At 74.3% G+C, this 56,997-nt stretch carries 50 protein-coding genes; 24 read left to right on the top strand and 26 right to left on the bottom strand.

Going from position 1 to position 56,997, the window contains the following annotated elements:
* Positions 1-131 precede the first annotated feature (131 nt).
* The gene (locus tag EDF20_RS12945) at positions 132-344 is read left to right on the top strand and encodes a hypothetical protein (RefSeq protein ID WP_123547114.1); all 213 of its coding nucleotides are present in this window, start codon (positions 132-134) and stop codon (positions 342-344) included.
* 86 nt (positions 345-430) lie between these two features.
* Positions 431-1,195: an aminoglycoside 3'-phosphotransferase gene (locus EDF20_RS12940; protein WP_133738952.1), complete on the top strand. Its 765-nt coding sequence runs from the start codon at positions 431-433 to the stop codon at positions 1,193-1,195.
* A 134-nt stretch (positions 1,196-1,329) separates the two neighbouring features.
* On the opposite strand, the gene EDF20_RS12935 is transcribed toward EDF20_RS12940, so the two are convergent.
* The 6 genes from EDF20_RS12935 to EDF20_RS12910 form a co-directional block, all read right to left on the bottom strand.
* Positions 1,330-1,908 (bottom strand): hypothetical protein, encoded by a 579-nt coding sequence (locus tag EDF20_RS12935; RefSeq protein WP_243833488.1) that lies wholly within the window; start codon positions 1,906-1,908, stop codon positions 1,330-1,332.
* A 49-nt stretch (positions 1,909-1,957) separates the two neighbouring features.
* Positions 1,958-2,584 (bottom strand): CDP-alcohol phosphatidyltransferase family protein, encoded by a 627-nt coding sequence (locus EDF20_RS12930; RefSeq protein WP_166644828.1) that lies wholly within the window; start codon positions 2,582-2,584, stop codon positions 1,958-1,960.
* Between the two features lie 108 nt (positions 2,585-2,692).
* Positions 2,693-3,829 carry a septum formation family protein gene (locus EDF20_RS12925; protein WP_133738950.1) on the bottom strand — a complete coding sequence of 379 codons (1,137 nt, stop codon included), beginning with the start codon at positions 3,827-3,829 and terminating at the stop codon, positions 2,693-2,695.
* A gap of 241 nt (positions 3,830-4,070) precedes the next feature.
* Positions 4,071-5,156 carry an alkene reductase gene (locus EDF20_RS12920; RefSeq protein WP_133738949.1) on the bottom strand — a complete coding sequence of 362 codons (1,086 nt, stop codon included), beginning with the start codon at positions 5,154-5,156 and terminating at the stop codon, positions 4,071-4,073.
* Between the two features lie 169 nt (positions 5,157-5,325).
* A complete protein-coding gene (locus EDF20_RS12915; protein WP_208292649.1) occupies positions 5,326-6,231 on the bottom strand; it encodes an NAD(P)-dependent oxidoreductase in 906 nt (301 codons plus the stop codon).
* Positions 6,232-6,493: 262 nt separating this feature from the next.
* Positions 6,494-7,258: a lysophospholipid acyltransferase family protein gene (locus EDF20_RS12910; RefSeq protein WP_133738948.1), complete on the bottom strand. Its 765-nt coding sequence runs from the start codon at positions 7,256-7,258 to the stop codon at positions 6,494-6,496.
* A 246-nt stretch (positions 7,259-7,504) separates the two neighbouring features.
* Between EDF20_RS12910 and EDF20_RS12905 the strand changes: the two genes are divergently transcribed.
* Complete coding sequence (locus EDF20_RS12905; RefSeq protein ID WP_133738947.1) at positions 7,505-8,122, top strand: hypothetical protein; 618 nt, start codon at positions 7,505-7,507, stop codon at positions 8,120-8,122.
* 149 nt (positions 8,123-8,271) lie between these two features.
* Here EDF20_RS12905 and recQ read toward each other — a convergent pair whose 3' ends face one another.
* The 3 genes from recQ to EDF20_RS12890 all read right to left on the bottom strand — a co-directional run bounded on the left by recQ (position 8,272) and on the right by EDF20_RS12890 (position 13,844).
* On the bottom strand, positions 8,272-10,395 hold the full coding sequence (gene recQ, locus EDF20_RS12900; protein ID WP_243833498.1) for a DNA helicase RecQ: 2,124 nt from the start codon (positions 10,393-10,395) through the stop codon (positions 8,272-8,274).
* Between the two features lie 103 nt (positions 10,396-10,498).
* Positions 10,499-11,452 (bottom strand): CPBP family intramembrane glutamic endopeptidase, encoded by a 954-nt coding sequence (locus tag EDF20_RS12895; protein ID WP_133738945.1) that lies wholly within the window; start codon positions 11,450-11,452, stop codon positions 10,499-10,501.
* Between the two features lie 94 nt (positions 11,453-11,546).
* Positions 11,547-13,844, bottom strand: coding sequence for a bifunctional UDP-sugar hydrolase/5'-nucleotidase (locus EDF20_RS12890; RefSeq protein WP_133738944.1), 2,298 nt, complete (start codon positions 13,842-13,844; stop codon positions 11,547-11,549).
* Between the two features lie 209 nt (positions 13,845-14,053).
* Here EDF20_RS12890 and EDF20_RS12885 point away from each other — a divergent pair, with 209 nt between their 5' ends.
* Positions 14,054-14,992 carry an EamA family transporter gene (locus EDF20_RS12885; protein ID WP_133738943.1) on the top strand — a complete coding sequence of 313 codons (939 nt, stop codon included), beginning with the start codon at positions 14,054-14,056 and terminating at the stop codon, positions 14,990-14,992.
* A 59-nt stretch (positions 14,993-15,051) separates the two neighbouring features.
* Here EDF20_RS12885 and EDF20_RS12880 read toward each other — a convergent pair whose 3' ends face one another.
* Positions 15,052-15,501, bottom strand: a complete 450-nt coding sequence (locus tag EDF20_RS12880) for a GNAT family acetyltransferase (RefSeq protein WP_123547373.1) — start codon at positions 15,499-15,501, stop codon at positions 15,052-15,054.
* 82 nt (positions 15,502-15,583) lie between these two features.
* Here EDF20_RS12880 and EDF20_RS12875 point away from each other — a divergent pair, with 82 nt between their 5' ends.
* The 3 genes from EDF20_RS12875 to EDF20_RS12865 all read left to right on the top strand — a co-directional run bounded on the left by EDF20_RS12875 (position 15,584) and on the right by EDF20_RS12865 (position 17,960).
* Positions 15,584-16,561 (top strand): shikimate dehydrogenase, encoded by a 978-nt coding sequence (locus tag EDF20_RS12875; RefSeq protein ID WP_243833487.1) that lies wholly within the window; start codon positions 15,584-15,586, stop codon positions 16,559-16,561.
* A gap of 1 nt (position 16,562) precedes the next feature.
* Entirely contained in the window at positions 16,563-17,357 is a 795-nt protein-coding gene (aroD, locus tag EDF20_RS12870) for a type I 3-dehydroquinate dehydratase (protein ID WP_123547127.1), read from the top strand.
* Between the two features lie 342 nt (positions 17,358-17,699).
* Positions 17,700-17,960 (top strand): DUF6458 family protein, encoded by a 261-nt coding sequence (locus tag EDF20_RS12865; protein ID WP_123547128.1) that lies wholly within the window; start codon positions 17,700-17,702, stop codon positions 17,958-17,960.
* A 101-nt stretch (positions 17,961-18,061) separates the two neighbouring features.
* Here the strand turns inward: EDF20_RS12865 and EDF20_RS12860 are convergent, their stop codons facing one another.
* The gene (locus EDF20_RS12860) at positions 18,062-21,328 is read right to left on the bottom strand and encodes an SMC family ATPase (protein WP_133738941.1); all 3,267 of its coding nucleotides are present in this window, start codon (positions 21,326-21,328) and stop codon (positions 18,062-18,064) included.
* Positions 21,325-22,536, bottom strand: a complete 1,212-nt coding sequence (locus EDF20_RS12855) for an exonuclease SbcCD subunit D (protein WP_133738940.1) — start codon at positions 22,534-22,536, stop codon at positions 21,325-21,327. Before EDF20_RS12855 ends, EDF20_RS12860 begins: the two co-directional genes overlap by 4 nt.
* A 160-nt stretch (positions 22,537-22,696) precedes the next feature.
* Here EDF20_RS12855 and EDF20_RS12850 point away from each other — a divergent pair, with 160 nt between their 5' ends.
* The 4 genes from EDF20_RS12850 (at position 22,697) to EDF20_RS12835 (ending at position 26,250) form a co-directional block, all read left to right on the top strand.
* Positions 22,697-23,305, top strand: a complete 609-nt coding sequence (locus EDF20_RS12850) for a hypothetical protein (RefSeq protein ID WP_133738939.1) — start codon at positions 22,697-22,699, stop codon at positions 23,303-23,305.
* 208 nt (positions 23,306-23,513) lie between these two features.
* Positions 23,514-24,671, top strand: coding sequence for a M20/M25/M40 family metallo-hydrolase (locus EDF20_RS12845; protein WP_208292648.1), 1,158 nt, complete (start codon positions 23,514-23,516; stop codon positions 24,669-24,671).
* 118 nt (positions 24,672-24,789) lie between these two features.
* On the top strand, positions 24,790-25,383 hold the full coding sequence (locus EDF20_RS12840; RefSeq protein WP_133738938.1) for a hypothetical protein: 594 nt from the start codon (positions 24,790-24,792) through the stop codon (positions 25,381-25,383).
* A gap of 168 nt (positions 25,384-25,551) precedes the next feature.
* Complete coding sequence (locus EDF20_RS12835; RefSeq protein ID WP_133738937.1) at positions 25,552-26,250, top strand: hypothetical protein; 699 nt, start codon at positions 25,552-25,554, stop codon at positions 26,248-26,250.
* A gap of 148 nt (positions 26,251-26,398) precedes the next feature.
* Here the strand turns inward: EDF20_RS12835 and EDF20_RS12830 are convergent, their stop codons facing one another.
* The 3 genes from EDF20_RS12830 to EDF20_RS12820 all read right to left on the bottom strand — a co-directional run bounded on the left by EDF20_RS12830 (position 26,399) and on the right by EDF20_RS12820 (position 29,826).
* A complete protein-coding gene (locus EDF20_RS12830) occupies positions 26,399-27,337 on the bottom strand; it encodes an acetamidase/formamidase family protein (RefSeq protein ID WP_243833486.1) in 939 nt (312 codons plus the stop codon).
* The gene (locus tag EDF20_RS12825) at positions 27,334-28,779 is read right to left on the bottom strand and encodes an APC family permease (protein ID WP_123547134.1); all 1,446 of its coding nucleotides are present in this window, start codon (positions 28,777-28,779) and stop codon (positions 27,334-27,336) included. Before EDF20_RS12825 ends, EDF20_RS12830 begins: the two co-directional genes overlap by 4 nt.
* Positions 28,780-28,908: 129 nt before the next feature.
* Positions 28,909-29,826: a proline iminopeptidase-family hydrolase gene (locus EDF20_RS12820; RefSeq protein WP_243833485.1), complete on the bottom strand. Its 918-nt coding sequence runs from the start codon at positions 29,824-29,826 to the stop codon at positions 28,909-28,911.
* Between the two features lie 110 nt (positions 29,827-29,936).
* On the opposite strand from EDF20_RS12820, the gene EDF20_RS12815 reads away from it, so the two are divergent.
* Positions 29,937-30,719, top strand: coding sequence for a GntR family transcriptional regulator (locus tag EDF20_RS12815; protein WP_123547136.1), 783 nt, complete (start codon positions 29,937-29,939; stop codon positions 30,717-30,719).
* Positions 30,720-30,827: 108 nt separating this feature from the next.
* On the opposite strand, the gene EDF20_RS12810 is transcribed toward EDF20_RS12815, so the two are convergent.
* The 8 genes from EDF20_RS12810 to EDF20_RS12775 form a co-directional block, all read right to left on the bottom strand.
* Positions 30,828-31,868: an LLM class flavin-dependent oxidoreductase gene (locus EDF20_RS12810; RefSeq protein WP_133738935.1), complete on the bottom strand. Its 1,041-nt coding sequence runs from the start codon at positions 31,866-31,868 to the stop codon at positions 30,828-30,830.
* Between the two features lie 39 nt (positions 31,869-31,907).
* Complete coding sequence (locus EDF20_RS12805) at positions 31,908-32,138, bottom strand: hypothetical protein (RefSeq protein WP_133738934.1); 231 nt, start codon at positions 32,136-32,138, stop codon at positions 31,908-31,910.
* A 147-nt stretch (positions 32,139-32,285) separates the two neighbouring features.
* A complete protein-coding gene (locus tag EDF20_RS12800) occupies positions 32,286-32,822 on the bottom strand; it encodes a hypothetical protein (RefSeq protein ID WP_133738933.1) in 537 nt (178 codons plus the stop codon).
* A gap of 221 nt (positions 32,823-33,043) precedes the next feature.
* The gene (locus EDF20_RS12795; RefSeq protein WP_133738932.1) at positions 33,044-35,065 is read right to left on the bottom strand and encodes an amidase family protein; all 2,022 of its coding nucleotides are present in this window, start codon (positions 35,063-35,065) and stop codon (positions 33,044-33,046) included.
* On the bottom strand, positions 35,062-35,829 hold the full coding sequence (locus EDF20_RS12790; protein ID WP_133738931.1) for a cohesin domain-containing protein: 768 nt from the start codon (positions 35,827-35,829) through the stop codon (positions 35,062-35,064). The genes EDF20_RS12795 and EDF20_RS12790 overlap by 4 nt, the downstream gene beginning before the upstream one ends.
* Positions 35,830-36,108: 279 nt before the next feature.
* Complete coding sequence (locus tag EDF20_RS12785; RefSeq protein WP_208292647.1) at positions 36,109-37,536, bottom strand: MSMEG_0567/sll0787 family protein; 1,428 nt, start codon at positions 37,534-37,536, stop codon at positions 36,109-36,111.
* Between the two features lies 1 nt (position 37,537).
* Entirely contained in the window at positions 37,538-38,653 is a 1,116-nt protein-coding gene (locus EDF20_RS12780) for an MSMEG_0568 family radical SAM protein (protein ID WP_243833484.1), read from the bottom strand.
* A 12-nt stretch (positions 38,654-38,665) separates the two neighbouring features.
* Positions 38,666-39,202: an MSMEG_0572/Sll0783 family nitrogen starvation response protein gene (locus tag EDF20_RS12775; RefSeq protein WP_123547142.1), complete on the bottom strand. Its 537-nt coding sequence runs from the start codon at positions 39,200-39,202 to the stop codon at positions 38,666-38,668.
* A 270-nt stretch (positions 39,203-39,472) separates the two neighbouring features.
* On the opposite strand from EDF20_RS12775, the gene EDF20_RS12770 reads away from it, so the two are divergent.
* Genes EDF20_RS12770 through EDF20_RS12745 form a run of 6 tightly spaced genes read left to right on the top strand, consistent with a single transcriptional unit; the run spans position 39,473 to position 45,541 of the window.
* Complete coding sequence (locus tag EDF20_RS12770) at positions 39,473-40,369, top strand: carbon-nitrogen hydrolase family protein (RefSeq protein WP_133738930.1); 897 nt, start codon at positions 39,473-39,475, stop codon at positions 40,367-40,369.
* A gap of 1 nt (position 40,370) precedes the next feature.
* Positions 40,371-40,691 carry an MSMEG_0570 family nitrogen starvation response protein gene (locus EDF20_RS12765; protein WP_233569068.1) on the top strand — a complete coding sequence of 107 codons (321 nt, stop codon included), beginning with the start codon at positions 40,371-40,373 and terminating at the stop codon, positions 40,689-40,691.
* A complete protein-coding gene (locus tag EDF20_RS12760; RefSeq protein WP_243833483.1) occupies positions 40,688-42,016 on the top strand; it encodes an MSMEG_0569 family flavin-dependent oxidoreductase in 1,329 nt (442 codons plus the stop codon). Before EDF20_RS12765 ends, EDF20_RS12760 begins: the two co-directional genes overlap by 4 nt.
* Before the next feature lie 9 nt (positions 42,017-42,025).
* Positions 42,026-42,901: a carbon-nitrogen hydrolase family protein gene (locus EDF20_RS12755; protein ID WP_133738929.1), complete on the top strand. Its 876-nt coding sequence runs from the start codon at positions 42,026-42,028 to the stop codon at positions 42,899-42,901.
* Positions 42,901-44,049, top strand: a complete 1,149-nt coding sequence (locus EDF20_RS12750) for an MSMEG_0565 family glycosyltransferase (RefSeq protein WP_133738928.1) — start codon at positions 42,901-42,903, stop codon at positions 44,047-44,049. The genes EDF20_RS12755 and EDF20_RS12750 overlap by 1 nt, the downstream gene beginning before the upstream one ends.
* Positions 44,006-45,541: an AMP-binding protein gene (locus EDF20_RS12745; RefSeq protein ID WP_133738927.1), complete on the top strand. Its 1,536-nt coding sequence runs from the start codon at positions 44,006-44,008 to the stop codon at positions 45,539-45,541. Before EDF20_RS12750 ends, EDF20_RS12745 begins: the two co-directional genes overlap by 44 nt.
* A gap of 139 nt (positions 45,542-45,680) precedes the next feature.
* On the opposite strand, the gene EDF20_RS12740 is transcribed toward EDF20_RS12745, so the two are convergent.
* Positions 45,681-46,445, bottom strand: a complete 765-nt coding sequence (locus EDF20_RS12740; RefSeq protein WP_166644826.1) for a hypothetical protein — start codon at positions 46,443-46,445, stop codon at positions 45,681-45,683.
* Entirely contained in the window at positions 46,442-46,753 is a 312-nt protein-coding gene (locus tag EDF20_RS15755) for a hypothetical protein (RefSeq protein ID WP_123547149.1), read from the bottom strand. The genes EDF20_RS12740 and EDF20_RS15755 overlap by 4 nt, the downstream gene beginning before the upstream one ends.
* Positions 46,754-47,088: 335 nt before the next feature.
* On the opposite strand from EDF20_RS15755, the gene EDF20_RS12730 reads away from it, so the two are divergent.
* The 3 genes from EDF20_RS12730 (at position 47,089) to EDF20_RS12720 (ending at position 51,715) form a co-directional block, all read left to right on the top strand.
* Positions 47,089-49,323, top strand: coding sequence for a serine hydrolase domain-containing protein (locus EDF20_RS12730; RefSeq protein WP_133738924.1), 2,235 nt, complete (start codon positions 47,089-47,091; stop codon positions 49,321-49,323).
* Between the two features lie 65 nt (positions 49,324-49,388).
* The gene (locus tag EDF20_RS12725; RefSeq protein WP_243833482.1) at positions 49,389-50,981 is read left to right on the top strand and encodes a histidine kinase; all 1,593 of its coding nucleotides are present in this window, start codon (positions 49,389-49,391) and stop codon (positions 50,979-50,981) included.
* Positions 50,978-51,715: a response regulator transcription factor gene (locus EDF20_RS12720; RefSeq protein WP_133738922.1), complete on the top strand. Its 738-nt coding sequence runs from the start codon at positions 50,978-50,980 to the stop codon at positions 51,713-51,715. The genes EDF20_RS12725 and EDF20_RS12720 overlap by 4 nt, the downstream gene beginning before the upstream one ends.
* Positions 51,716-51,918: 203 nt before the next feature.
* Here EDF20_RS12720 and EDF20_RS12715 read toward each other — a convergent pair whose 3' ends face one another.
* Positions 51,919-52,122 (bottom strand): hypothetical protein, encoded by a 204-nt coding sequence (locus EDF20_RS12715; RefSeq protein ID WP_133738921.1) that lies wholly within the window; start codon positions 52,120-52,122, stop codon positions 51,919-51,921.
* A 48-nt stretch (positions 52,123-52,170) separates the two neighbouring features.
* On the opposite strand from EDF20_RS12715, the gene EDF20_RS12710 reads away from it, so the two are divergent.
* The 3 genes from EDF20_RS12710 (at position 52,171) to EDF20_RS12700 (ending at position 56,826) form a co-directional block, all read left to right on the top strand.
* Complete coding sequence (locus EDF20_RS12710) at positions 52,171-53,355, top strand: glycosyl hydrolase family 18 protein (RefSeq protein WP_133738920.1); 1,185 nt, start codon at positions 52,171-52,173, stop codon at positions 53,353-53,355.
* Positions 53,356-53,452: 97 nt separating this feature from the next.
* Positions 53,453-54,892 (top strand): alpha-amylase family glycosyl hydrolase, encoded by a 1,440-nt coding sequence (locus EDF20_RS12705; protein ID WP_133738919.1) that lies wholly within the window; start codon positions 53,453-53,455, stop codon positions 54,890-54,892.
* Between the two features lie 146 nt (positions 54,893-55,038).
* Complete coding sequence (locus tag EDF20_RS12700) at positions 55,039-56,826, top strand: cation:proton antiporter (protein WP_133738918.1); 1,788 nt, start codon at positions 55,039-55,041, stop codon at positions 56,824-56,826.
* Positions 56,827-56,997: the final 171 nt, after the last annotated feature.

The raw sequence follows: 56,997 nt of genomic DNA, 5'->3' as shown, positions 1-56,997 counted from the left end.
CGGCGGGGCCCGGGCGGGGCCCGGGCGAGCCGCCGAGCGAGTCCTCGGCGGTCTCATCCGCACGGGCGAGACGCCGCACAGGCGCGGGGACTACCGTCGAGGCAACACGTCAACGTTCCCTGGGAGGACCCATGAGTTTCCGATTCTTGCTCATCGCCATCATCGCGTTCATCGCCTACACCTTCGGCGCGAAGGCGGGGCACGGTCGCTACAAGCAGATCTCGGGCTACGTCGGCTCGTTCTGGAACGACCCCCAGGTGAAGAAGGCGCGCAAGAGCGCCAAGAAGAACGTCGCCGTCGCCCGCAAGGCCGCGATCAAGAAGGCCAAGAAGGCCTCGCGCTGATCTGAGCGCACGTACGTCGACGAGGCCCGTCCCGCTGAGCGGGGCGGGCCTCGTCGTGTGCGCGGGCGCTGCCGTAGCGTGGGCGGATGATCCCCGACGCGTCCTCGGCCGGTGACGACCGCCTCCTCGTGGTGCCGGATCCCGTGCTCGCCGCGGCCGACGGCGACACCGTCACGCCGGTGTGGCTGAACGAGGCAGGAGGCGTGACGTACCGCCTCGGGGACGGTCCCGGCCGGCGGTTCGCCAAGTGGGCGCCGCACGGCAGCGGGCTCGACCTGCACGCCGAGGAGATGCGCCTGCGCTGGGCCGTCGAGCACGCCGTCGTGCCGCGGGTGCTCGAGATCGGCAGCGACGACGAGGGCGACCACCTCGTGACCGCGGGCTTGCCGGGCCGCAGCGCCGTGGACCTGCGGTGGGTGCGCGACCCGGAGCGGGCGGTGCGGGCGGCGGGGCACGGGCTCCGCGTGCTGCACGACGCCCTGCCGGTGGACGACTGCCCGTTCAGCTGGTCGGTGGAGGACCGGATCGCGACGAGTGCGCGAGCGCGCACCGCGCCTCCTTCGTCGCACCCCGACTCGCTGGGGCCGGCCCCCGAGGTCGACCGGCTCGTGGTCTGCCACGGCGACGCGTGCGTGCCGAACACGCTGCTGCTCGACGACGGGACGTGGTCGGGCCACGTCGACCTCGACGCGCTCGGGGTCGCCGACCGCTGGGCCGACATCGCCGTCGCGACGATGAGCCTCGAGTGGAACTACGGCCCCGGCTGGGACGCCGTCTGGCTCGACGCCTACGGGATCGACCCCGACCCGGTGCGGACCGCCTTCTACCGGGGGCTCTGGAACGCGACCTGAGGCGCTGCCCGCAGGAGGCCCTGCGGAGCCGGCGGGTCGTCGTCGCCCGCGGCGGGTCCGGGTCGTGTGCGGCGGGTTCCCGTCGCCCGTGGCGGGTCAGCGCTGACCCGCCGTCGACGACGGGAACCCGCCGACTACGCGTCGGACTGCGCAGCCCAGGCGTCGAGCCGCTCGAAGACGGCGGACTGGGCCGCGAGCGACGCACGCCAGTCGTCGCCGAGCGTGAGCCCGTGATCGGCCCCCGGGACGGTGACGACGTCTGCTCGGGTCACCAGCTCGGCGGGCCGCCAGAACGGGTCGGCGTCGCCGGCCACGACGAGGTGCTCCGGGCCGGCGTCGGCGAGCGCCGTCCGGACGGCGCCGTCGGTGCTGAGCGGCGTGAGCCACGCGCCGGCGAGGCCCTCGCGGAGCGCCCACGGCAAGGCGAGCGTGCCGAGCGACTTGGCCACGACGACGCACGGGCCGTGCGCCCCGGCGGCGCGGGCCGACTCGCGAGCCGCGACCGCCTCCTCCTCGATCAGCGGGACGGGGTCGCCCTCGCCGGAGCGGGCGTCGAACGACCAGGTGACCGCCTCGACGTGCCAGCCGCGGGCGGCGAGGACGGCCCCCGACCAGGCGAGCAGCGGCGCCGTGACCGCGTAGCCGGCCCCGGGCAGCAGCAGGGCGACGGGCGACCGTGGCTCACGGGCGGCGGCGAGGGTGCGCGACGACATGCCCCGAGCCTAGGAGGCGCGGTGTCCGCCGGCGAGGACCGGACGCCGGTCAGGAGGCGGTGCGGCCGCGAGCCCGCCAGCGGCGGGCGAGGTCGCGGCCGTAGAGCACGGCGGCGACGTAGTGCCCGACGAGCCCGAGCAGCAGCACGAAGCTGCTCACGACGACGAGCAGCTGGCCCAGCACCTCAGGGCCGTCGCCGCTCTCGGAGCCGCGCCACTCGGCCACCACGGCGACGCCGACGAGCAGCATCAGCAGGCCCACGAAGATGAGGGCGGTGCGGACCTTGCCCACCCACGTCACGGGGAAGGAGGCGCCCCCGAACGCGATCAGCGCCACGAGGCTCAGCACCACGTCGGGCAGCAGGATCAGCACGAACACCGGCCAGCTGAGGAGCCCGCCCAGCCAGAAGGCCAGCACCACGACGATGACCGTGAGCCGGTCGGCCACCGGGTCGAGCCAGGCGCCCAGCTCAGAGGTGGTGTGGGTGCGGCGCGCGACGAAGCCGTCGACGAAGTCGGTGAGGAACACGACCGCGATGACGACCATCGACGACCAGTAGTGCTCGCCGACGATCAGCACGACGAAGACCGGCAGCAGCAGGAGGCGGAGGGCCGTGATCGCGTTCGGCACGGTCCGCCACTCGTCGGTGCGGAAGAGGCGGTCGACGAGCTGCACGGGGGCTCCTGGGGTCACGGGGCGGGGCGGCGACGAACCGGGTGAGGCGTCGTGACGATCCTAGGCGGCGGCTCGCGGCGCCACGGCGGACACCGGGGACCGCGCCCGTCAGTAGCCGTAGTCCTCGAGGGTGCCGGGAGACGTGTCGCCGTCGATGAAGGCGTAGCAGAGCACCTCGCGGTCACCCTCCGACCAGCTCTGCTCCGTGGGGGTCAGGTAGCCGAAGTCGGCCACGGAGTCGTCCCACGGGATGCCGACGAACGACTCGAACTCGGCGTAGCAGCCCTTGTCGGCGTCGTCCCACAGGGCCTCCTTGCCCGGCCAGCTCGACTCCGTCGCGTCGAACACCAGGTAGGTCTCGTTGTCGTGCTCGTCGTCGCACGACTGCAGGTCGACGTCCTCGACGTCGCCCGAGCCCGTGGCGTCGCCGAGGCCGAAGGCGAAGCAGTCGCCCACCTCGAGGTCGAACGCCGACGTGTCGGGCACGCCCCCGCTCGTCCCGGGAGCGCTCTGGGTCGTGCCCGACCCGTCGCCCGGCGAGGTCGACGCCGACGCGAGCTCGGCCGCCGAGTGCGCGACGGCGACCGCGGCAGCGGTGCCTCCCGCGAGGACGAGCAGGCCGGCGGCGACGAGGCCGCCGATCAGGAGGCCCCTTCGGCGGCGCGGAGGCCGGGCGGACGAAGCGGGCCAGGTGGAGCCGGGCGCGGTCGACGCGTACGACGCGTACTGCGTGGGCGTCGGCGCGTGAGGACCGACCGCGGCCGTCGCGGAGGGCGCAGACGCCGCCGCGTAGGGCGCCGGTGCCGTCGCGTAGGGCGCCGGCGCCGGGGCGCCGAAGACGGCCGGGCCGGGGATGGCGGGAGGTGCGGAACGGGACGTGCGCGTGAACGGAGCGTCCGCCTCGTGCGCGCCGATCGCCTCGACCCAGCGCCAGACGGAGGCGACGACCGCGGTCGCGACGACGGGGGCCTCGGCCTGCAGCGGCACGGCCAGGAACTCGCGACGGCGCTCGCCCGGAGGGGTCTCGCCGCCCTGGTCGGCCCAGAGGCCCGCGACGAACCAGGAGGCGCCGTCGTCGGCGAGGTCGAGGAACGCGCGGCGACCGAGACGGACCCGGACCGCCCCACGCGGGTCGGCCGAGTACGCGGACGGGACGATGGCGATCTCGGCCCCCGTCAGGTCGTGGCGCAGCAGGCCGGCCAGGCGCTCGAGGTCGGCGGGCGTGGGAGGGATCGACGGCGACACGGGCTGCTCCTGACGGGCGGGGCCGGGTGCGACGGCTCCTCGACGGCGGGCCGGGTGCGTCCGCCGGGAGGATCGTATCCCGCGCCGCCGACCTCGGACAGACCTCGATCGGGGGCGGACGCACGACGGCGTGCGCCCTGCAGGTGCAGGGCGCACGCCGTGGCGTGGCCGGAGGTGCCGGGCCGGAGCTCTCGCTCCATCTCGACGAGCGGGCCGAGGAGGCGCGGAGGGCGCCCCGAGGTCACCGCGAGACGGACTCGAGCGTCGGGTAGTCGGTGTAGCCGGTCGCCCCGTCGGCGTAGAAGGTGGCGGGGTTCGGCTCGTTGAGCTCGGTCTCGCGCTCCCAGCGGGCAACGAGGTCGGGGTTCGCGATGGCCAGGCGGCCCACGGCGACGGCGTCGGCGTGGCCGTTCTCGACCAGGTCCTTCGCCTCGGCGAGGTCGGTGACCGTGCCGAAGCCGCTGTTGAGCACGACCGCCTGGCCGAAGCGGCGGCGGAGGCGCTGGACGAGCTCGCCGCGGGGGTCGGAGTGCAGCACGCTCATGTAGGCGAGGCCGAGGGGGGCGAGGCCGTCCATCAGGGCGTCGTAGGTCGCGGTCACGTCGTCGAGGTCGGTCTCGACGACGTCCTGGATGTTGTGCATCGGCGAGATGCGGATGCCGACGCGGCCGGCGCCGATCGCGGCGGAGACGGCCTCGGCCACCTCGATGCCGAGGCGGGCGCGCGCGGCGGGGCTGCCGCCGTACTCGTCGGTGCGGACGTTCGACACGGGCGAGAGGAACTCGTGCAGCAGGTAGCCGTTGGCGCTGTGCAGCTCGACGCCGTCGAGGCCGGCCTCGAGGACGGCGCGCTTCGAGGCGGTGACGAAGTCCTGCACGGTCTGGCGCACCTCCTCGGTCGTGAGGGCGTGCGGCACGGGGAACTCGGCCTTGCCGGAGGGGACGTGCACCTGTCCGTCGATGGCCACGGCGCTCGGGGCTACGATGCGGTCGGTGCCGGTGACGTCGGGGTGCGAGACGCGGCCGGCGTGCATCACCTGCATGACGATGGTGCCGCCCTTCGCGTGCACCTCGTCGGCGACGCGCTTCCAGCCGGCGACCTGCTCGTCGGTGACGATGCCGGGCTGACCGGTGTAGCCCTTGCCCTCCTGGGTCGGGTAGGTGCCCTCGGTGACGATCATGCCGAGGGTGGCCCGCTGGCCGTAGTGCTCGACCACGACGTCGCCGGGCACGTCGCCCGCGTCGGCGCGGGTGCGGGTCAGCGGCGCCATGGTGACGCGGTTCGAGAGGACGAGGTCGCCGAGGACGGCGGAGGAGAAGAGATCCACGAAGGGGTCCTTTCCGGTGGGGAGGAGGAGGTGGCCGCGTCGTCTCGCGACGCGTCGGGGAGAGTGCCCGTCGTCGCGCACCTGCGGTGCCAACACGGGCCACGGCGCGGTCATTCCGCGCCACGGGCAGGGTCAGGGAAGTTCTCAGGAACGCAGCCCCGGGGAGCGGTCAGTCGGTGAAGGCGGCGTGCACTGCAGCGATGTCGTCGCCGCCGTGCCCCCGGTCGGAGGCCGTGCCGTAGAGACCGGCCAGCGCAACGAGCAAGGAGGTGTCGAACCCCGCGTCGGCCGCGGTCGCGGCCTCGCGCATCAGCGAGACGTCCTTCCGGAGGCCGTCGAGCGCGAACTGCGCGGGGTACTCGCCCGCGATCATGCTGGCGCCCTTGATGTGCGCGTAGGGGGTGTCGGCCTGACCGCCCTCGATCGCGTCGAGGAACAGCTGCGGGTCGAGCCCGAGCGTCCGGGTCAGGGCCAGCGACTGGGCGGCCGCGGCGGTGACGGACGCGATCCACGCGTTGGCGGCGAGCTTGAGCGCCGTGCCCTGGCCGACGGAGTCGCCCGCGGTGATCGTCTTCGCGCCCATCGCGTCGAGCACGGGCTGCACCCGGGCCAGGAGGTCGGGGGCGCCGGCCGCGAGCATGACCAGCTTGCCGGTCTCGGCGGGCTTCTTGGTGCCGAGCATCATCGCCTCGACCAGCGGCACGCCGCGCTCGGCGGCGAGGTCGACGACCCGCGCGGTGTCGGCGGCGCCGATCGTGCTCGCCTGGACCCAGACGGGGCCGTCGGCCGAGGTGCCGAGGGCGGCAGTCGCGTCGGAGGCGGCGGTCGGGTCGACCGGAGAGGTCGCCTCGCGCAGCACGCCGAGCACGGCCTCGCCGTCGAACAACACCGTGACGACGACCTCGGCCCCGTCGACCGCCTCGCGGGCGGTGTCGACGACGGTCGCCCCGACGCCGCCGAGCGGCTCGGCCTTGTCGCGGGTGCGGTTCCACGCCGTGACGTCGTGCCCCTCGTGCAGGAGCGTCCTGACGACGCCCTGCCCCATGATCCCCGTGCCCAGCACCGCGACCTTCATGCCTGCTCCTCGCCTGCGGCCGGGCGTCTCGCCGGGCCGCGTCGTCGTCGTGTTCGTGTTCGTGGTGTCGATCGTGGTCGGTCGACGCGCTGACGGCGCCGCGCGCCGCCGGGATCGACCGTACGCCCGGCCGCCGACACCGGACCCGGGAGGCGCACCGCGCCTCCTGCAGCGTTCCCGGGGAGGGGCGACGCGCCTCCGGCAGCTGTTCCCGGAAGGCGTCACGCGCCTCCTCGAGGGCCCCCGGGAGGCGCGGTCCGGGTCAGTCGACGGCGTCCGACCCGAGGGGGTCGCGCCGGATCGCGCGACGGACCCGCTCGACGACCGACGGGGTCGGCGGCTCGTTGTAGGTGCCGGCCTCCTCCTGGCCGCTCAGGCGCTGGATCGCGGCCATCACCTCGTCCGTCGCGTGCCGCCTGGCGCGACCCGACCTGGCGTCGCCGTGGTGCGACAGGTCGATCGGCTCGCCGAACTCGACGGTGAAGCGACGGAGGCGCGGCACGGTCGTGCCGACCGGCTGCAGCTCCTGGGTGCCCGTCAGCGCGACGGGGACGACGGGCGCACCGCTCGTGAGCGCCAGCCACGCGACCCCTGTCCGGCCCTTGTACGGGCGACCGTCGAGCGAGCGGGTGCCCTCGGGGTAGATCGCGAAGGCGTGGCCCTCGGTGAGCCGGCCCAGGCCGAGGTCGAGCGCCTGCTGGGCGGCGGCGCCCGCTCCCCGCTCGACGCCGATGGCGCCGATGCCCGAGAAGAACGAACGACTGAGCCTGCCCTTGAGGCCCGTGCCCGTGAAGTAGGCGTTCTTGGCGAGGAACGAGACCTCGCGCGGGGCCATGAGCGTGATCACGACGCTGTCCATGAACGAGAGGTGGTTGCTCGCGAGGATGACGGCGCCACGGCGGGGGACGTTGCGCCGCCCGACGACCCTCGGGCGCCAGAGCAGCCGGACGAGGGGCACGAGCACGACGCGGCTGAGGAAGGTGAGCACGGCACCACTGTGGCGCAGACGGCATGCCTCGCGGGGCATGCGAGGCACCGTTCGCCTCGCGTCGAGCCTGCCGCCGGGCCTGACCGCGGCCCGTCGCCGGGTCGGTCGCGGCAGCGGCACACCCTTCGCAGAAGCGAGTTCCGCTCACCCTTTGGCCGCCTCCTCGTGTGGGGCGGGTGGCGGAAGACGTCGTCCGCCTCGCCCGCTGTCGCCCGGTGCGGGGACAACGGGTGTCCCCCTCAGGGAGGATTGCGGCCCGTCCGAGCCCCTCCCTATGCTCGCCGCGTGGGGACTGGACGAGGTACAGGAGCGCAGCGGGGGCTGACGCTCGACGACGGACGACGGACGCAGGGCGACCTCGTCGAGGGGCCGCTCGACGGCCTGCTGCCGCTGCCCGCGGGTCGCGTGAAGCGGGCCGCCTGGCTGCTCGCCCCCGTCTGGCACGTCGGCTTCGCCGTGCTCTCCGTGCTCGGCGCGCTCCACGCCGGCCACGTCGGCACCGTGGCCCCGCTCGCCGCGACGGTGCTCTACGCGACCGCCGGGGCGCTCTTCGCCGCGGTGGCGGCGACGCTCGTCGCCCTCCGGGTGCACGGCACCCGAGGAGGAGCGGTGCCGCTGGTCCCGGTGCGCGCGGCCTACCTGACCACGCCCCTGGCGAGCGCGATGCTGCTCTCGGCCGCGTACGTGACCCGACTGGGCGGCGGGCCCTTCCTCGGCGGGTTCGGCGCGATGATCGCCCTCACCGTCGCGCTCGTGATGCTCGCCCAGCGGACGACGGAGCTGCGACTCGGGTCGGCCGGGCCCGTCTCGGAGCGACGGACGCCGACGGCGCCGGTCGCGGTCGTGCCTGCGCCCGTGGTGCGTCCGGGCGTCCCATCCGAGCAGGCTGCCCCGCGCCGCTGATCTGCCGCCACGACTCCTCCGCCCCGACGCGGCCGTCCACGCGAGAGCCTGGTGCCTCATACGACGCGAAAGGGACGAGGTGACGCGGGACCCCGCGTCGCTTCGTCCCGTTCGCGTCAGCCAGGCCCGGTATCCGGCTGGGCGGCGCGTCAGTAGTTGTCGTCGGGCGGGGCCGACTCGTCGTACGGGTCCCAGGGCGGCTCGTCGTCGAACGGGAACGGCTCCGAGTCGGCCGCCGGGGCCGCGCTCGTCGTCGGCGTCGGGCGAGAACTGCGGGCGGCGGCGGGACGGCTGCGGGAACTCGTCTCCGCCCGGAACGACGGGGTCGAGCCAGAGGCCGAGGTCGAGGTCGAGGTCGAGGTCGAGGTCGAGCCTGACATGGCGCGCGAGCCGGCCGCGCCGGTGCCGGCACCGGACTCCGCCGCCCGGGCCGCCGCCTCCTCGGGGGCGACCCCCGAGACGACGTCGAGCACCTGCTGCCCGTAGGTGTCGAGCTTCTTCTGGCCGACGCCGCTGATGCCCGCCAGCTCGCCCATCGAGCCCGGACGGCTCGACGCGATGCCGCGCAGCGTCACGTCGCCGAAGACGACGTAGGCCGGCACGCCCTGCGCCTTGGCGATGCCCGCACGCCACTGGCGCAGGGTCTCGAAGAGCGGGACGTCGGCGGAGTCGAGGTCGGCCGCGCCCGAGCCGCCGCGCGAGCCACGCGTCGAGCCGCTGCCCGACGAGCCGCGGGCTCCGCGGACGCGGGGAGCCTTCTCCGGCTCCTTGCGCAGGCGGACCTGCTTCGCCCCCGAGAGCACCTCGGCCGCCGCGTCGGTGATGAGCAGGGTGCCGTAGCCGTCGGGCGAGACCGCGAGCACCGACTGGGCCAGCAGCTGGCGGACCACTCCGCGCCACTCGATCTCGGTGAGCTCGGTGCCGATGCCGAACGTCGAGAGCTGCTCGTGGCGGTTCTGGGTGATGCGCGGCGTCGTGCGGCCGAGCAGGATGTCGATGATCTGCCCCGCGCCGAACTGCTGGTTCCGCTCGCGCTTGAGGCGCACGATCGTCGACAGCAGCTTCTGCGACGGGACGGTGCCGTCGAGGGCCTGCGGCGGGTTCAGGCAGGTGTCGCAGTTGTGGCACGGCGTGCTCGCCTGGCCGAAGTAGCCGAGCAGCTGCACGCGACGGCACTCGACGGTCTCGCAGAGAGCGAGCATCGCGTCGAGGTGGGCACCGAGCTTGCGACGATGCTCGGCGTCGCCCTCGGACTGGTCGATCATGCGGCGCTGCTGCATGACGTCCTGCAGGCCGTAGGCGAGCCACGCGGTCGACGGCAGGCCGTCGCGCCCCGCGCGACCGGTCTCTTGGTAGTAGCCCTCGACCGACTTGGGCAGGTCGAGGTGCGCGACGAACCTCACGTCGGGCTTGTCGATGCCCATGCCGAAGGCGATGGTCGCGACCATCACGATGCCGTCTTCTCGGAGGAACCGCGACTGGTTGCGTGCTCTCGTGCCGGCGTCGAGGCCCGCGTGGTACGGCAGGGCGGCGATGCCCTGCTTGACGAGGAACTCGGCCGTGCCCTCGACGGACTTGCGCGACAGGCAGTAGACGATGCCCGCGTCGCCCTCGTGCTCGGCACGGATGAACCGGAGCAGCTGCTGCTGCGGGCCGTCCTTCGCCTCGATGCGGTACTGGATGTTGGGACGGTCGAAGTCGGCGACGAAGTGCGCGGCGTCGTCGAGCTCGAGCCGACGCGAGATCTCGCGGTGCGTCGTCTCGGTCGCTGTCGCGGTGAGGGCGATGCGCGGCACGTCGGGCCAGCGCTCGTGCAGCACCGACAGCTCGAGGTAGTCGGGGCGGAAGTCGTGCCCCCACTGCGCGACGCAGTGCGCCTCGTCGATGGCGAACAGGGACACCCGGCCACGGTCGAGCAGCGACTTGGTCGAGTCGAGCTTCAGCCGTTCGGGAGCGAGGTAGAGCATGTCGAGCTCGCCGGAGACGAAGGCCTGCTCGACGGCTCGCCGCTGGTCGGGATCCTGTGTCGAGTTCAGGAACGACGCCCGCACGCCGACCGCCTCGAGGGCGTCGACCTGGTCTTGCATCAACGCGATGAGGGGCGAGACGACGACGCCCGTGCCCGGCCGGACGATCGCCGGCACCTGGTAGCAGAGCGACTTGCCGCCACCGGTGGGCATCAGCACGAGGGCGTCGCCGCCGCCGACCACCTGGTCGATGATCGCCGCCTGGTCGCCGCGGAACGCGTCGTAGCCGAAGACACGCTGCAGCACCTCGAGAGGAGCCCCGGCGGGGCCCGACGAGGAGGGCGCGGCGGTGGCGGTGTGTGCGGCGGGGTCGGTCACGCGACGAGTCTAGGAGGCTGCGCCGACAGCGTCAGCCGACCTGCGCCTCCTCGTGGACGGTGCCGTCGGCGGGCGAGTCCGGGGAGGACCGACGCTCACCCGACCTGTGGAAGGCACGGGTCACGAGCCACGCCCAGACCGGCGTGCAGACGACCGTGACGGCGAGCCCCAGCGGGCTGCCGTCGCTCGCCTCGGTGCCCGCGAAGGGCGCCAGCAGCAGGAACAGGACGGTGTTGTTGAGCACGTGGCCGACGATCGCGGCCTCGAGCCCGCCCGTGCGCCAGGTCAGCCACGCCGCCGCGACCCCGAACACGGCGACGTCGAGCATGCCCCAGGGGTTGTACGCGTGCGACAGCGCGAACGCGGCCGTCGGCAGCACGATCGCGACCGCGGGCCACACGATCCACGACCCGAGCGCCTGCATGGCGAAGCCGCGGAAGACGAACTCCTCGCCCGAGGCCTGCAGCGGGACGAGCAGCAGGATCACCAGTGCCGACCAGACGATCGTGGCCGGCGGCGTCGTCACGGGCCCCGTGCCGATCGCCTGGCCCGTCAGCGGGGGCAGCACGAGGTAGCTGAGGCCGACCGTCAGCGTCATGAGCACGAGGGCGGCAGGCAGCGTGCGGGCCATCCAGCGCCAGCGGAGGCGGCCGGTGACGCTCGACAGCTGGCCGAGTCGTCCGAGGCCGGCGAGCTTCGTCGCGAGCAGGGCGGCGGGCAGCAGCGTCGCGATGGACGCGAGCGTCGTCAGCAGGACGAGCGGCTGGGAGGCGTCGAGCGGGTCGTCCTGGACGCCCTGCGCCACCGTCGAGGTGAGCTCCTGGCCGCCGACCGCCCGGAGGACCGCGAAGATCGCCAGCACGACCGCGTTCGCGAGCACCCAGTAGAGGACGGCGCCGATCACGGCCGCGAGCAGCGGCCGCCACCAGCGGTACGTCGGCAGTGCACGGAACAGCCGGTGGTACTCGATGGAGGCGGTGGTCACGCCCCCGAGGTTAACGCCGACGGCCCGGCCGCACCTGTGGAGGTGCGACCGGGCCGCCGGGTCGTGCGGGGTGGTGCCGTGTCGTGCCGGTGGGTCAGTCGGTGGTCTCGGCGAGCAGCTCGCGACGGCGACGGAGGCGCGTGGCCGTGAGCACGCCGGCTCCGGCGAGCATCAGGGCGAGCGCCGCCAGGAGGGCCGTCGTGGCCGCGTCCGAGCCGGTGAAGGCGAGGTCGCCCGCGGCTGCGGGGCGCGGGGTCGAGCCCGTGCCCGACCCGGTGCCGGTGCCGGCACCCGTGCCGGGCGCAGCGCCTGCGCCTGTGCCCGGGGTGCCGGGCGTGCCCGGGTCACCGTCGCCGGGGGTCGGGTCGACGACGACCGGGGCCGCCGCGGCGGCGAACACCACCGGCACGTCGACCGCGGTGCCCGTCCCGGCGACCGTGACGCGCAGCGAGCGCGTGACCGGACCGGCCGTGGGGGCGGTGATGCCCTCGGGGACGGCGAAGGTCAGCGTGGCGCGGCCCTGCTCGTCGAACGTGTCGACGACGCTGGCGTCGATCACGCTCGAGTCGAGCACGACGCCGTCGAGGCTGACCGACACGTCGCCGGCAACGGTGGCGTCCTGCGCGCTGAAGAGGAGCGACGAGAGCGCGATCGTGACCTCGTCACCGGCGGCGAAGCCGGCCGCGGGCGCAGGAGTCGTGGTGACGCCCACGGCGCGCTGGGCGAGGTCGGGCGAGACGACCGGGTTGGCCGTGAAGTAGTCGACCTGGCTCTGCAGGTCGATCTTGCCGCTGTCGGCCTTCGCCGAGGCGCCGTTCAGCGCGGTGAAGTTGTCGCCGCCGGACGCGAGGAACGAGTTGACCGTCACCTTGTAGCTCGCGGCCTCGTCGAGGACGACGCCGTTCAGCGTGATCGTGCCGACGCGCGAGCCGGCGGCCGCGGTCGGGTCGTAGGTGTAGGCCAGCCCCTTCGAGACGCCGAGCTTGAGGAACGGGCGGCTGGAGCCGGCCGGCTGCCACTGCTGCTCGAGGGTCGCGCGGATCTGCGCCCCGGTCAGGGTGGACACCACGAGCGTGTTGGCGAAGGGCTGCACGGCCGCCGCCTCCTGGTACGTGACGACGCCTTCGGCGTCGCCCTCGGTGCCGCTCGACGCGTACGTCAGGTCGGCTCGGAGACCGCCGGGGTTCATGAACGCGATCTGCGACTGCTGGTCCTGCGTGGCGGCGAGCTGGGCGTCGGCGACGAGGTTGCCGAGCGTCGACTCCCCGCCGCGGTTCTCCGAGCCGTTGGTCTGGACCGCACGACGCAGGTCGCCCGTGATGGTGCCGACGGGCTTGCGCCCCTCGACGCGCGCGACCTCGACGGCGTCGGACACGATCTTCGCGACGTCGGTGTCAGGCGCGGCGGTGGAGGTGAAGAGCGGCACGAGCGAGCTCGTGACGATGTTCTCGCCGGTCACGTCGTCGTGCTGGATCGACAGGTGGCTCAGGTTCGCGCCGTAGCTGCCGGTCTGCACGACCGGGCGGGCCTTGGTGCCGCCGGTCGGGACGATCCCGGTGAAGTTGTAGGTGGCGTGCGTGTGCGCCGACAGGATGGCGTCGACCTTCGGCGTCACGTTCAGGGCGATGTCCGCGAAGTCCGAGTCGCCCATGGCGTCGGCCTGGTCAGCCGAGGCATTGCCCTCGTGCACGAGGAGCACGATGACATCGGCCTCGCCGTTCTCCCCCTCGTCGACGCCGTCGGTCAGCTCTGCCGCCGCGTCGTTGACCGAGTCGGTGATGTCGCGGAACTCCAGGCCCTCGATGCCCGCCGGGCTCACGAGCTCGGGCATCAGCTCGGTGATCGCCCCGATGAAGCCGACCCTGACCCCGTCCACGTCCTGCACGGAGTAGGGGTCGTAGGCGCGCTCGCCGGTCGCCGTCTCGTAGATGTTCGCGTTCACGTAGGGGAACTCGCTGTTCTCCTGGACACGACCGTTGAAGTCCTCCTGGCCCTTGTCGAACTCGTGGTTGCCCGGGGTGCTGACGTCGAGGCCCATGGCGTTGAGGGCGTCGAGGGTCGGCTCGTCGTCCTGGATGAACGAGGTGAACGTGGACGCACCGATGTTGTCGCCGGACGACACGAAGAGCGCGTTCGGGTTGGCGGCACGGAACTGGTTCACCGTCCCGGCCATGGCGGCGGCGCCGGCGACCGGGTCGGTGCCGCGCTCGAGGCGGCCGTGGAAGTCGTTGATCCCGAGGACGTCGATCGTCTTCGTCTCGGCCTGGGCGGCAGGGGCGGCGACGAGGACGCCGAGGCCCATCGTGGTGACGGCGACGAGCGAGAGGGCGGCGCGGCGACGTCGCCGGCCCCCGTTCTCGAGCTGGGGTGTGGCGGCGGGGCGGGGGCGCATGACGAGTGTGTCTCCTGGTGGGCTGTGGGGTGGGGCCGGATCGGCCTCGACGGCCTGCCCCCCGGTCGAGGGACGGCCTCCACGACCATAAGATCCAGCTGGGAGTCCGACAAGGCCTCCCGCAGCTTCGTCATCCGTTGTTAACGCGACGGCCGTCTCGTGAGACGACAGCTGTCGTCCTGGCTCGCCCCGCACCTCCTGGAGTCGCCGTGATCGCCGCCGTCCTCGGCCTGCTGGCCGCCGCCTCCTACGGCTCGGCCGACTTCCTCGGCGGGCTCGCCGCCCGGCGCCTCGCCCCTCTGCGCGTCACCGCGATCGCCGCGGCCAGCGGGCTGGTGCTGCTCGCGCTGCTGCTGCTCGTCGTGCCCGGCACGGCCTCGACGGCCGCCGTCGGCTGGGGCCTGCTCAGCGGCGTCGCGGGCGCCGTCGCCCTCGCCCTGCTCTACGCCTGCCTCGCCCTCGGGCCGATGAGCATCCTCTCGCCCCTCACGGCGGTGGTCTCGGCGATCGTGCCGGTGGGGGTCGGGCTGGCGCAGGGCTCCCGGCTGGGAGGCGCGGGCTGGGCCGGCATCGCGCTCGCCCTCGTCGCCGTCGTGCTGGTCGGCTTCGTGCCCGATCCGTCCGCTCCGCGACCGAGCGCGCGCGGGCTGCTGATGGCCCTGGGCGCCGGTGCGGGGATCGGGCTGGTGCTCGTGTTCCTCGACCGGACGCCGGACGACTCCGGGCTCGTGCCGCTCGTCGCCAACCGGTCGGCGAACCTCGTGCTGACGGGCGGGGCGGTGCTGGTGCTGCTGCTGGTCGCGCGGGCGCGGGCGCGCACCCGGGCCGAGGAGCCGGGGCGTGCTCCGCTGCGGCAGCAGGACGCAGGAGGTGCGGCGCCGGTCGACGGGGCCGCCCCGCGCCTCCTGCCCCTGCGTCGCGCCCTGGGGCTGGCCCTCGCCTGCGGCGTCGCCGACAGCGGGGCGAACGTGCTGATCCTCGTGGGGCTGCGGGTCGGCGACCTCACCGTGATGAGCGTGCTGACGGCGCTCTACTCGGCGGCGACGGTGGTGCTCGCGGCCGTCGTGCTGCGCGAGCGGCTGACCCGGGCGCAGGTCGGCGGGCTCGTGCTGGCCCTCGGCGCGGCGGTGCTGCTGGCGCTGGACTGAGCGGCGCCGCGCTGAGCTGCAGTGCGGGCTGGTGGCGGCCCGGCGGGCTGGCCTGCGGCTCAGTCCTCGATGAGGCGCTTGCCGTAGACGACGACGTCGGACTGCTCGTAGCCGAGGCTGCCCCAGGTCGCCTCGGCGGTGTCGTTGCCGGAGCGCACCATCAGCTGCACCTTCGGGCAGCCGGCCTCGAGCAGCAGCCGCTCGGCCTCGGCGACGATCTGGCGGGCGCGCCCGCCGCCGCGGTGCCCGGGCGCGACCGCGACGTAGTAGAGCCAGCCGCGGTGGCCCTCGTGACCGGCCATGGCGGTCGCGACCAGCACCTCCTCGGGGCTGCCGGTGTCGTCGGCCGGCTCGACGAGCTCGGTGCCCACGAGGAAGAGCTCGGGCTGCACCGCGAGCTTGCGCTCGATGTCGCGGTGCGGGTCGTTCCAGGGGCGCGTGAGGCCGCACTCGTGCCAGAGGGCGACGACGGCCTCGGTGTCGGCGGGAGCGAAGGGACGGATCTGCATCCGACGATGCTGGCACGGACGGGAGGAGGGACGGCCCAGGGGGCCCGGGCATACTGTGTCGCGTCCGTCCGCCGTCAGAGAGGTGCCCGATTTGTCCGCTGCTCCCCGCCGCCTGGCCGTGCTCGGCTCGCCGATCGCCCACTCCCTGTCGCCCGCCCTCCACCGGGCGGCCTACGCGGAGCTCGGGCTCGACTGGCACTACGACCGCGCGGAGGTCGCCTCGGGCGAGCTCGAGCAGTTCCTGGCCGAGACCGTCGACGGCACCGGCACCGGCACCGGCACCGGCACCGGCGACACCGGCGACCGACCCTGGCGCGGGCTGAGCCTCACGATGCCGCTCAAGCGCGAGGTCCTCCCGCTGCTCGACACGGTCTCGCCGCTCGCCCGATCGCTCGGCGTCGCGAACACGGTCGTCATCGACGACGACGGACGTCGCCACGGCCACAACACCGACGTCGACGGCATCGTCCGCACCGTCGAGGCGCACCACGACACGCGCCCCGAGAGCGCGACGATCCTCGGGGGCGGGGCCACCGCCTCCTCGGCGATGTGGGCCGCGTGGCAGCTCGGGGCCCGCTCGTTCTCGGTGCACCTGCGGAACCCCATGCGTGCCGGCGAGCTGACCTCGCTGGCCAGCGAGCTGGGCGGCGACATCAGCATCGCGCCCCTGACCGAGCTCGGCACGCTGGCCCCGCTCGACTTCGTCATCAGCACCCTGCCCGGGGGCGTCGCCGACGACCTCCCGCTGCGCCCGCGGAGCCAGTCGTCGATCCTGTTCGACGTCGCCTACGAGCCGTGGCCGACCCGCGTCGCGTCGACCTGGTCGGCCGACGGCGGCATCGCGTTCAGCGGGCTCGACATGCTCGTCGAGCAGGCGGTGTCGCAGGTGCGCCTCTTCACGGGACGGGCGCAGGAGGAGCGGCTCGACGACGAGGACCGCGTGCGCGCCGTCATGCGCGCCGCCGTCGGCCTGCCGGAGAGACGTGCGACCGCGGCCGGCGGTGTGGGCGCTGCGGCCCCGGTCGCCACCACCGCCATGACGACCTCACCGGCGGCCTGACGTGCGCCCGACGCCCCGGCCCGCGAACCTGCGGTCGCTCGTGCTCGGCGACGGCCGGCCCGCGGTGTGCGTGCCCCTCGTCGCCCGGACCGCCTCGGCGCTCGGCGAGGCTGCCGGCCAGCTGACCCGCGCCTCCTACGACCTCGTCGAGCTGCGGGTCGACCACCTCACGGCCGTCGACGACGCCGAGAAGGTCCGCGAGGCGGTCGCGGCGGTCCGGGCCGCGCTGCCCGACGACGTCCCCGTGCTGTTCACGTTCCGCACGAAGCAGGAGGGCGGCGACCGCGACATCACGCCCGAGGAGTACGGCGACCTGCTCACCCGAACGATCCGCGACGGGGGCGTCGACGCGGTCGACGTCGAGATGTTCACGCAGCCCGAGATCCGGGAGGCGGTGGTCGAGACCGCGCACCACGCCGGCGTCGTCGTCGTCATGTCGTCGCACGACTTCGCGGGCACGCCGCCGCGGGCCGAGATCCTCTCGCGCCTGCTGCAGCAGCAGGAGCACGGCGCCGACGTCGTGAAGCTCGCCGCGATGCCCGCGAGCCCGGCCGACGTGCTCACCCTGCTCGCGGCGACGGACGACTTCCGCTCGGGCCCCGGCCTCGTGCCGGCGGTCACCATGTCGATGGGCCCGCTGGGCGCGGCGTCCCGGCTCGTCGGCGAGACCTTCGGGTCGTGCCTCACGTTCGCCGCGGCGACGGCGGACGGGGCGAGTGCCCCGGGGCAGCTCGACGCGGCGGGCGTGCGGGCGGCGCTGGAGCTGCTGCACGGGGCGTCGACGCCCGAGTCGTGACGGGCGCGTCGTGTCGGGTGCGTCGTGCGGGGCGCGTCGTGCGGGGCGCGTCGTGCGGGGCGCGTCGTGCGGGGCGCGAGCCGAGGGCTCCGACGGACCCGGCCCTGTGTCCCACACCGGGAAACACGAGCGACGGACGTCGCTGAACAGGGACTCCACGGCCGGGTACCCGCCGAAGTGAGTCGAGGATAGCGCGCAGGAGGGGCCCGGCGGGAGGACTTGCGCGACGGCCGTCGTCGCGGTAGCGCAGGGCGCGCCCGAAGAAGGGGTGACGCAGGAGGCGCGGCGTCGGTACCGTGGTCCACCGCGGTGGACACTCCCCCGCTCGACGAAGGAGACACCATGAGCATCGGCGGCGGAATCGCCTTGATCGTGATCGGCGCGATCCTCGCGTACGCCCTGGACTTCCAGGTCGCGGGCATCGACATCATGCTGATCGGCTACATCCTCATCGCAGCGGGCGTCCTCGTGACGATCCTCGGAATCGTGTTCGCGACGCGTCGTCGCCGCACCGTGACCGAGGCGCGCACGGCCGTCGACCCGGCCAGCGGCGAGCAGGTCACGCGTCGCTCGACGCAGGACGGCGGCGGTCCGGTCGTCTGACCGGCTCTGCCGACACGCACCCTCCTGACGGGCGGGTTCGTCCCGGGCGGGCGCTCACGAGCGCCCGGTCGCGACGGACCCGCCCGTCCGCGTGCGCAGACCTACGAGCCGACTGTCGTGCGCAGCACCGACGAGCCGTCCGGCTGCCGTCGCACCTCGATGCGGTCGGCGATGCGCTGCTTGAGCTCGTCGACATGGCTGACGATGCCGATGACGCGACCCGTGTCGGACAGGCGCCCGAGCTCGGTCATCACCGCGTCGAGGGTCTCGGGGTCGAGCGAGCCGAAGCCCTCGTCGACGAAGAGGGTGCCGAGCTCGAGCCCGCCGGCCTCGGCCTGCACGACGTCTGCGAGCCCGAGTGCCAGGCTGAGCGACGCGTAGAAGGTCTCGCCGCCCGAGAAGCTCGCGGGGTCGCGAGTCGTGTCGGTCGCGTGGTCGCGGATCGCGAGGGCGAGCCCCACCCGACGCGATCGTGACCGCTGCTCGCGCTCGTCCGACGCCTCCAGCGCGTACCGGCCGCTCGACATCACGCTGAGGCGGGCGTTGGCCGCGACCACCACGTCGTCGAAGCGCCGCAGCAGCACGTAGGTGCCGAGGGTCACGCCCTTGACGTTGACGGAGCCGGTCGCGCTGGCGAGGTCGGCCATCCTCACGACGGCCCGGGCCTCGTCGGCGACCTCGGCCCCGGCCCGCTGCGCACGTCGGAGGTCGTCGAGGGCCGCCGCCGACGCGGTCGCCCGTGCGCCACGCCGGGTCGCGAGCTCGGCTGCCCCGGCGAGGGCGGCCTCGGCCGCGGCCAGCGCCTCGACGGCGGAGTCGACGTCGACCTGCTCGTCGCCGGACAGGCCGGCGACCTCGGGCTCGGCCAGCCCGGAGGCGACGACGGCGAGGTCGGCCTCGTGCCGTCCGACCCGGGCGCGCAGCTCGTCACGCTCGTGCGTCGGCAGCACGGCACGCGCCGCGGCGGCCGCGTCGTCGAAGCCCGACTCGACGAGGGCCGCGGCCAGCTCGGCCTCGCGCTGGGCTCGCGCGTCGACGGCGGTCCCGTGGGCGTCGACGGCGCGCAGGAGGCGCTCGGCGGCCTCGGCACGGGCCCGACGCTCGGCGACGATGCCGACGACGGACTCGCCTGCCCCCGCCAGCGCGGCCGCGACCACGGCCGCGTCGTCGTCGAGTCGCCGCTGCTCGCCGACGAGACGCTCGGCCAGGGTCGCGTGCTCGGTCAGGACCACGGCGAGAGCCGACCGGCGGCGCTCGGTGTCGGCGTCGAACGCGACGAGCGCGCGCTCGGCCGCCGCGAGGAGCTGCTCGGCGGCCACCGCCTCGGCCACGAGGAGCCGGGCGGCGTCGACGACCGCACGGGCAGCGTCGGCCTCGAGGTCGCCGAGGGCGGCACGGGCGTCGTCGCGTCGGGCCTCGGCGGCGGAGGCGAGCTCGGCGACGCGGCGCTGTGCGTCCTGCGCCGTGCGCGCGCGCGCGGAAGCGCGCTCGACGTCGTCGTCGCTCGGGTGCTCGGGGGTGAGGGCGGCCGGGGCAGGGTGCTCGACGGAGCCGCAGACCGGGCAGGGCTCGCCCGCCGAGAGCGTCGTCGCGAGCTGGCCCGCGAGCCCGGCGATCTGGCGGAGGCGCAGGGCCGACTCGGCCTCGACGGCCGAGACCGCGTCGCGGCTGGCGGACGCGAGCGCCGTCGCGGCCTGCTCCGCGTCCCGCTCGAGGACCGCGACGCGGTCGAGGGCGGCGGCCTGCTGCTCGGCGGTGTCCAGCGCCTGCTCGGCGGCGGGCCGGCCTCCAGCTCGCCGGGCGGCGTCGTCGCGCTCGGCCTCGAGCACCTCGCGGGCCTCGGGCCGACCGGCGAGCTCGGCGTCGGCGGCAGCGCGGGCCTCGTCGAATGCGGACAGTCGCGCCCGGGTCGACTCGACGGCGGCTCGGCGGGCCGGCAGCGCCGCCTCGACCTTGGCCGTCTCGGCGAGCACGGCCAGCTCGGAACGGAGCCGGTCGCGCTCGGCCACCAGCTCGGCCGCGTCGGGGTCGGGGGCGGGGCCGGGGCCGGCATCGGCATCAGCGGCGGCTTCGGGAGGAACGGCGGCACCAGCGTCGGCGGCGCCGGCAGCGGCGACCCCGGCTGCGGAGGCCGCGCGCGCAGCACGGGCGAGCTCGTCCGTCGTCATGCGGACCGCCTCCTCGGCTCGGGCTGCACCTCGGGCTGCTCCCGTGACGAGGTCGGACCGGGCAGCAGCGTCGAGGCTGTCGCGCGCCTCGCGGACGGCCGGCTCGGCGGCCTCGAGCTGGGCGGCGCGGACGAGCAGCGCGACCCGACGGTCGAGGGCCTCACGGAGCCGACGTCGCGCGTCGAGGGTCGACCTCAGCTCGTCGCGACGGGCTGCCCGCCGGTCACGGAGCGACTGCGCCGTGGCGGCCGCCGCCGCGAGATCGGCGACGACCGCGGCGGGATCGGAGTCGGGCCCGGCGTCCAGTCGCGCGGCGAGGTCACGGACGACGACGACCGCGGCGGCGTCGGCGGCGGCGTCGGCGTCGGCGGCGGCGGCGGCGTCGGCGCCGACACCGGTCTCGGCCTCGGCCTCGGAGGGCTCCCGGCGGCCCAGGGCTGCGTCGCCGTCGAGCGCGGAGTCACCCTGTGCGGGCTCAGCGCCCGTGCCGACGCCGGTGCCCCCGAACTCGTCCTCGCTGCCGACGCCGGCGGCCTCGCGCAAGCGCGCCCAGCCGAGCTCGACGGCGTGGTCGGCAGCGGCCACCTCGGTGTTCGCGGAGCGTCGCGCGTCGACGAGCTGCGCAGTCGTCGCCTCGTAGATCTCGGTGCCGAAGAGCGACTGGAGCATCGTGCGACGCTCCTCTCCCGTCGAGCGGAGGAACGCCGCGAACTCGCCCTGCGGCAGCACGACGGTCTGCACGAACTGCTGGCGCGTCAGGCCGAGGATGCGCCCGATCTCGCCGCCCACCTCCTGCGTGCTGGTCGAGACCGGCTCGCCCGCGGTCGCGTCCGGAGACGTCAGGCGCACGAGGGTCGCCGTGGCGTTCGCCGGGGTCGTGCCCGTACCGGTCTTCTTCGGCCGCCGCCAGGCCGGGGTGCGCCGCACCCGGTGGATGCCCGCGGCGGTCTCGAAGACGAGCTCGACGAACGGCTCGACCTCGGGGGCGGCGTGGTGGCTGCGCAGCCGGTCGCGGCTCGCGCCCTCGCCGGCCAGCGACCCGTACAGCGCGAAGACGATCGCGTCGATCACCGTCGACTTGCCCGCGCCCGTCGGGCCCTCGAGCAGGAACGTGCCGGACGCGCCCAGCTCGGCGAAGTCGACCGTGTGCTCGCCCGCGTACGGCCCGATGGCGCGGAGGGTGAGGCGGTGCAGGTTCACGCGGACTCCTCGGCGCTGCGGGCGGTCTCGTAGGCGTGCCGGACGGCCGCGAGCTCGGCGTCGGTCGCGACGCCGCCCGAGGCGAAGGCGACGAAGTCGGCGGCCACCTCGAGCGGGTCGGTCTCGGCGGTCACGAGGCGGAGCGCGGGGGCATCGACGGCGCCGACCGGCTCGTGCAGCACCACGAGTGCGTGCGGGAAGTGCGCCTTGACCCGGCTGTACAGGCGCTCGGGATGGACCGGGTCGGTCACGTGCACGCGCAGCCACGCGTCGCGCAGCTCGTCGTGGCGACCGTCGAGCAGGTGCTCGAGCGTGTCGGTCACCTCGGCGAGGCGACGCGGGACGGGAGCCGGGACGAGCTCGACCGTCGCGCCTCCCCCGCCGTCGAGGTCGACGAGGGCCGTCGACTTGACGTGCCCGAGCTCGCCGAACGAGAAGGCCACGGGCGAGCCCGAGTACCGGATCACGGGCCGCTCGCCGCGGGATGCACCGATGCGCTGGGCGCCGTGCAGGTGCCCGAGCGCGACGTAGTCGACGCCGTCGAGCACGGCCGAGGGTACCGAGTCGACCCCGCCGACCCTGATGTCGCGCTCGCTCTCGCTGGCCTCGCCCCCGCTGACGAAGGCGTGCGCGACGACGACCGAGCGGGTGCCGGGGCGCGAGGCGAGGTCGGTGCGCACCCTGTCCATCGCGGCAGCGACGACGGCCTCGTGCGACCTCGGCAAGGGCGGGCGCTCGGCGGCGGGGCCGGGCCCTGCATCGGCTCCGGCGCCCGCACCGACACCGGGCGCCAGCGTGTGCCGGACCGTGTCGGGATCCAGGTACGGCAGCCCGTAGAACGCGACCGGCCCGTGCTCGTCGGCGACGACGACCGGCCGGTCGAGGGCCTCGACCGAGGCGAGCACGTGCAGCCCCGGCCGCATCAGCTCGGCCGCGAAGCCGAGCCGCACGGCGCTGTCGTGGTTGCCCGGGGTCACGACCACGACCGCGTGCTCGCTCAGGCGCCGCAGGGCCGAGCCGAGGAGGCGGACGCTCGGCACCGAGGGGACGGCCCGGTCGTACACGTCGCCCGCCACCACGACGACGTCGACGTCGCGCTCGGCCACGAGCGAGACGAGGTGGTCGACGAACGCGGCCTGGTGCTCGAGCAGGTCGACCCCGTGCAGGGTGCGCCCGAGGTGCCAGTCGCTGGTGTGCAGGATGCGCACGGTCGCCCTCTCGTCGTGGTCGATGTGGCCGTGACGGCCGTCGTCAGATCGCCGTCACTGTATCGGCGGCCGCCGACACCGCCGACACCGCCGACACCGCCGGGGACGCCCGCTCGGGACATCGGCACTCGCCCGGCGCCGTTCCCGTACCCTCGAGCGCATGTCCGACGACGCCGGCACCTGGGTCGAGTTCGCCGACGCCCCGAAGCAGCGGGCGTTCCTCCGGGTGATGCGGACCGCGTTGCCGATCATGGTGGTCGTCGGCACGGCGAGCGCTTTCTTCTCGAAGTCGGGAGAGTCGCCGTTCCAGACCTGGGGCCTGATCACGGTGCCGATCTGGTTCGTCGGCTGGAGCACGGCGGCCGCGATCACCTGGAACGTCGTGCTGCGCCTCTCACGGCCCTTCGCGGTGGACGTCGCGGGGCGGCGCCTCCGGATCCGCGGGAAGGTGCTCGCGTTCGAGGAGGTCGACTCGGCCGAGCTCGTGCCCCTGTCGAACGACGACGCCTCGGGGCTGCTGCTGAGGTTCGGGAAGAAGAAGGGACGCACGGCGTCCGTGCTGCTGCGTGACCGCGCCGAGCCCGTGCTCGACGACGAGCGGCGCGAGCTGCTGCTCGCTGTGGTCCGCGGCTCTCGGATCGCCCGGCCCGTCAGCCCGCACGACCCGACGGGCGCGTTCGGCCGCTACAACTTCCCGGGGACGCTCGACCGAGAGGGCGCGGAGCAGGTCGTCCTGCAGCCGCCAGCCCCGGGCGAGCACGCGCCCTGACCCGTGCGCGCGGCCGTGCGCGCAGGAGGCGGTCGCGCGCCCCGCAGACGGCAGCGAGCCGCTCCTCCACAGCGGCCACGCGGGCCCGAGCCGCCCCCAGGCTGACGGGACCGGCGGGCGGTGACGACCCGCGCCTCCTACCCTGGGGGTGCGTCCTCCTGGCGAGCGACGTCGGCGTCCGCGCCGCCACTCCCCCGGAGGCACCACCGTGACAGACCTCGACATCACCGCCCTGCGCGAGCGCATCGAGCAGCGGCGCGAGGCGATGGTCGCCGACCTGGTCACCTACGCGTCCCTCGAGACGCCCTCCGACGACGTCGACCTGCTCGCCCGCGGCCTCGAGTGGATCGAGCACTGGCTCGGCCGCACCGTGGGCCCGCCCGCCGAGCGCCGCGTGCACGTCGTCGAGGGCTACGGGGACACCGTCACGCTCGAGTACCCGTCGCCCACCGGGTCGGCCGAGTGGATCTCGGCGCTCTGCCACTACGACACCGTCTGGTCCGAGGGCACCCTCGCCGAGTGGCCCGTCACGATCGACGGCGACCACATGACCGGCCCCGGGGTCTTCGACATGAAGTCGGGGCTGATCCAGCTCGGGCACGCGATCGCTGCCTCCGACGCCCTGGGGCTGCCCCGGCCGGGCGTCCGGCTGCTGCTCAACGGCGACGAGGAGATCGGCAGCCTCGCGTCGCGCAGCGCCATCGAGGCCGAGGTCTCCCGAGGAGGCGCGGTGCTCGTCTTCGAGTCCGCTGCGGAGGGCGCCGTCAAGACCGCCCGCAAGGGCGTCGGCATCTTCGAGGTCGAGACGTTCGGCGTCGAGGTGCACGCCGGGCTGCACCCGCGATCGGGCGCGAGCGCCGTCGACGAGATGGCCCGGATCATCCTGCAGCTGCACGGCGCCGCCGACATCGACGCGGGCACCTCGCTCAACGTCGGCATCGTGCAGGGCGGCACCCGCACCAACGTGCGTGCCGGCCACGCGCGCGCCTCGGTCGACGTGCGGGTCACGTCGGCGGACGAGGCCGCGCGGGTCGAGGCCGTCTTCGCCGCCCTCGCGCCGCACGACCCGGTCGCCCGCGTCGAGGTGACCGGCGGCTGGAACCGGCCGCCGATGGAGCGCACGGAGGCGACGGCCGCGCTCTACGGACGCGCCGCCGCCGTGGCCGACTCGCTCGGCTTCGAGCTGCGCGAGGTGTCGGTGGGCGGCGCCAGCGACGGCAACTTCGCCGCCGCGCTCGGCTGCGCCGTGCTCGACGGCGTCGGCGGTGTCGGCGGCGGGGCACACGCCCGCCACGAGTGGATCAGCCTCGGCGGCATGGTCGAGCGCACCGAGTTCGTCTCGGCGCTGTTCGTCGAGCTGGCGTAGGGCGCAGGGCATGGGCGGACGTCGGGCACCGGAGAGCGGTGGACGAGGCTGGCGAGCCCACCGGTCTGCCCGCAGGGGGCGAGCTCCGGGCCAGGACGGTCCCGGGGAGCAGGGTCCCGTGAAGCGCAGCAGAGCAGTCCCGATCGGCATCGCCGTCATCACCGTCCTCGCCATCGTGGTGCCCGTGTACCTGGGGCGCGACCGCCCCGAGGCCGCCCTCGGCGAACCCGTGGAGACCCGTCTCTGGGCCCAGCCCGACTTCGAGGACGGGACCCTCTCGATCACGGCCGAGTCCCTGGAGCCGGTGACCAAGCAGACGCTCGACCGGTGGGAGCTCGACGCGGGCGGCCAGGACGCCTACGAGGCACGCTTCACCGTCGAGCTCGTCGAGGGCAGCTGGTCGGGCGACGGCAGGACGGGCGCCTTCGAGAACGGCATGTGGGTCGTGGGCGTCGACGGCGACTACGTGAAGGGCCCCAGCCGCCTCAGCTTCGGCGGGCCGCACCTCGACCGGGAGGACTGCCCGAACGACGCCGAGGCGACCGCGGCCGCCCTGCGGTCGGAGGGCTCTGCGGACATCTGCGTGCTGCTCCTGGCCCCCGGCGGCTCGACCGTGACCGAGATCGGCTACTCCGGGGCGAAGAACGAACGGACCCGCAGGAGCATGGCCGGCAGCAGGACCGTCACCTGGACGGTCGACGCCGACGGGTGACCCGCCGCCCGAGGCGGGGCCGGTGACCTCGCCGGGTGAGCAGCGTGATCCGATCGTGATCGGACCGGGGGCGATGTCATCCTGCGGGACGATCGACCGCCTCCTCGCGCTGGCTAGCGTGAACACAGGCACCCGGACCGACGGGCGCACGACAGCAGGGGGAACGCCATGACGAACCGACGACGCAGCACGACGCTGGGGGCCGCCGCCTTCGTGGCCGCCACGGTGATCGGGCTCACCGGGTGCGCCGGCGGTGCGTCCGGCGACGACGTCACCGCGGGGCCGACGGCGACCGTGGCCGTCCCGACTCCGACGGAGACGCCGGGCGAGACGTCGTCGCCCACGGCGGAGCCGTCGGAGCCCGCCGAGACGGAGACCGTCGCGCCCGTCGTGACCATCCCGACCGACTGCACCCAGATCGTCGACGGGTCCACCTACGCCGCCACGTTCGGCAGCACCCCGCTCAACCCGGTCGAGTTCCCGCGTCGTGACGGCACCGCCAGGGGCTCACGGACGGCAACCGTCCCCGAGGCCGGATCGCAGCCGTTCCAGATCGTCGACGCCGCCGCCGAGCTCGACTGCTTCTGGCGCGACCCTGCCGCCGACATCACCGGCATCGGCGTGATCCTCGGCCGTCTCGACCAGCCGACCGCCGCCTCCCTGCTCGATCAGGTCACCGCTGCAGGCGCCACCTGCGAGGACGCGCACGGCGGCCAGCTCTGCCAGCAGCCGATCGAGGTCGAGCAGTACCCGATCGAGGCGGCGCACACGTGGTTCGTCCGGGGCGACCTCTACATCGCCGTCGAGCAGTACAACGTGCCCACGAACGACCTGATCGGCTCGATGCTCGCGCACCTCGAGAGCTGACCCCGGCCGCCCCGGCCGTGGGGTCGCCGGTCTCGCGAAGAACCGCGTTCCGACACCGCCGAGTGAACGGAACACCGTGTCGAGGGGTGGTGTCCGGTTCACTCGGCGGTGTCAGGACAGGGGCGAGCGTGCGAGAGAGAGCAGCGGCCTACAGCACGCTCTTCGGCACGCGGTGCAGCGTCACCGCGCCGACCGCCGCGAACAGGTGCAGCGGGTCGGGCGCGACCGACCCCGTCGGCCCGCCCAGCCGGGAGTGCCCGACCGCGCTGAGCACGGCGTAGGCGTCTCCCCGCGACCAGCCGTGGTCGTCGACGAGGAACGCGAACGCGTCCTCGTAGCCCCGCCGGACGCTCTCCTGCACGGGGTCGCCGAGGCCGACGAAGATCCAGTCGTCGGCCGTCTCGATCCGCGGCGCCCGCAGCCCGAGTCCCTTCACGAGGTCGATCGAGACGACGGCGGTGCCCTGCGCCTCGATCGCCACGAACGACGACTCGCCCTCGGCCATGATCGCGTGCACGTCACCGATCGAGAGGTACGCGCCCTCGACCATCACGGGCAGGTAGACGGTCGAGCCGATCGTGTTCTCGGTGACGTCCATGTTGCCGCCCTGCGGGTACGCCGGCATGATCGTCGAGTTCTCGCCCTCGGCGGGCGCGGTGCCCATGCAGCCGATCATCGGCCGTGCCGCGAAGGTGTGCCGCGACGTCACGTGCACCCCGTCGGCGTCGATCGGCACGCGCCGGGTGAACATCTCGTCGCCCATCACGTGCTGCAGCGCTCCCGAGCCGGGCAGGCTGACCGACCAGCCGTGGTCGACCAGCCGGATGTCGTGCACCGTCACGGCGAGGGCGTCGCCGGGCATCGCCCCCTCGACGAAGACGGGCCCGGTGACGGGGTTGATCGGCACCGACAGCTGCGCGAGGTCGTGGTGCCCGTGCAGCTCGGCGTAGACCGCGTCGCTCGTCTCGAAGCCGATCGTCTCGCCGGTGCCGGGCGTGATCCGCAGCACGGGCTCGACGGCGGCGCTGAAGCCGGGCCGGCCGAGCTCGTTGCCGAGGAAGTGGTCGATGCCGTCGCTGCCGCTCACGCGTCGTGCCGCTCGGAGTCGGCGGCCGGGGTCGACGCGACCGCGGCGTCGTCGGCGCCCTGTCCCAGGGTCGGGGCGGCGCCTCCTCGGCTGCGGTAGTACAGGAACACCCCGGCGCCGAGCACGAGCCACACCAGCCCGCCGATCTTCGCCTCGGGCGCCGCGTTCACCAGCACGTAGCCGATGATGAGGAACCCGATCACGGGCACGACGAGGTGCAGCAGCCAGTTGCGCGACTTCTTCTTGACGACGTAGTGCACGACGACCGAGACGTGCAGCAGCATGAAGCCGAACAGCGCACCGAAGTTCACGAGCGACGCGATCACGTTGATCTGCCCGACGAAGAACAGCACGAGCACGGCCGACAGGGCCGACACGACCAGGATCGCGGCCTGCGGCACCTTGCGGGTGTTGATCTTCGACAGGAACGCCGGCAGCTGCTTGTCGCGGCTCATCGAGAACAGGAGGCGCGAGGTGGCGGCCTGCGCCGCCATCGCGTTGGCGATGCCCACCGCGAGCACGTTCACGACGAAGAACGCCGTCGCCCAGCCGCTGTTCGACGCGGCCCTGACCAGGTCGAAGAAGGCGTTGCCGGCCTCGCCCTCGGGGAACGAGTCCCGGCCCCCCGCCAGCGCGCTCGCCAGCCAGGTCTGCAGCACGAAGCAGAACGCGACGATGAACAGGGCGATGATCATCGCCTTGCCCGCGCCTCCTCGCTTGCCGGTGCTCTCCTCCGAGAGGGTCGAGATGCCGTCGAAGCCCAGGAAGCTCAGCACCGCGATCGACAGCGCCGAGGCGATGAGGGGCGCGGTGACCTTGCTGGAGTCCCAGATCGGGTCGGTCGTGAACTCCGCACCGGGGATGGTGCCGTTGTTCAGCGCGACCACGGCGATGATCACGAAGATCGCGATGAAGACGACCTCGATCGCGAGGAACACGCGGTTCATCACCTTGATCGAGCTGATGCCGAGCAGGTTCACCGCGGTGTTGATCGCGACGAAGATCAGCGCCCACATCCAGCGGGCGCTGCCCGGGAAGATGCCGATCATCGACTCGGCTGCGAACACGTAGAGCAGCGTCGGCACGAGCAGGTAGTCGAGCAGGATCGCCCAGCCGGCGAAGAACCCGGCGATCGGGTGGATGCCCCGGCCGACGTACGAGAACACCGAGCCGGCGAGCGGGATCGACTTGGCCATCTGCGCGTAGGCGAGCGCCGTGAAGATCATCGCGACGAGGCCCACGAGGTAGACCAGCGGCACCATGCCCGACGACGCGTTGTAGACGGTGCCGAAGATCGCCCACGGCGCGATGGGCACCATGAAGATCAGGCCGTAGATGAGCAGGTCGACGGTCGAGACCGACCGCTTCAGCTCCTGCTTGTAGCCGTACTGCTCGAGCTGCTGCTGGTTGCTCAGCTCGGGTGACGCGGTCTTCTCGGACATGGTGTCTCTTCTCGGGTCGAGGCGGGTGAACGACGAGGAGGTGCGGTGGGGGTGGGGCGGAGGAGGTGCGGGAGGCGCGGGTCGCGTCGGTTCAGGGAGCGCGACCCGCGCCGGTCAGGGGGGGACGGGTCAGGCGTCGTGCGCAGCGACGTCGTGTGCGCTCAGGAACTCCGCGACGACGCGGCGGAACGCCTCGGGCTGCTCGAGGTGGCTGCAGTGGCTGGCTCCGGCGAAGACGTGCGACCGGACGTCGGCGATGCCGTCGACGAACGGCTGCCAGGTGGCGGGCGTCGCCTCGTCGTGCTCGCCGGCCACGACGAGGGTCGGAGCGGACACGCGGGGCAGCCGGTCGACGATGCTCCAGTCGCGCATCGTGCCGATGACGTGGAACTCGTTCGGCCCGTTCATCGTGTGGTAGACCGTCGGCTCGGCCTCCATCTGCTCCTCGCTGTCGACGAAGTCCTGGGGCATCGGGACCACACGGCAGACGTGGCGCTCGTAGAAGACCTGCGTCGCGGCCAGGTACTCGGGGTCGGTGGTGGTGCCGGCGTCCTCGTGACGCTGCAGCGCCTCCTGCGTCTCGGCCGGCAGCTGGGCCCGCAGCTCGGCCGCGCCCTCGACCCAGAGCTGCATCGAGGCGGGCGAGTTGCAGATCGCGAGGCTGGCGAGCCCCGCGGGCTGCCGAACCGCGATCTCGGCGCCGAGCATGCCGCCCCACGACTGGCCGAGCACGTGGAAGCGCTGGAGGCCGAGGTGCGCCACGACGGCGTCGAACTCGGCGACGAAGAGCGCCGGGGTCCAGGTCTCGACGGGGGCGCCGGGCCGGTGGCTGCTGCGGCCGCAGCCGAACTGGTCGTAGTGGACGACCGTGCGGCCGGTCTCGTCGGCGAGCGCCGCGAGGTTCCGCAGGTAGTCGTGCGCCATGCCGGGGCCGCCGTGCAGCACGACGAGGGGCAGGGCGTCCGCGCGCGGCTCGTCGGGCGTGGTCACCTGGAGCCAGGTGTGGCCGTCACGGAAGGGGAGGACGTCGGCGGTGCTCGTGGACATGCGAGAGAGCATGCACCCGGAAAGGTCTCGTGCCAAGACCTTTGTTCGTGACTTAATGTGGCGGTAACAAAGAGACGCAGCACATGAGGACGCAGGCAGGGGCAGGGCGGATGACGACGAGCGAGACGACCGCCTCCGGCGCCCTCGACGCTCCCCTCGAGCCGACGACCCGGGCCGACGACATCACCGACCGCCTGGTCACGGCCATCGCGACCGGCGAGTACCTGCCCGGCCAGCGCCTCCCCGCCGAGCGCGAGCTCGCGACCTCGCTGCGCGTCGGGCGCATGACCGTGCGGCAGGCTCTCGCGCGGCTCGTCGAGCAGGGGCTGATCGAGACGCAGCGCGGGCGCGGGGGCGGCTCGTTCGTGCTCGCGCAGGACTCCCGCCCCGAGCAGGATGCCCGATCGACGTCCGCCGTCGCGCAGCGCACCCTCGCCGCCCGGTGGTCGGACCTCAGCGACACGAGCGCCGCCATCGGCCGACTGCACGGCACCGTCGCGGAGGCGGCGGCCGAGAACCGCACGGACGCCGACGTCGCCCTGCTGCGCGACCGCCTCGAGGCCTACCGCGCCGCCGACTCGGGGCTCGCCTCGCAGAAGGCCGACGAGCTGCTGCACGTCGCGATCGCCGAGGCCGCCCACAACGCCGTCCTGCGCGACGTCCTGTTCGAGCTGGAGGCGCGGGTCAGCATCGCCGCGCCGGCCCACCCCTGGGGCGGTCGGGACGGCATGCGCGAGATGGAGCTGCGCGCGCTCGCCGAGCACGAGGCGATCGTCGACGCGATCAGCGCGGGGCGGGCACGGGAGGCGGCGGCGCTCGCTCGCGCGCACGTCGGCATCGACCTCGAGCTGCTCGAGCGCGTGGTGCGCGGCAGCGGTGGCGGCGGCGCCTGAGGTCTCTTCTCTCGCCTCGCACCGCGTTCCGAACCATGAACCGCGATAAAACGCAGTTCTTGGTTCGGAACGCGGTTCATCGCGCCTGAGTGGACGCGGACGCGGTCGTCAGCGGGCGGCGTCGGCGCACGCAGGCGCAGGCGTCCAGCCGAGCTCCGGCCCGAGGTGCTCGGCGAGGTCCGTGAGGATCTGCGCGTAGTCGTCCGGCTCGAGGGCGAAGGGCAGCGCGAAGGCGACCTCGTCGACCGCCTGGTAGGCCGGGTCGGCGTGCAGGGCGTCGGCGATCTCCGCCGAGGTGCCGACCAGGTCGGCGGCGAAGAGCAGCTGCCCGGGGCCCTGCGGCACACCTACTCGTCCCGCGCGCGACTCGGCGTACGCGGCGTAGCGGGCGCGCTGCTCCGGGGTCGCCGAGTCGGTCGGCACGACGACGAGGCCCTGCGAGACCCGGGCGGAGGCGCCGGCCGGGTGGGCGTCGCGGTACGCGTCGATCTGGGCGCGCTGGTTCACGGCGAAGTCGGTGCCCTGCTCGGCCTTCGTGACGCTCGACGCCAGCAGGTGGAACCCGTGCTCGGCGGCCCAGACCGCCGACCGGGTGCTGCCCACGCCGCACCACAGCCGGTCGACCAGGCCGGGGCTGTGCGGCTGCACGACGTCGCTGAACTCCTCGATGCCGCGTCGGCCCGGCGAGGCGCTGACGACGTCGCCGCCGACGAGGTCGCGGAGACGGAGGAGGCGGTCGGGACCGAGGTCCTCCTGGTCGAGGGTGTCGGGGTAGATGGCGTCGCGGTAGAGGTCGAAGTTCATCGGCGTGCCCGTCGAGAAGCCGGGGTTGAGGCGACCGCCGAGCAGCACGTCGACGGTGCCGAGGTCCTCCGCGAGGCGGAACGGGTTCTCGGCGCCGATCGGCGTGACGGCGGTGCCGAGCTCGATGCGGCGGGTGCGCTGCGACGCGGCGGCCATGATCGCGACGGGTGACGAGATGCCCGGCTGGAGGTGCCGGTGCCGCAGCCAGGCGCTATCGAGGCCGAGCTGCTCGCCCCGCTCGATGACGCGCAGCGTGTCCTCGTGGCCGCCGGCCGGGGACGCGGGGTCGAACGACCCGATCGTGAGGAAGCCGAGGCGCTGCAGCGGGGAACCGTGTTCGGGCATGCTCCGAGTCTCGCAGGGGCGGCTGCGCCACGCGCGTCGTCACGCCGGCGTCATGCGAAGAGAGGAGACAGCGTTCCCGGGGATCCGCGCGGAGACCAGCGAGACGCGGGAGAGGTCGACCGGGAGGAGGGGCAGCGAGAAGTGCAGGTGGTCGACCACCACCTCCTGCTCGCGCAGCAGCTCCGCGACAGATGACCGGGTCAGGGGCCAGCCCCAGCCGCGCGGCAGCCTGTCCTTCTGGTAGCTGGCCCAGGGCAGGTCGTCGTCCACCGTCGAAGGCCAGCGCGCGCGCCCGCGCCCGGGATGGTGCAGCGTGGGGCACTGTTCGGCGGCGGTGTCCGCCGTCACGTCCGACGCCCCCGACGATGCACCGCACCCCCGAGTTCAGGGGTGCATCGTCGGGGGTGCCGGAGGTGCTCAGCGACGGCCGAGCAGCCCCGCGAACGGCCGCTGCTGCTCGCCCTGCTGGGCGCCGAGCACGAGGAGCACGCCCGTGAGGACCGGTGTCGCCCACTGCAGCAGCTTCTGCTGGCGCTGGGCGCTCGCGAGCTCGTCCGAGGTGCCGGCGCCCGGCTCGGTGGTGCCCTTCGCGCCCTCCTGGGCGTTCTTCGCCATCTGGGTCCCGACCACGCCCGACCACGCGGTCGTGCCGATGGCCGCAGCCGTGAGGACGAGCTTCAGCGCGGTGTTGCCGCGCGCCTCTCGCTGTCCGGCGAGCCGGCTCTTGTTCCCGGCGATGAGGCCGATCCCGCCGATGCCGTGCACGACGAGCGCGCCGACCTGGAACGGCGCCCACTTGGTCCAGCCGAGCGACGAGAGCGTCAGGCGCTCGACCGGGTCCTTCGCGCCCGCCGCGGCGCCGTTCACGCCGACGGCGCCCATCAGGTTGCCGCCGAACCAGGCCGCCAGGCCCAGGTCGTGCATGCTGCGGATGACCGTGTTGCGTCCTGCCATGGGTGTTCTCTCCTCAGTCCGTGACAGCGGCCCGATCGCCGCCGTCACACCACGCTGCGCGCCCGCGCGGCCGGTGTCCCGGGCTTGACGGGCGGCGGCGGAGGTGCTCCCACGCACGGCGGCGATGCTCTGCGCACAGCGCGGGGCCCGCGCCCCGCCGCTCGTGGTGAGCGACGGCACGCAGGCCCCGTCCTGCGCGGCCGGGCGGCCGCCTCCTGCGCTCAGCCCGCGGGCAGCGGGCCGTAGAAGCCCGGCGCCGTGCGCGACTGCGACGGACCCGTGGCCTGCTCGAACGCGTAGGCGAGGCCGAGCAGGTCGCCCTCGGCGTAGTCCCGCCCGAGGAACTCGAGGTTGACGCCGGCGCCGGTGACGGTGCCGTCCGCGTCGGTCGCCTGCCCCATCGGGACCGTCACGGCCGGCATGCCCGTGTTGGGGCTGAGGCGCATGTTCGTGCTGAACGCGGCGTAGGGGTTGCCCGACGGGTAGATCAGCGTGTCGAGGTCCTGGTCCTCCAGCATCGCCGTGACCAGGGCGTGCCCGTTCGCGATGGCCGTGGTGTGCGTGCCGGTCGGGCCCGCCCACCCTTGGTAGGTCGCCTCGGTGACGGCGTCGCGAGACCGGTAGGTGCCGGCCCGCGACGGCACGTACTTGCCCGACGCCAGCACGCCCTGCAGCGAGCGCGCCTCGACGTTCGGCGCCAGGTGCCTCGCGACGTAGGCGTCGAGGTCGTGCTTGAACTCGTTCGTGCTGCCGCTGCCCTCGGCGAGCACGGCGACGAAGCCGCTCGGCGGCGCCGAGATCGGGACGACCGTCGCGCCCTGCGCCTGCAGGGTGACCAGCGCCTCCGCGAAGAGCCGAGCGGTGGTCCGGTTGGTGCTGACCATCGACGTCACGTAGCCGATGCGGGTGCCGGCGAGGGCGTCCGCGTCGAGGAAGCTCGTGTACGACTCCGGCACGAGGCCCTGCTGCTCGGCGGTGACCGGGTCGGCCGCGTCCACGCCGGTGACGGAGTCGAGCGCCACGGCCGCGTCGGTGACGGTGCGGGCGATCGGGCCGCCGGTGTCCTGCGAGAGGGCGAGCGGGATGATGCCGTCGCGGCTCGCGAGGCCCACGGTCGGGCGGACGCCGACGAGCTGGTTGAACGACGACGGGATGCGGATCGAGCCGCCCGTGTCGGTGCCGAACCCGATGCCGGCGAGGTTCGCCGCGATCGCCGCCCCGGTGCCGCCGCTCGAGCCGCCGGCCGTCTGGCTGGTGACGTAGGGGCTGGCGACGAGCGTGCTCGTGCCGGCGGGCTGGTACGACGAGAACTCGGACGCGAAGCCGAACGCGAACTCGTCGAGGCTCGCCTTCGCGAGGATCACGGCGCCCGACGCCCGCAGCCCGGCGACCATGGCCGCGTCGGTCGTGGTCTGGTTGCCGTCCCAGCAGCCGCAGCCGCCGGTGGTCGGCATGTCGACCGTGTCGTAGTTGTCCTTCACCGCGATCGGCACGCCGAGCAGCATGTCGGTCATCCCGTCGGAGGCGCGGGTCGCGTCGGCCTCGGCGGCCGCGGCGAGCGCGACCGTGCTGGTCGTGATGATCGAGCGCAGCGGGCGCCCGTTCGACGCCGGGTCGACCTTGGCCGTGTCGTAGGCGGCGATGCGGTCGAGGTAGACCTGCGTGAGCTCGACCGAGGTCGTGACCCCGGCGTTCATGGCGGCCTGCATCTCGACCACCGACGCCTCGACGATCTCGAAGGGGCCGTCGTCGTAGACGATGCGCTGCGACAGGGCGGCGACGTCCGAGACGGTGACCACGCCGTCGGCGTCCGTGTCGGCGACCGCGACCTGGTCCCACGCCGGGGAGGCGCTGGTCGCCCCGAGCGCCGAGCTCAGCACCTCGAGGTCGTCGGCCGTCACCTGGCGGTCGCCGGTCAGGTCGAGCTCGACCCAGTACGGGGCGAGGAACGTGCCGGCGGCGGGCGCGGGCGCGGGCGCTGCCGCGGCGGCGGTGTCGGTGCCTGCGGCTGCGTCAGCGGCGTTCGCGGCCGGGACGGCCACGAGCCCGCCGAGCGCGAGGGCGCAGGTGACGGTCGTCGCGGCGAGGGCGCGGCGTCGGGTGGATGGCACGAGGGAGGTCCTCCTGTGGCTGGTCGAGTCGGGGGCGGGCGAGACGTGGCCGGGCGAGTCGGCACGGAGCGGCGCCTGGCGGGCGCCGGGGCGGAGCGGCGCCTGGCGGGCGCCGGGGCGGAGCGCGCTCATCGGGTGCCCGCCGAGCGGCGGCGGCGCACCTGGGCGACGACCACGGCGGCGATCCCGGCGAGCAGCACGGCGGCGCCCGCGAGGATCCCCGGGAACGCGTCCGAGCCCGTGAAGGCCAGGGGCCCCGAGGCCGAGGAGGCGCCGGTCGCGCCGGACGTGGGCGAGGGCACCGGCGCGGTGCCGCCTCCTGCGGGCGTGCTCGGGTCGGGTACCGGCGCGGGTGCCGGGTCGACCGGGGGCACTGCGGCGGCCGTCACCGCGAGGGGCGCCGTGGACGGCGCCGCGAGCGTCGTCGTCAGCCCGTCCTCGGAGACGAGCGTGACCGAGGCGAGGTCGAGCGTGCCGTCGCCGGCGCCGATCGCGGCGAACTGCAGGTCGACGGCGAGGTCGCCCGCGAGCCCGGGTGAGGTGCCGAGCCGGGTGTGCGTGACGGTGAGTGTGCCGTCCTGCTCGTCGACGGCGTCGAAGCCGCCGTCGGGCGCGGTCGCGCTGCCGTCGACGTAGTCGAGCACGGCGGGGTCGTACTCGACCACGAGCTCGTACGCGTAGACGTCGCTGGTGCCGGTCAGCGCGACCGACGCGTCGACGACGTCGCCGACCGTGGCCGCGGCGGGAGCGGTGATCGACGCGGCGGTGATGCCGGGCGCGATCGGGGCGGGCGCGGCGAGGGCCGGAGCGCTCCCGAGGGCGACGAGGCCGACGGCGAGGGCGCCGGTGGCCAGGGCCGTCCGGGGGCGCACGAGGCGCCGGGTGGTGTGCTGCATCGGGGCAGGTTCCTTCGGTCGAGGTCGAGCGCGGCTCGTCGACGACTGCGGGGCAGGGGGACGCTGGTCCGACGCACGGCCGGGCTGCACGACGGGGCCGACGGGACGGCCTCGTGCCTCGCAGATCGCCGTCGGTCCGCTCGTGTGGATCACACGATCCACACCGTATTCATGGGGTGTTTCGAGCAGACGCACAGTGTCGTTACGGTCGTGTTTCCCGTCGGGTGTCGCCGAGCATCCGGTCGGCGCCGTCCGCGGCGGCGCCGGCGTCCGCACCGCTCAGGCGGGGCCGAGGCCCGTCACACCGCCGCCGACCGCACGCGTGACCTCGCCGTCGGGCCAGCGCAGGTCGACCCCACGCCGCAGCGACAGTTCGCCGATCTCGGCCGTCTCCGCGTACGGCGAGTGCATCCGCGACTCCCCAGGACGGTCTGCCGTCACCATGCCGAACCCGGGGAAGCAGCTCAGCCAGTCCCCCACGGTCACCCCCGAGGAGGCGCCGCCCGGCCTCGGCACGGACGCTACGTCGACGACGGCGCCGTACCCGCTGGCCTCCGCGAGCATCCCGACGGTGCCGACGATGCCGGCCATGCTGACGTCCTTCGCCGCCGCGGGTCGTGCCCGCGCGACGGTGCCCGCGAGGTCGCGCAGCTCGTGCGAGCGGCGCCGCTCGGTCGAGTTCCACTGGCTGCCGTGGTGCCCCTCGCGCCACGAGCCGCTCACGTCGACCGTGAGGCTGAGGGCGTCGCCGTACCGGCCGCCGCCGCCCGGCACAGGATGGGCCGTCCGTCCGAGCGCCGTGACGCTGAGCGCGGCCGGCACCCCGACCTGCGTGTGGCCGCCGAGCAACGGCACGCCCCAGGCCTCGGCGCCGCGGCGCACCCCGGCGAGCACCCGTCGGACGAACGCGGCGTCGCGGCCCGCCACCGCGTCGAGCAGCCCGACGGGCGCGGCGCCCATCGCGCTGAGGTCGTTGACGTTGACGAGCACGCCGCACCAGCCGGCCCACTCCGGGTCGCGCTCGACCATCGAGGGCAGGATCGCGTCGCAGGCCGCGACGACGTCGGTGCCCGGCACGGGCGCCCCGTCGTCGCCGACCCAGCCCGCGCCTCCCAGTGATCCGTCGGGCGACGCCGCCCAGGCGGTGTGCGGCTCGAGCACGGCCTCGAGAAGCGACTTCGTCGCGTCGACGAGACGCTGGTGCCGGTCGATCGGCCAGCGCATCCGGAGGTGGTCGACGCCGCCGATCACGCAGCGGCCGGTCTGCTCCCAGCCGAGACGCCGGAACAGCACCGACGAGCGCACCTGGACGGTCGCGTCGAAGCGGAGCACCCCGAGCTGCTCGGCGAGCGCCGACGCGGCCCGGACGAGTGCCGATCCGACGCCGAGGGCGCTCCGGGCCGACGGCGCGACGACGAGCCGGGAGCCGGTCCACCAGCCGACGTCCTCCTCCCCCACGGGCGCCAGGCGCACCCCGCCGACGACGCCTCCGCCAGCGCGAGCGACGAGCACGACGGTGCGCGGGTCGTCGTCGAGCTCGTCGCGGTCGGTGCCCTCGAAGAGCCCCTGCTCGTCCACGAACGCGTCGCGCCGCAGCCGTCGGTACGCCTCGACCTCGGCGCGGTCGGCAACCCCCACGATGAACTCCGCGGCGGGCGGCGCGACGACCCGCGGCCCCATCAGGGCGGGCACGTCGAGCAGCGCCACCTCAGCCCCCGGCCGTCTGGAGGGCCGAGCACGCGCCGCAGGCTGCGCAGCCGGCCTTCTGGTCGGTGCCCTTCATGCCGGCCGCGATCAGCGCCTCCGACACCCGGAAGGTGATGTCGTGCAGCACCGAGCCGTGCGGCGCGGGCACGTGGTCGACGTCGGTCGCGAGGGTCCCGCGCAGCGGCCGGAACGGGACGATGAACGGGTAGACGCCCATGTCGATCAGCTCCTGGGCGCCGGCGACCATCTCGTCCGGGTCCTCGCCGAGGCCGACGAGCAGGTAGGTCGAGACCTGGTTGCGGCCGAAGACGCGGACGGCCTCGCGCCAGGCGGCCCGGTACTCGTCCATCGACACGCGCGACTTGCCCGGCATCCAGCGGCGGCGCACGTCGTCGTCCATCGACTCGACGTGGATGCCGATCGAGCGCGCGCCGGCCTCGTACAGGTCGGTGATCGTCGTGAGGTCGCCCGGCGGCTCGCACTGCACCTGGATCTCGAGCTCGGGCACCACGGCCTTGATGGCGCGCACGCACCGAGCCAGGTGGGTCGCGCCGCGGTCGCGCCCCTTCGAGGTGCCGGTGGTCATCACCATCTGCTCGACGCCGTCCAGTCGCCAGGCGGCCTCGGCCACCTCCGCGATCATCGACGGCGTCTTGACGGCCACGGTCGCGCCGGAGTTCAGCGACTCCTCGATCGAGCAGAACCGGCAGCGCTCGGCGACGTCGTAGCGCACGCAGGTCTGGACGACGGTGGTCGCCAGCACCTTGGCCCCGTGGAGGCGCGCGATCGCCTCGTAGGAGACGCCGTCCGCCGTCGCCAGGTCGTAGAACCGGGGGCGGGCCACCGGCGTGACCTCGATGCCCGTGTCCTCCCCTTCGAGCAGCAGTCGCCCGTCGTCGACGAGGTACGGACTGTCCTGGCTCTGCGGGATCGCGGACTGCAGGCCCTGGAACAGCACGTGTCCGTCGTCGCTCGGACCAGCGCCTCCTTCGCGGTGCACGGGCGCGGCGACCCGGATGCCGCGGATGGCGACGTCGACGCGGGTGGAGAGCGCCCCGCCGTTCGAGATGCCCACGGCGCGGCGCGCGGGGGCCTGCGGCTCGTTCGTGATCGTCACGCGGTCACCGGCTCAGACCATGTAGGTGCTGTTGATGATGGCGCCCTTGCGGGCGTAGTGGATGACGGCGTCCTGCACGTCGAGGGGGTGGCACGGGATCACGCCGGCGATCAGGTCCTCCTCGCGGTTGCCGTGCAGCGCGAGGCCGAATCGACAGCAGAACACCGTCCCGCCCTCGGCGATGAACGTCTCGAGCGCGTTGTTGATGTTGTTCTCGCCGGGGAACCCGTCCGAGCCCGTCGTCGGGAACCCGCGGTTGGCGATGCAGTTCATCGAGCCGGGGCCGTAGAAGTAGAGCACGCTCGTGAAGCCCTTGCGGAGGGCCCTGGTCGCCTGCAGCACGGCGACGAAGCTCACCGACGACTCGTGGGCGATGCCGTGCACGAGCTGGAAGTAGTGCTCGTCCTTCGTGGCCGTGTAGTCGGGGAAGATCTTGGTCGAGCCGTAGATGTTGCTCCCCTTCGGCAGCGAGGGGTGCGCGATCTCGTTGCGGGAGATCTCGATGTTGTCGAGGACCTGCTGGTCGAAGTCGATGTCGTTGTCGCTCATGGTGCGGGCTCCTTGCGGGGTCGGGACGAGACGGTGCCGGTCGAACTGCGGTGCCTGGATCTGGTCCCGAGTCTTCGACCGCCGTGTTGCAGGCGGATTACGAGGATTCGCCGTTTTGTTTCGGCGTCGCGGATCGTGCCTCTCTATTGCGGCCCCGACCTGCGACACGAGTTCTTATTCCGGCTGTAACCAATCCGAAACAGGTCCTGGCGTCTGATGGACGCACCGCAGGCACCTGCGCCACCGCCTCCACCGACCAGAGGAGACACGATGTCGACGACCGTCGCCGCCGTCTCGGCGAACTTCACCCGGGACCTCGACCAGAACTACGAGCTCATCGAGACCCTCGTCGGCGAGGCGAGGGCGGCCGGCGTGCAGCTGCTCGTCTTCCCCGAGGCCGCGATCGGCGGCTACCTGTCGTCGCTCGGCAACCACGGCGACACCCTCAAGACCACGACGCGCTCGCTGCCGCCGGCGGTCGCGCTCGACGGCCCCGAGCTCCGCCGCGTGCAGCAGATCGTCGGCGACATGGTCGTCTGCATCGGCTTCTGCGAGCTCGCCGACGACGGCGAGACGCGGTACAACGCCGCGGTCTGCCTCGACGGCATGAGGATCTACGGCTCGTACCGCAAGGTGCACCAGCCCCTCGGCGAGGCGATGTCGTACTCGGCCGGCGAGGTCTACGAGGCGTTCGACACCCCCGTCGGCCGCCTCGGCATGCAGATCTGCTACGACAAGGCGTTCCCGGAGGCGGCCCGGTCGCTGGCGCTCGACGGCGCCGAGATCATCGTCAGCATGTCGGCCTGGCCCGTGGCCCGCACGGCCACCGCCGAGAACCTGCAGGACGACCGCTGGACCTACCGCTTCAACCTGCTCGACACGGCCCGCGCCCTCGACAACCAGGTCTTCTGGATCGCCTCGAACCAGGCCGGCACCTTCGGCTCGCTCCGCTACGTCGGCAACGCGAAGGTGGTCGACCCCGGCGGCGTCGTACTCGCCACGACCCTGCTCGAGGCGGGCCTCGCGATCGCCGAGATCGACGTCGAGGGCACCTTCCGGGCCATGCGCGGCGGCATGTTCCACCTGCGCGACCGGCGGCCCGACGCGTACCGCACCGGCGAGGCCGAGGCGGCCTCCGCCGCCGGCAGGAGCCTCGCCCGTGCCTGAGATGACGTTCCAGGTGCGCTGGCCTGACGGCTCCGAGACCGCGTGCTGGTCACCGAGCCTCGTGATGCACGACCACCTCGTCACCGGCGCCGAGTACCCGCTCGCCGAGTTCGTCGAGCGCTCGACGACCGCGTTGCAGATCGCCAGCGAGCGCGTCGCCGCGGCCTACGGCTTCGCCTGCACGTCTGCGATGCAGCAGCAGGCCGAGATCGTCGCGATCGCGGCGACGCACGCAGGAGGCGCGGTGCGCGTGCTCGAGATGCACCCGCCGCTGCCTGCCCCGGCGACCGCAGCCGCGCCTCCTGCAGGAGCGTCGTCGTGACCGCGCTCGTGACCGCCCAGCGCCGTGTCGTGGACGGCACGCACGTGGAGGTGGCCGTCGTCGGCGGCGGCCAGGCCGGCCTCTCGATCAGCTGGCACCTGACGCGCCAGGGCGTCGACCACGTCGTCCTCGAGCGCGACACGATCGCGCACGACTGGATCGACCGCCGGTGGGACGCCTTCACGCTCGTGACCCCGAACTGGCAGTGCGTGCTGCCCGGCTTCGCCTACGACGGCGACGACCCCGACGGCTTCATGGGCCGCGACGAGGTGCACGCGTGGATCCGTCGGTACGCCGCCTCCTTCGACGCCCCCGTCGTCGAGGGCGTGCTCGTCACCCGGCTGCGGGAGGCGGCGGCCGGCGGCTTCGAGGTCGTCACCGACCAGGGCACGATCGTCGCCGACCAGGTCGTGCTCGCCACCGGCGGCTACCACCGCCCGGTGCTGCCGGCCGTCGCCGCGGGGGTGTCCGACGACGTCGTGCAGGTGCACTCCGCCGACTACCGCTCGCCGCAGGCCCTGCCCGAGGGCGGCGTGCTCGTCGTCGGCTCGGGCCAGTCGGGCGCCCAGATCGCCGAGGACCTGCACCTCGCCGGACGCCAGGTGCACCTCGCGCTCGGCTCCGCGCCCCGGTGCGCCCGCTTCTACCGCGGCCGCGACTGCATCGCCTGGCTGAGCGACATGGGCGTGTACGACGTGCCCGTCCAAGCCCAGGTCGGCGGCCTCACGAAGCGCGAGTCGACGAACCACTACATGACCGGGCGGGACGGCGGCCGGGACATCGACCTGCGCGCCTTCGCGCTCGAGGGCATGCGGCTCTACGGCCGGCTGACCGGCGCCGAGGGCACCGCACTGACCTTCAGCCCCACCGCGGAGGCGTCGCTCGACCACGCGGACTCGGTGATGGAGTCGATCAAGACCGACATCGACCGCTTCGTCGAGCGCACCGGCGTCGACGCGCCCGTCGAGCCGCGCTACGTGCCGGTCTGGCGGCCCGAGGCCGAGGTGACGAGCCTCGACCTGCGCGAGGCGGGCATCACGAGCGTCGTCTGGTCGGCCGGGTTCCGGGCGGACTGGTCGTGGGTGCAGGTCGGGGTCTTCGACGGAGGAGGCGTCCCGACGCACCATCGCGGGGTCACCACCGCGCCCGGGCTGCACTTCCTCGGGCTGCCGTGGCTGCACACCTGGGGGTCGGGTCGTTTCGAGGCGATCGCCCGCGACGCCGCGCACGTCGCGGAGAGCATCGCGGCGCGGGCCGGCGGGGCCGGCCGGGCTGGCCGCGCTGACCGATCGGTGCTCGCGGAGAGGGCCGTGGCCGCGGGCTAGCCTGACGCCATGGCCGAGATCACGATGGCAGCCGTCGCCGCGCACTTCGGTCGCGACGTCGGGCGGACGCTCGCGAAGCTCCCCGGCATGGTCGAGCAGGCGCGCGCCCGCGGGGTCGACCTGCTCGTGCTGCCCGACGCGACCGTGGGCGGGTACCTGCTCGACCTCGTGCACCCGGGGGGCGCCTCCTCGGGTCCCGACGACGCCGACGCGCTGCTGCCGCCGGCGGTCGAGATCGACGGGCCCGAGGTGCAGGCCGTCGCCGACCTCGCCGGCGACATGACGGTCTGCTTCGGCGTCACCGAGCGGGCCCTCGAGGGCGGCGAGGACGTCCGGTACAACAGCGCCGTCTGCGTCCAGGCCGGTCGCGTGCTCGGGTCGCACCGCAAGGTGCACCTGCCCCTCGGCGAGTCCGAGGTCTACCGCGCGGGCACCGAGTTCGTCCCGGTCGACACCCCCGTCGGCCGCCTCGGCATGATGATCGACTTCGACAAGACGTTCCCCGAGTCCTCGCGCACGCTGGCGCTCGCGGACGCCGAGCTGCTCGTCTGCCTGAGCGCCTGGCCGGCCAGCGTCACGGACCGCTCGGACCGCCTCCGGAACGACCGCCAGGCCCACCTCTTCGACCTCTACGACTGCGCCAGGGCCGCCGAGAACCAGCTCTGGCTCGTCTCGTCGAACCAGACGGGGGTGCTCGGCGGGCTGAGGTTCCTCGGGCAGGCGAAGGTCGTCGACCCTGCCGGCGAGATCGTCGCCAAGACCTGGGCCAAGGGCGGCCTCGCCGTCGCGACGGCCGACGTCGCCGCTGACGCCGCCCGGGCCCGCCGCACGATGGACCACCTGCGGCAACGCGTGCCGGCCGCCTACGAGAGCGGCCTGCGCTGATGCGGATCGCGCAGGTCACCTACTCGACGAAGCCGCGGGGCGGCGTCGTGCACGCCCTCGCCCTGTCGGAGGCGCTGGCCCGGCGAGGTCACGACGTCACCGTCTGGACCCTCGGCCGCGGCGGCGACCAGGCGTTCTTCCGCCGCGTCGACCCGGCCGTGTCGATCCGCGTCGTACCGTTCGAGGCGCGCGACGACGAGTCGGTCGGCGAGCGGATCGCTCGATCGATCGAGACGATGGGGGCCGCGTTCGCGGAGGCCCGCATGCGCGAGCGGTACGACGTGGTGCACGCGCAGGACTGCATCTCGGCCAACGCGGTCGGCCCGTGCCTCCGGACGATCCACCACCTCGACGAGTTCACGACACCCGAGCTCGTGCGCTGCCACGACGACGCGGTCCGCCGCCCGCTCGCCCGGATCTGCGTGTCCGCCGCCGTCGCCGCCGACGTCGAGCGCGGCTGGGGGCTGACCCCGACCGTGATCCCGAACGGCGTCGACTCGGCCCGCTTCGCCGCGGCGGCCGGCCCTTCGGGCGACGGCGACCGGGCACGCTGGCGCGACCGGCTCGGCGAGTACGTGCTGGCGCTCGGCGGCATCGAGCCGCGCAAGGGCAGCCTCGACCTGGTCGAGGCGTTCGCGCTGCTGCAGCGCCGCCGACCCGACGTGCGCCTGGTGTTCGGCGGCGGCGAGACCCTGTTCGACTATCGCGACTACCGCGCCCGGGTCGACGCCCGCATCGCCGCACTCGGCCTCGACCCCGTCGTGCTCGGCGTGGTCGACGACGACGAGCTGCCCTCGCTCGTCGCCGCCGCCGGCGCCCTCGCCTTCGTCTCGACCAAGGAGGGCTTCGGGCTCGCCGCGATGGAGGCCCTCGCCGCCGGCGTGCCCGTCGTCGCCCGCGACCTGCCGGTGCTGCACGAGGTGTTCGGCCCGACCGTCGTCTATGCGGCCGACCCCCCGTCGATCGAGGAGGCGCTGGTCGCCGCCCTCGACGGGGCCGGCCCCGCAGCCGGTCCCGGCCGCGACCTCGCGGCGTCGCACTCCTGGGACGACGTCGCCCTGCTCCACGAGCAGTTCTACGAGGCCGTCGGCGGGGAGGGCGACCATGGCGCGGCAGTCGATCTCGTGCATCGTCACGGGGCTCGCTGAGGCGGACCCGGACCGCGTGGTGGCACGCGACGACGCCGGGACGCTGACGGCCTCGGAGCTGGACCGCGCCTCCTCGGTGCTCGCCCGCGCCTACCTCGACCTCGGCGTCGGCCACGACTCGCTGGTGACCGTGGCCCTGCCGAACACCGTCGAGATGATCGTCGTCTGCGCCGCGATCTGGAAGTGCGGGGCGACGCCGCAGCCGATCTCGCTCGGGCTCGACGCCGCGGAGCGAGCCGAGCTGGAGGCGCTGGTGCGGCCGGCGCTGGTGGTGGGGGTGCCGTCGGCGGGCAGCGGTGCGGGTGCCGATGGAGGGGCAGATGGTGGTGCCGGGGAGGTGCCGTGGGTGCCTGCGGGCTGGGCGCCTCCCCCGGTGGCCGGTGACGCGCCTCCTCTGCCGGATGCCTGGGCCTCGAGCTGGAAGGCGCCGACCTCGTCGGGGTCGACCGGCCGGCCGAAGGTGGTGCTGGCGGCCGCGCCCGCGCTGCTCGACCCGTCGCTCGCCGTCGCGTCGTTCCTGCCGCGCGACCAGGTGCAGCTCGTCGCCGGACCGCTGACGCACTCGGCGACCTTCACGTACGCGTTCCGCGGGCTGCTGACCGGACACGAGCTCGTGCTGCTGCCGCGTTTCGACGAGCGACGGATGCTGCAGGCGATCGCGGCGCACCGGGTGACCTGGGCGCTGCTCGTGCCGACGATGATGCACCGGCTGCTGCGCCTGCCCGCCGACGAGCGCGCCGCCGCCGACCTGTCGTCGCTCGAGACCGTGCTGCACCTCGGAGCGCCCTGCCCGCCCGACCTCAAGCGCCGGTTCATGGCCTGGGTCGGTGCCGAGCGCGTGGTCGAGGTCTACGCGGGCAGCGAGTCGAACGGGATCCTGTCGATCCGCGGCGACGAGTGGCTCGAGCACCCCGGCAGCGTGGGTCGCCCGGGCGGCGGGACGAGCGTCGCCGTCCGCACGGCCCACGGCGACGACCTGCCGGCGGGCACTGTCGGGCAGGTGTGGCTCCGGCGCGAGGGAGGCCCGACCTACCGGTACCTCGGCGGCCGCTCGGCCCGGACCGACGACGGCTGGGACACCCTCGGCGACCTCGGCCGCCTCGACCCCGACGGGTGGCTGCACCTGGTCGACCGGGTCGACGACGTCGTGCTGCGCGGCGGCGTCAACGTGCACCCGACCGAGGTGGAGCGGGTGCTGGAGGCGCACCCCGCCGTGCGCGGCGCGGTCGCGTTCGGCGTCGCCGACGACGACCTCGGGCAGCGGATCGAGGCCGTGGTGGACGTGGCGGGCGCGGGGGCAGGTGCGGGGGCGCGGGCGAGCGCGGGCGTGGGTGCGGGCGTCACCGCGGAGGAGCTGCTCGCGTGGGCGCGGCAGCGGCTCGACCCCGAGCGACGTCCGGCTGCGCTGTGGCTCGTGGACGAGCCCGTGCGCGACGACGCCGGCAAGACCAGCCGCCGCGCGTGGGCCGCGCGCGCCGCCCGCCTCCACTAGCTGCGAGCTACACCCCGCATCCAGCGCTACACCCCCGGAACCGAGGGTGTAGTGCTGGCTCGAGGGTGCAGCTCGACGAGCCGTGCGCCCGAGGCGTGCAGGCGGCCCCAGCGCGAGCTGCGGGCGCGACAGCCCGCGTTCACCAGGAGGCAGGCAGCGGCGCCCCGGGAACAGGCGGGTGCTCGACGAGCGCGATGGCGTCGCCGAGTCCGATGTGCCCGGGGAAGTTGTAGCGGCCGAAGCGGCCCGTCGGGTCGGTCGCCGAGGTCGGCATCGCGACGGAGGTGCGGCGCAGCGCCTCCGCGAGCACGCGGGTGGAGGTGCCGTCGAGGCGCGGGCCCCGCCGGTCGCGCAGGATGATCTCGACCCGCGCCTCCTTCGCGGTCAGGCGGAGCACGAGCACGTCCGACCGCAGGGCCGGGTCGAGCGGCACGAGAGCGCGGTCGACGTCGGCGAGCGCGACGGTGCGGCGGGTGCCGGCGCGCAGCTGGTCGGTGTCGAGGTTCACCCAGGGCTGCGGGTAGATCGCGTTCCGCACCGCGGTGGCGACCCACATCAGGGCCGCGATCAGCACGGCTCCGAGCAGCAGGTCGCTCGGGAAGGGCACGAGGCCGTCGAAGAACCGGCCGGCCTGCGCGCCGAAGTAGACGATCGTCGTGACGACGAAGACGGCGCTGTACCCGGCCCACGACGACCACCAGCTGCGCTCTCCGATCCGCACCCAGCCGGAGGGGAGCGGCGCGTCGGGGCCGTCAGCGTCGGGGCCGTCAGCATCGGGGCCGTCAGCGTCGGGGCCGTCAGCGTCGCCGCCCTCGCCGGGCTCGTCGTGGTCTGGCGAGCCGGGCCCGTCGGGGCCGGGCTCGTCGTGGTCGGGAGCGCCGGGTCCGCCGGTGCCGGCCGTCACGCCGGGCGCCCGTCGGACGACGACCGGGGTCCGTCGCCGGCCCGCAGCATCCGCACGAGACCCACGACTCCGACGACCAGGGCCGTCGCGAGCAGCGCGCCCGCGGCGAGCGTCAGCACGTTCCCGGCGATCAGCCGGAGGGTGAACCAGTCCGGCTGCGGTGCCGAGCTGTACCGGGCGGGATCGCCCGCCGTGAGGTCGGTCCACCAGGTCAGGAGCACGGCGAGCCCGAGCAGAAGCGCACCGGAGGCGGCCAGCACGACAGCGGCCCGCAGGAGGCGGCGGCCGGCCCGCCGAGTGATCGTCACGTCGCGACACTATTGCAGCGTGCGACGGCGCGCCGCAGCGCGCTCCGCACCCCTCGGACCCGCGCGCACCCTCCCACGCGCCGGCGGGTACGCGCGGGTTCGCCGGGCGTACCCGCGTTCGTCTCGCGCTTCCCGTGTCGCATCGTGTTCCGAGCAGCACGTCGTGTCGTGGCGGGACGTGATGCTCGGAACGTGACGCGACACGTCGGCGACCCCGGCGACCCCGGCGACCCCGGCGACGGCGGCAGGGCGGGCCTCGCCTGCGACTCAGGTCGCAGGCGAGGTCCCGACCTCTGCCCCCTGTGGCGCGGCGCCCGACCGGCGAGCGTGGAGGCATGACATCGACACCCCTCCCCACCCCGCCGCGGACGGGCCTCCGCGGCCGCCGCCTCCTGCCCCGGCTCGCCGCCGCCGCGGCCGTCGTCGCCCTCGCCGTCCCGCTCGCCGCCTGCTCGGCCGGCGCGTCCGACCCGGCCACCGCGGGCGGCACCGCGGCCGGCGCGACCTCCCCCGTCACCGAGCCCGCGCCTCCTGCGACCCCTCAGCGCCAGCCCGGCGGGGGTGAGCTCACGAAGGGCGACGTCGACGCCTGGCTCGACGGCGCGCTCGGCTCGGCGCTGCAGACGGCCGGCATCCCCGGCGCGACGGTCTCCGTCGTCTCGGACGGCCAGGTGCTCACCGCCCGCGGCTACGGCCTCGCCGACACCGGCACGGACGGCGACCCGGCCCGCCCGGTCGACCCCGACGACACCCTGTTCCGCATCGGCTCCGTCTCGAAGGTCGTCTCGGCGACCGCGATCATGCAGCTCGTCGAGCAGGGGAAGCTCGACCTCGACGCCGACGTGCAGCAGTACCTCGACTTCGACCTCGACACCCCGAAGGGCGCGATCACGCTGCGGCACCTGCTGACCCACACGGCCGGCTTCGAGGAGGTCATCGCCGGCCTGATCGGCACCCCCGGCAGCGAGAAGACGCTGCGCGAGGCGGTGACGGACGCTCCCCCGGCGCAGGTCTACGAGCCCGGCACGACTCCTGCGTACTCGAACTACGGCGCCACGCTGGCCGGCTACGTCGCCGAGCGGGTGAGCGGGAAGCCGTTCGCCGAGCTGGTGCAGGAGCAGGTCCTCGACCGCGCCGACATGACGTCGTCGACCTTCGAGCAGCCCCTGCCCGACGACCTCCAGGCGCGGCTCGCGAAGGGCTACCCGAACGACTCGGCGCCGTCCGTGCCGACCGAGGTCGTGAACGCGGCACCCGCCGGCGCGATGTCGGCCACCGCCTCCGACATGGCGCGATTCATGCTCGCGCACCTGGGCGACCTGCCCGCCGAGCAGTCCCTGCTCGAGCCCGCGACCCTCGACGAGATGCACCGCCCCGCCCTCGGAGCCGACCAGCTCGGCACGCTCGCCGTCGGGCAACGCATGGACCTCGGCTTCTTCGACGACAGCACCCCCGGCGTCCCGGCCTTCGGGCACGACGGCGACACGCAGGTGTTCCACAGCGCGATGCGGATGTTCCCCGAGTCCGACGCGGGCATCTTCGTGTCGTTCAACGCCTCGGGACGCACCCCGACCGCGACGCTCGACCTGCGCACGACGCTGCTGCAGGGCTTCGCCGACCGGTACCTGCGCGACGCCTCGGCTGAGGCCGACCTGGCGGGGACCGGCGCGGACTCGGTCGCTGCTGCGGCTGATCCGTCTCGAGACGGATCAGCCGCACGAGACGCCGCCCCCTCCTCGGCGACGTCGTCGGGGTCGGACGAGACCGCAGGAGGCGCGGGCCAGCTCGACAGCGCCGCCGCGGCCGCCGCGATGGCCGGCACCTTCACGTCCTCCCGCTCGCCGGTCACGAACCCGGGCGCGCTCCTCGCCCTGAGCGGCCAGACGACGATCGTCCCCCGCTCGGACGGCACGATCGCGGTCACCCCGAAGCCGCTCGCCACGACGACCGGCGTGTACGAGCTGGTCGACGAGCACCTGTGGCGCGAGGTGGGCGGCGACTCCCTGCTCGCGACGCGGACCGACGGCGACTCTGACGACGCCGACGCGACCGTCCAGGCGATCTCGTGGGGCGCCTCCTTCACGATGCTGCGGGCGCAGCCCTGGCAGGTCGCGTCGACGGCGCTGCCGTCGGTGATCGCCGCCGTCGCCGTGCTGCTCGTCTCGGTGGTCGCGTGGCCGACCGCCGCGCTCGTCGGGCTCGGCCGCCGCACCGGACGCCGCGACCTCGTCGCCGCACGCCGTCCCGAGACCGGACGTCGCCGCCGCGCGCTGCTGCTGTCGCGCATCGGCCAGGTCGCGACGCTGCTCGCCCTCGCCGGCTGGGCGGTCGTGGCCGGGCAGGCCATGTCGTTCGTCGACGTCTCGGCCGGGTCGATCCGCGTGGTGCAGGCGCTGCAGCTGGTGGGCGTCGTCGCGATCGTGCCCGCCGCCGTCGCCGCCGTGCAGGCCGTGCGCGAGCGACGGGGCTGGGCCTCGGTGACCGGACGGGTGCTCGTCGTCGTGGCGCTCGTCGTGCTGGCCGTGTTCGCGGTCACGTGGCGTCTCCTCGCCCCGAGCGTGAGCTTCTGATGCGTCGTCCACAGGGAGGTGCGCCCCGCGACCACGAGGTCGACGGCACCTGGCATGCTCGGGACGTGACCACCTCCTCCTCCCGCTCTGCTCTCGCAGGCGTCGCCGCCGTCTCCGGCCGTGCTGATGCCGCAGGTGCGGCAACGCACGAGGGGACGGGGCCCGGCTTCGCGGCGGCGCGGCGCCTCCTGGCTCGAGTCGGGGTGCGCACGGCGGCCGGACGAGACGTCGTCCTCGCCGCGCTGTGGACGCTGGTGACCGTCGCGCTGCTCGCCTCGCTCCTGGGCGCGGGCGAGTTCCTCGGTGCGTCGCGCAGCATCCCGGCGGCGCAGATCACCGTCGTCCTCGTGCTCGCCGTCGTCCAGTGCCTGCCGCTCGCGCTCCGGCGCCGCTGGCCGGTGGCGACCCTGCTGACGATCAGCGTGGTGCAGGCAGGTCTGCTGGCCGTGCTGCCCACCGGCCTGGCGATCTGGACGGCCGCGCCGGTCGTCGCCGCGTACACCGTCGGCTCGCTGCTGCCGACGCGTCGGGCGGTCACCGTCGTGCTCCTCGCCGTCGGCGTCGAGACGGTCGGCGCTGTGGTCGGCGCGACCGCGGTCGTCAAGCAGGCGCTCGGGGCAGGCGCGGGCATCAGCGGGCTCGGCGGCGTCGGCGCCTCCGGCTCGTCCGTGCTGGTCGAGGCGCTCGCGCTGGTCGCGACGGCCGTCCTCGTGAACGGGATCAGCGCCTCCGTCGGCTCGTGGGTCGCGCTGCGGCGTCGGCACGAGAGCGACAGCCGGGCGCGCGCCGCCGAGTCGGTCGAGCACCACGAGACGCTGACCCGGTCGGCCGTCGCCGCCGAGCGCACCCGCATGGCCCGCGAACTGCACGACATCGCGGCGCACCACCTCACCGGCCTCGTCGTGCAGGCGGGCGCCGCCGAGCGCCTCGTCGACGTCGACCCCGAGCGCGCGAAGGAGTCGCTCCGCAGCGTCCGGTCGCAGGGGCGCGAGACGCTCGACTCGCTGCGGTCGATCGTGGGGATCCTGCGCGAGACCGGCGACGACGCCACCGGCACCGCTCCGGTGCCCGGGCTGCGCGACGTCGGCGGGCTCGTCGCCGCGGCCCGTGCGGCCGGCACCGTCGTCGACGAGCGAGTCGAGAGCGAGCTGCCCACGCTCGCCCCGCTCGCCGACGTCACGGCCTACCGAACCGTGCAGGAGGCGCTGGCCAACGCCCGCAGGCACGCCCCCGGCGCCGGCGTCCTGCTGACCACGACGGTGCGGCAGGGGCGGCTCGTCGTCGTCGTCGAGAACGCGGTGCCCCGGGGGCCCGCGAGCTCTGCTCCGGCAGGGTACGGGCTGGTCGGGATGCGCGAGCGCGCGGCCCTCGTGGGCGGGCTGCTCGAGGCGGGCGTCGTCGGGACGGGGCCGGCCGAGAGGGGTCCGGCCCAGACGGGGCCGGCCCAGACGGGTCCGGCCCAGACGGGGGCGGCCGAGACGCGACCGGTCGACGGCCGAGGGGCCGGGGACGCGGACGCCTGGGCCGCTGCCACAGGCGGGGCCGACGCGGTCGGCGCCCGCACCTGGCGCGTGCGGCTCGAGCTGCCCGTCGAGACGGAGCCCGGCGCCGCCGACGGGCGCGACGGGACCGACGCCGCCGACGGGGCCGTCTCGTGATCCGGGTCGTGCTCGTCGACGACCAGTCGATCGTGCGGGCCGGGTTCCGCATCGTGCTCGAGACCGCCGGAGGGATCGAGGTCGTCGGCGAGGCATCCGGCGGCCGCGAGGGCGTCGAGGTCGTGCGGCGCACCCGGCCCGACGTCGTCGTGATGGACGTCCGGATGCCCGGCGGCGACGGCATCGAGGCGACGCGGTCGATCACGGGCGCAGCCCCGGGCGCACCTCCGGGCGGCGACCGGCAGGCCTCCTCGGTCGCGGTGCCCGGCGACCCGCAGGCGGAGCCAGCCACGCCCGGCGACGCCCGCCGCGGCCCGGCCGTGCTCGTCGCGACGACCTTCGACCTCGACGAGTACGTCTTCGGCGCCCTCGAGGCGGGGGCGAGCGGGTTCGTCCTCAAGGACGCGGAGCCCGACGAGTTCGTCGCCGCCGTCCGCGCTCTGGCGTCGGGGCGCGCCGCGATCGACGGCGCGACCACCCGCCGGGTCATCGCGGAGTTCACGAGACGGCGGGCCGCCTCCTCGTCCGGGGCCTCGGTCGACGTGCTGACGCCGCGCGAGCAGGAGATCGTCCGGCTGCTGGGCGAGGGCCTGTCGAACGACGAGATCGGTGCACGCCTCGTGATCGAGACCAGCACGGTCAAGTCGCACCTGACCCGGGTCATGACGAAGCTCGACACGCGCGACCGGCTGCAGACCGTGGTCTGGGCCTGGCGCTCGGGGCTGCTGCGCTGAGCCTGCGCCTGCCCCGGCGACAACGCACGACGGGCGAGTTCGTCGGGGGCGGGCCGTCACGACCGCCCGCCCCGGCGGCCGCGTCTGACCTGCCCTGAGGCGAAAGCGATGTGACGCGTCCGGGGTGTCCCGCAGCTTCCCACTCCCTCGCAGCGTCACGTCGTTCCCGGCACCGCGCACGAGCACGTGCGCGAGGTCGGGCGTCAGCCGCAGATGCGGGTGACGATCGAGCCGAGCAAGTCGTTCGTGGGGCAGTTCGACTGGCGCACCGTGACGACGACGTCGTCGCGGACGAGCACGGTCTGCGTGAAGTCCGTCCCGTACTGCTCCTCGGTGCGGGTGGACTGGCAGACGGTCCCGCCGAGACGGTCCGTGCAGTCGTACACGTCGCCGGAGCGCTGAGTCATCCTGCAGCGGGAGTTCGCATCGGTCGCGAGTCGTCGTACGATCCGTCCATGACACCGACGTCCGGCCGCTCCCGCTCCGTCCGCGCGGGCGGGTCGCGTCCCGTCGTGGCCGTCGCCCCCATCGCGGCCCTGGCCCTGCTCGCCCTGGCGCTGAGCGGGTGCACGTCGACCACTGGCGCCTCGTCGCCGGACGCCCCGGCCGCCTCCTCGTCCGGGGCGACGCTCGACGACGCCGCGGCATCGGACGACGCCGCCCCCGCCGACGCCGTCCCTGCTGACGCCACCCCCGCCGACGCCGCCACTGCCCCTGCCCTCGACGTCACGGGCTTCGTGCTCGAGGGCTCCGACCCCGACCTCGTCGACGCGAGCGCCGCCTCCCTCGACGTGGTCGGGGTCGACGGCGTGCTCGTGGCCGCCGACGGGGCCAGCGTGAGCAGCCCGTCGCTCGACGCCGAGGCCCAACGGGACGCGGCCCACGCCAGGGGACTGCAGGCGCAGCTGCTCGTGAGCAACTACGACGACCGGATCGGTGACTTCAGCGAGCCGGTCGCGAGCGCTCTGCTGTCGAGCCCGGCGAACCGGTCCGCGGTCGCGGCCGACCTGGCCTCGCGCGTGTCGACGGGCGGCTGGGACTCGCTCATGGTCGACCTCGAGGGCCTCACGGCCGGCGACTCCGCCGGGCTGACCGCCTTCGCCTCGGAGCTGCGTGCAGCCGTCGGCCCCGACGTGCGGCTGGACGTCGCGCTGCAGGCCTCGACGACGGTCGAGGGCTACGGCGACCTCGGCTACGACGTGCCGGTGTTGGCGGCGTCCCTCGACCACCTCACGCTGATGGCCTACGACCAGCACGGACCGTGGGAGCCCGACGACCCGGGCCCCGTCGGCTCCCTCGGCTGGACGATCGACTCGCTCGCCGCCCTCACCGCGCTCGCGCCGACCGACCAGGTCGTGCTCGGCGTCGCGGGCTACGGCTACCGCTGGGGCGGCGACGAGCCCGCCGGGCAGGTGTCCGACGAGGAGGCGCGCGACCGCGTCGAGGACGCCGGCGGCAGCGCCCGCTGGGACTCCACGGCCGCGGAGCAGACCGCGACCCTCGCCGACGGCGCGGTGATGTGGTGGTCGGACTCGCGCTCGCTCGACACGCGCGTCCAGCTCGCCCGCGGGCTGGGCCTCGCCGGCGTCGCCGTCTGGTCGCTCGACCTCAGCGACCCGGTCGAGATCGACGCGGACTGAGGCGCGACCGCCCTCGGGCCGCGCAGGCGCAGCCGCGCAGCGCGCGTGACGACGTGCAGGCGGACCGGCCCGCGCGCCCGCCGCTACCGTGGCCCGCATGCAGCACAGCACCCCGGCCACCCCCGGCAGCACCAGCACCAGCACCAGCACCGACGCCCGCACCCCGACCGCCCCCGAGCGTGCCTGGACCGAGCACGTCATCTGGTGGCACGTCTACCCGCTCGGGTTCGGCGGGGCCGACACGACCGGGGCGGACCGCTCGCCGCAGCCGCGCCTCCTCGACCTCGTGCCGTGGCTCGACCACCTGCTCGCGCTCGGTGCGAACGGGCTCGCGCTCGGCCCCGTCTTCGCGTCGTCGACGCACGGCTACGACACGATCGACTGGCTCCGCGTCGACCCGCGCCTCGGCACCGACGACGACCTCGTCACGCTCATCGACGCCGCTCACTCCAAGGGCGTGCGGGTGATGCTCGACGGCGTCTTCAACCACGTCGGCCCCGAGTTCCCGGCCCTGCAGGAGGCGCGGGCCGACTCGTCCTCGCCGGCCGCCGCCCTGTTCCGTCGCGACGAGCACGGCGAGCTGGCGACCTTCGAGGGGCACGGCGGACTGATCGCACTCGACCACTCGTCGCCCGAGGTGGTCCGCCTCGTCTCAGAGGTGATCGTGCACTGGGCCGACCGCGGCGCCGACGCCTGGCGCCTCGACGCCGCCTACTCGGTGCCGTCGTCGTTCTGGGCCGAGGTGCTGCCTCCCCTGCGCGAGAGCCACCCCGACGTCTGGGTGGTCGGCGAGGTGCTGCACGGCGACTACGCGGCGGCCGTCCGCGACGGAGGCCTCGACAGCGTCACCCAGTACGAGCTCTGGCAGGGCACCTGGCACGGCATCCAGGACGTCAACCTGCACGAGCTCGCCTGGGCGCTGACGCGGCACGACGAGTTCCTCGACGAGTTCGCGCCGCTGACGTTCGTCGGCAACCACGACGTCACCCGCATCGCCAGCCAGATCGACGACGAGCGGCACCACGCGCACGCCGTCGTGCTGCTGTTCACCCTGGGCGGCGTGCCGTCCGTCTACTACGGCGACGAGCTCGGGCTGCGGGCCGTCAAGGAGGAGCGGGTCGGCGGCGACGACGCGATCCGTCCCGCGTTCCCTCGCTGGTCGGGCGACGACGCCGTCGGCACCGACGCCGGTGCCGACGCCGTGTCCCTCGTGGCCGGCGCCGACCCGGCCGTCCTGGCCCTCCACCAGGAGATGGTCGGCGTCCGTCGTCGTCACCCGTGGCTGCACGGGGCGCGCACGCGCACGGTCTCGGTGACGAACGAGACGCTCGTGCTCGAGGTGCGCGGGGCCGCGGCCGGGGCCGACGGGGCGGACGAGCTGCTGCTCGTCGCGCTCAACCTCGGCGACGAGCCCCTCCGCGTCGCGGACCCCGCGCCCGCCGCCGACGGCTGGGTCGCGGGACGCGACGCCGGCCTCGACGGCGACGTGCTCGTCGTCGGTGCGCACGGCTGGGCGGTCGTCGCGCCCCGAGCCTGAGCGCCGTCCCCGTCGACGCCCGAAGAGCCTCTCGAGGGCGGGCATTCCGGGCCGAGGGCGGGTCCCCTGCGACCCGCCCTCGGCCCGGAACACCCGCCCTCGACGACAGAACCTGCGGCGGACGGCGCCCGTGCCACACTCGTGCCGTGACCGAGACCCTCCTCTTCCTCGTGGCCGGCCTCGTGGTGATCGCGGCCTCCACGGTCGTCGGCCCGCGCCTCGGCGTGGCCTCGCCGCTCCTCCTCGTCGCCGTGGGGGTGGGCGCCAGCTTCCTGCCGGCGCTCGGCTCGGTCGAGATCGATCCCGAGCTGATCCTGGCGGGGGTGCTGCCGCCCCTGCTCTACTCGTCGGCGGTGTCGATGCCGGCGATGAACTTCCGACGCGAGTTCGGCGCGATCAGCGGGCTGTCGGTGCTGCTCGTCGTCGCCAGCTCGCTCTTGCTCGGCCTGTTCTTCTCGCTGGTGCTGCCCGATCTCGGCTTCGCGTGGGGCGTCGCCCTCGGCGCGATCGTCAGCCCCACCGACGCCGTCGCGACGTCGATCGTCAAGCAGACCTCGGTGTCGCGATGGGTCGTCGCCATGCTCGACGGCGAGAGCCTGCTCAACGACGCGACCGCCCTCGTGCTGCTGCGGACGGCGATCGTGGCGACCGCCGCCTCCTTCTCGTTCTGGGGCGCCCTCGGCTCCTTCGCGTACTCGGTCGTCGTGGCGGTCGTGATCGGGCTGGTCGTCGGGGCCGTGAACCTGGCCGTGCGGCGTCGGCTCACCGACCCGACCGTCAACACGGTCATCTCGTTCGCGGTGCCGTTCCTCGCGTCCGTGCCGGCCGGTGTCGTAGGCGCATCGGGCCTGGTCGCGGCCGTCGTCGCCGGGCTCGTGACCGGCATCCGGGCGCCGCGCGAGCTGTCGCCCCAGTCGCGCCTGTCGGACGGGCAGAACTGGCGCACCGTCGAGCTCGTGCTCGAGGGCGCGGTATTCCTCACGATGGGGCTGCAGATCCGGTCGATCGTGATCGCCGTCGAGCAGGACCACGCCGGCCTCGCCCCGGCCCTCCTCATCGCCGTAGGGGCGCTCGTGCTGACGGTGCTCGTGCGCGCCGCCTACGTGGCGCCGCTGCTGAGGGTGCTCTCGGCGCGGGCCCGGCACGCCGAGGCGATGCGTCCCCGCGTCGCCGACATGCATCAGCGCATCTCGACGAGCGAGGGGACGCACGAATCGTTCACGGAGATGAACCGCGGCCGACGGACGCCGTCGCCCCGGGCCCTCGACCAGTTCGCCAGACGGGTCACGCAGGGGCTCGCCGACATCGAGTACTTCCTCGCGCAGCCCCTCGGCTGGCGGGACGGCACCGCTGTGGTCTGGGCCGGCATGCGCGGCGCGGTGACGGTCGCGGCCGCACAGACGCTGCCCGACGACACCCCGCAGCGTCCCGTGCTCGTGCTGATCGCGTACGCGGTGGCCGCGCTGTCGCTGCTGGTGCAGGGCGGCACGATCGGGCCGCTGCTGCGTCGCATCGCGGCACCCGTCGACGAGGAGGCGGCACACCGGCAGACGGAGGCGGAACGGCGCCGCCTCGTGGTGCTGCTCCGCGACACGGCTGCCGCGGTGCCGGGCGGCGAGGTGGTGCGGGACACCGCTGCCGCCGCTGCCGCTGCCGACCTGGACGACGACGCGCGGCGTGCCCGCATCGACGCCGCCGTCCAGCACACCCTGGCGGTGCTGGCCGCCCAGCGGACCGCGCTGCTCGACGCCCGCGACGCGGGAACGGTCGACGCCGAGGTGCTGGCCGAGTCCCTGGCGGATCTCGACGCCTCCGAGATCGCGATCCGGCTGAGGGGGCGAGTGCCGCACGAGCCCGCAGGCACGCGACCGGGCCGGAGGGGGCGCCGCGGCAGCCCTGGCAGACCCGTTCGGGACTCGAAGGTCACGGACTGATAACGGGACCAGTCGTTCTGCGCGAGGGTGGCGAACCCCTGTCAACTCCCCACCGGGAACCACAGACAAGGAGAATCATCGTGAACATCTCACGCAAGACCATCACCAAGTCCGCCTTCGGCATCGTCGCCTCCGGCGCCCTCATCTTCAGCCTCGCCGCCTGCTCCTCGA

The sequence above is a fragment of the Frigoribacterium sp. PhB116 genome, from assembly GCF_004364285.1.
GTDB lineage: Bacteria > Actinomycetota > Actinomycetes > Actinomycetales > Microbacteriaceae > Frigoribacterium.
The sequence above is the reverse complement of the archived record's forward strand: the minus strand, read 5'-3'. Positions and strand labels throughout refer to the sequence as shown.

What these genes read in the sequence shown, in the direction of transcription:
- EDF20_RS12755 (WP_133738929.1), top strand. Translation starts at nt 42,026, where the DNA reads ATGGCCGAGATCACGATGGCAGCCGTCGCCGCGCACTTCGGTCGCGAC.
- EDF20_RS12935 (WP_243833488.1), bottom strand. Translation starts at nt 1,908, where the DNA reads ATGTCGTCGCGCACCCTCGCCGCCGCCCGTGAGCCACGGTCGCCCGTC.
- EDF20_RS12745 (WP_133738927.1), top strand. Translation starts at nt 44,006, where the DNA reads ATGGCGCGGCAGTCGATCTCGTGCATCGTCACGGGGCTCGCTGAGGCG.
- EDF20_RS12945 (WP_123547114.1), top strand. Translation starts at nt 132, where the DNA reads ATGAGTTTCCGATTCTTGCTCATCGCCATCATCGCGTTCATCGCCTAC.
- EDF20_RS12890 (WP_133738944.1), bottom strand. Translation starts at nt 13,844, where the DNA reads ATGCGCCCCCGCCCCGCCGCCACACCCCAGCTCGAGAACGGGGGCCGG.
- EDF20_RS12730 (WP_133738924.1), top strand. Translation starts at nt 47,089, where the DNA reads ATGACATCGACACCCCTCCCCACCCCGCCGCGGACGGGCCTCCGCGGC.
- EDF20_RS12940 (WP_133738952.1), top strand. Translation starts at nt 431, where the DNA reads ATGATCCCCGACGCGTCCTCGGCCGGTGACGACCGCCTCCTCGTGGTG.
- EDF20_RS12770 (WP_133738930.1), top strand. Translation starts at nt 39,473, where the DNA reads ATGTCGACGACCGTCGCCGCCGTCTCGGCGAACTTCACCCGGGACCTC.
- EDF20_RS12705 (WP_133738919.1), top strand. Translation starts at nt 53,453, where the DNA reads ATGCAGCACAGCACCCCGGCCACCCCCGGCAGCACCAGCACCAGCACC.
- EDF20_RS12810 (WP_133738935.1), bottom strand. Translation starts at nt 31,868, where the DNA reads ATGCCCGAACACGGTTCCCCGCTGCAGCGCCTCGGCTTCCTCACGATC.
- EDF20_RS12825 (WP_123547134.1), bottom strand. Translation starts at nt 28,779, where the DNA reads ATGTCCGAGAAGACCGCGTCACCCGAGCTGAGCAACCAGCAGCAGCTC.
- EDF20_RS12715 (WP_133738921.1), bottom strand. Translation starts at nt 52,122, where the DNA reads ATGACTCAGCGCTCCGGCGACGTGTACGACTGCACGGACCGTCTCGGC.
- EDF20_RS12765 (WP_233569068.1), top strand. Translation starts at nt 40,371, where the DNA reads ATGACGTTCCAGGTGCGCTGGCCTGACGGCTCCGAGACCGCGTGCTGG.
- EDF20_RS12795 (WP_133738932.1), bottom strand. Translation starts at nt 35,065, where the DNA reads ATGAGCGCGCTCCGCCCCGGCGCCCGCCAGGCGCCGCTCCGCCCCGGC.
- EDF20_RS12790 (WP_133738931.1), bottom strand. Translation starts at nt 35,829, where the DNA reads ATGCAGCACACCACCCGGCGCCTCGTGCGCCCCCGGACGGCCCTGGCC.
- EDF20_RS12800 (WP_133738933.1), bottom strand. Translation starts at nt 32,822, where the DNA reads ATGGCAGGACGCAACACGGTCATCCGCAGCATGCACGACCTGGGCCTG.
- EDF20_RS12910 (WP_133738948.1), bottom strand. Translation starts at nt 7,258, where the DNA reads ATGCCCCGCGAGGCATGCCGTCTGCGCCACAGTGGTGCCGTGCTCACC.
- EDF20_RS12865 (WP_123547128.1), top strand. Translation starts at nt 17,700, where the DNA reads ATGAGCATCGGCGGCGGAATCGCCTTGATCGTGATCGGCGCGATCCTC.
- EDF20_RS12710 (WP_133738920.1), top strand. Translation starts at nt 52,171, where the DNA reads ATGACACCGACGTCCGGCCGCTCCCGCTCCGTCCGCGCGGGCGGGTCG.
- EDF20_RS12815 (WP_123547136.1), top strand. Translation starts at nt 29,937, where the DNA reads ATGACGACGAGCGAGACGACCGCCTCCGGCGCCCTCGACGCTCCCCTC.
- EDF20_RS12915 (WP_208292649.1), bottom strand. Translation starts at nt 6,231, where the DNA reads ATGAAGGTCGCGGTGCTGGGCACGGGGATCATGGGGCAGGGCGTCGTC.
- EDF20_RS12880 (WP_123547373.1), bottom strand. Translation starts at nt 15,501, where the DNA reads ATGCAGATCCGTCCCTTCGCTCCCGCCGACACCGAGGCCGTCGTCGCC.
- EDF20_RS12820 (WP_243833485.1), bottom strand. Translation starts at nt 29,826, where the DNA reads ATGTCCACGAGCACCGCCGACGTCCTCCCCTTCCGTGACGGCCACACC.
- EDF20_RS12835 (WP_133738937.1), top strand. Translation starts at nt 25,552, where the DNA reads ATGACGAACCGACGACGCAGCACGACGCTGGGGGCCGCCGCCTTCGTG.
- EDF20_RS12850 (WP_133738939.1), top strand. Translation starts at nt 22,697, where the DNA reads ATGTCCGACGACGCCGGCACCTGGGTCGAGTTCGCCGACGCCCCGAAG.
- EDF20_RS12775 (WP_123547142.1), bottom strand. Translation starts at nt 39,202, where the DNA reads ATGAGCGACAACGACATCGACTTCGACCAGCAGGTCCTCGACAACATC.
- EDF20_RS12750 (WP_133738928.1), top strand. Translation starts at nt 42,901, where the DNA reads ATGCGGATCGCGCAGGTCACCTACTCGACGAAGCCGCGGGGCGGCGTC.